Source organism: Clostridium sp., assembly GCF_017888565.1.
Taxonomy (GTDB): Bacteria; Bacillota; Clostridia; order Clostridiales; family Clostridiaceae; genus Clostridium.
The window spans coordinates 1-57,671 of sequence record NZ_JAGHFX010000056.1; the positions used below are offsets into that span (position 1 = coordinate 1).

Here is a 57,671-nt window from a genome sequence, read left to right on the forward strand (position 1 = left end):
CAATACCGTCATTAGCGGCAATACCAGGAGTATTATTAAAGATTTTCCCATATGTTGTAACTTTAATAGCTTTAGTTTTATTCTCTAAATCATCACAAGCACCAAAAGCATCTGGAGAACCATTTGACGCTGGTAAGAGATAATATTATGAAAGGTAAAGAGTTAATAACTCTTTACCTTTTTTTATATATCTAACAAATTAGGATAATTGCAAATTTTACTATAATAAAAAAATAATTCTTTATAGATAAGTAAATTGTTATTTTGATTATTTATTATATATTAAATCTACAAATCATATAATTTAATAAGAATAAAAAGAGAAGATATAGTTTTGAAAACTATTATTAAGGAGGAGAGATAAATAAAAAACTTTTCTATTTAGTTTGGAATTATATTATTATTATTTATAAGAGGGATGTCTTTTATGACAAATCAAGAAATTGCAAAGAAATTAGTCGAATTAGTTGGAGTAAATGCAGCTAAAGAATTTGGTTCACAAATGCCAATGATGGGTGGAGTTTTAGGTGGAATACTATCATCTGCAGCTTTAGCTAATATAACTTTATTAGGAAAAGTTTTAACTCCAGGTAGAGGCGGATTTATTTCAGATGGAATTGGTTTTATAATCTCTCAAACAATTTCTTCTGATAATACTATAGTTTCTGTTCTATCAGGAGCAGTTTCAGGAGCATTATTCTTACCATTAGTTATGATAGGAATGCATCAAGAATTAACACCTATACATGCTGACTTAATAGCAAATGCAGGCTATACATATAGAAGTAGAATGGGTTTTTTATTGAAAATTATAACTAGTAATAGTAAAAAAATAGATTAATTAGTATAATGGATATATTAGCAATAAGCAAATTAAGTGAGGGAGGAATTAAAATGAAAAAAGTCAAAATTGCTTTAATGGGGCTAGGCAATGTTGGACGTGGTGTTTGGATGATATTAAATTCAAACAAAGAAGAAATTATGAAAAGATCAGGTTATGAAGTAGAGGTAGCAAAAATACTAGTTAGAGATTTAGAAAAAGATAGATCTGTAAATGTGCCCAAAGAACTTCTTACAACAGATTTTAGTGAAATTATTAATGATGATTCAATTAAAATTGTAGTAGAAGTAATGGGGGGAATTGAACCTGCTAGGGAATATATGCTAGAATCTATGAAAAGAAAAAAGCATATTGTTACGGCAAATAAAATGCTTTTAGCTACTGGCGGAGATGAACTTTTTGAAAAAGCTGATAATGAAGGTGTTATGTTTAATTATGAAGCTAGTGTCGCAGGTGGAATTCCAATAATAAATGGAATAAATGAGAGTTTAACAGCTAATAAAGTAGAAAAGCTATATGGAGTAGTAAATGGAACAACTAATTATATATTAACAAAGATGGAATTTGATAATTTAAGTTTTGATGAAGCTTTAAGTCAAGCTCAAGAAATGGGATATGCCGAAGCAGATCCAACATCAGATATTGAAGGATTTGATTCTCAATATAAATTAGCTATATTATCTTCTCTTGCTTTTGGAACTAAAATAAAAGTTGAAAATGTATATAGAGAAGGAATAACAAAAATTGAATCAATAGATATACAATATGCTAGGGAATTTAATAAGGTAATAAAGCTACTAGCAATAGTCAAAGATAATGATGGGAGTCTTGAATTAAGGGTGCATCCAACTATGATTCCACAAAATCATCCTCTAGCAAATGTGTATGATTCTTTTAATGCAGTATTTATAAAAGGTAATGCTGTGGGAGATCTGATGTTTTATGGAAGAGGTGCAGGAGACCTACCAACAGGAAGTGCTGTAGTATCAGATATTGTATCTATATTAAGGAGTAATATAGATATAGATAATCTAAATCCAGTAGTTAAAAATAATTTATGGGATAAAGAAATAGGTAATATAAAAGATATAACAAGTAAATATTATATAAGACTAACAGTAGAAGATAGACCAGGTGTTCTTGGTGAAATTACTTCAGTATTTGGTGGGATGAATGTTAGTTTGCTTTCAGTTATACAAAAAGGAATAGATAATGACAATGAAAATAAGGTGACTTTAGTTCTAGTTACCCATTATACTAATGAAGAAAATATAATTGAAGCTATTGATAGCGTATGTAAGTTGAATTCTGTATATAAGATTAATAATTTAATAAGAATAGAGGAATTTAATAAATAATTATAGAATTTAGGAGAGAAAAATATATTAGTTAATATATTTTATAATCTCCTTTATTTTTTATTTATAAATAGTTAATAATTACTTTTATATGATAAGTTGTATAGATATAATTAAAGTATTATAATAGTAGAAAAAATAAAATAAGAGGTAAACGTATGAGTAATATAAAATCAATTAATAATGAGCAAGCTCAAAAATTAATTAAAGATAAAGAAGATTTATTAATATTAGATGTAAGAAGGCCGAATGAGTTTAAAGAGTCAAAAATAACAAACTCTATAAATATACCTGTAGATGAATTAGAGTGGGAACTAGATGAAATAGAAGAATATAAAAATAAGCCTATTTTAGTTTATTGCAAGGTAGGTGTTAGGAGTAGTGTTGCTTGCTCTATATTAGAAGAAGAAGGGTTTAGTAACTTATATAATTTAAGAGGTGGAATTTTAGATTATACAGGTGAAATAGAATAAGATAGATTATAATAGTATTAAAAGAGAATAAGAATATTTCTATAAATACTATCATTAAAAATTTTAAGAAATTTTCGTTTAAATTAAATACTTATTTAAAAACCAATACTTATATGGTATAATATATAAAGTAATTGTAAATAATAAATAATATAAAAGCATTGACACAATAAAAAAAGAATGATAATATGATAACATATTTAAGAAGAAACTGCCGTTTCTCACCTTACGGCCATGCTTAGTAGGGTAATGTAGTTTTGTAATAATTGCTAGTTATTTTAACTGGTTTTTTATAAGTACTAGAGGGCGGCAAAATATGTCCTCTATTTTTGTTGTGTTTATATTTAAAATTTTGGAGGTGACCTGGTATAAGTAAGGATTTTACTTGTAATGAAAATATAAGAGTTAAGGAAGTTAGAGTGATTGATTCAGAAGGAAATCAATTAGGCGTACTTCAAACAAAAGAAGCTCAAAGAATGGCTGATGAGAAAGAATTAGATTTAGTTATGATTTCTCCAGCTGCTAACCCACCAGTATGTAGAATAATGGATTTAGGTAAGTATATTTATGAGCAATCAAAGAAAGAAAAAGAAGCTAAGAAAAAGCAAAAGATAACTACTCTTAAAGAAATAAGATGTAGTCTTACTATTGAAGAAAATGATATTGCAATAAAAGCTAAAAATGCTAAAAAGTTTTTATTAGACGGGGATAAAGTTAAGATCACTGTTAGATTTAAAGGAAGAGAAGCACAATTAGGACATATTGGACAAAAAATATTAGATAACTTTGTTTCTAAATTAGAAGACGTTTGTGTTGTTGAAAAGCCTGCTAAGCATGAAGGTAGAAACATGACAATGGTTTTAGGCCCTAAAAAAGCGTAACTTGAGAGGAGATAAGTATCATGCCAAAAATGAAAACCCACAGAGGTGCAGCAAAGAGATTTAAGAAAACTGGAACTGGGAAATTAAAAAGAGCTAAGGCTTTTAAGAGTCATATATTAACAAAGAAAAGTTCTAAGAGAAAGAGAAACTTAAGAAAAACTGCTTATGTTTCAACTACTCAAGAAAAAGCAATGAAGAAATTATTACCATACCTATAATATAGAGGTTTTTAGGAGGATTAAACATGGCTAGAGTTAAAAGAGCGGTAAATGCTCGTAAGAATCATAAAAAAGTATTAAAGCTTGCAAAAGGTTACTATGGTGGAAAAAGCAGATTATTCAAAACTGCTAATGAATCAGTAATAAGAGCTTTAAGAAATGCTTATGTTGGAAGAAGATTAAAGAAAAGAGATTTCAGAAGACTGTGGATAGCAAGAATTAATGCTGCTACAAGAATGAATGGACTTTCATATTCAAGATTCATGAACGGAATTAAATTAGCTGGAATTGATATGAACAGAAAAATGTTATCAGAAATAGCTATAAACGATCCAAAAGCGTTTGCAGATTTAGTAGAATTAGCAAAAAATTCAATTAAATAGTTTATACTATTAAAAAACGCCTTAAAATGAAATTTTAAGGTGTTTTTTTGTTATAGCTATGATCTTTATTAATTCTAATATATTAAAGTGGAAAAATTAAAAAGTTTAAAAAGTAAATTTGAATTTATAATGAAATAAAAAAGTATAATTAACAAAAATTGAAGATTAGCTATATAATATTTATAGATTTACAAAGTTTTTAAAAAGAGGGGATCAATATGAAAATGGGGTTGGTATTGTCTGGAGGGGGAGGAAAGGGAGCATATGAACTTGGAGTCTGGAAGGCATTAAAGGAACTTAAAATTGATAAATACATAGAAGTATTTTCAGGTACATCAATTGGAGCTTTTAATGCAGTGTTATTTGCACAAGATAATATGAAAGATGCAGAAGCACTATGGGAAGAAGTAACTATAGATAAGCTTATTCCTATTAGTAAATTTGAATTATTTAAAAAAGGAATTGGACTTATACTTGGTGGGAAAAATATAAATATAGCGAAAAAGTATATGAGTCAAAAGATAGAAGAAGGTGCAGTTTCAAAGGATGGAGCAAAAGAAATAGTAAATAAGTATTTAGATATAAATTTAATGAAAAAGAACAGTAAGATTTGCTACGCAGCTTGTACTGAATTACCAGATTTTAAAGTAAAATATTTTAAAGTTAACGATTTTAATAATGAAATAGGAAAAGAAATAGTGATAGCATCAGCATCTCTACCTCTAATATATGAGCCAACTGAGTTGTTTGGATGTAAATATATAGACGGAGGTATAAGTGATAATACACCTATACAGCCGGTGTATGGAGAAGGCTGTGATATTATAATTGTTGTATTATTGTCAAGGGAAGCAAGAGTTGATAGAGCATTATATCCAAATGCAAAAATTATAGAAATATATCCAAGAAATTTAAATGAAAGTGTTATAAATGGAACTTTAAATTTAGATGAAGCAGCAAAAAGAAATAGAATAAAAGAAGGATATGAAAATACGATGGAACTTTTAGATCCTATAATGAAAATGACAGAGTTTAAGAGTAAAATAGAAGAGGAAAGAAGCTTCCCAAGGTTATTTAAAATATATAATTTTATTAAGAGATTATTAAAGAGTAATGAGGAAAAGGATATTGATATAAGCACATAAATAAAAAAACTGAGATTATAGCTCTCAGTTTTTTTAGCACATTAAATTTGCATATTTGCTATGGTATTCATAGGCTAGTCCTTCATATACAAATTCTTTATGATTTATATCTAATAAATCACTTGGCTTTGTAAGGCCAGGAATTTTATCAGAGTCATAAATATTACTTTTAATTAAAAGATGTGATACGAATTCAGAACAAAAATAATGGTTATCTCTTTTAATAGGCCTTTGAATAGCAACACCTATTAATCCTAATAAACTATATTTATATTTTTTTTGTTCTTTTAAGAAACGTTCTAATTCTTCTTTTAATAGAGTATATTGTTCATCATCTATGCTAATTTTATAAATAACGCATCTACTATTTTGAAATCTTTTATAAACACCATCTTGTAAGTTTTCTTCAACTAAGCCTCCTATAAAAGGAATCTGAGGAAAAACCCTTCCAAATGAATACATTTTTTTAAAAGAATTATCAAAGCTTAATGAAACATGTACATATGGATCTTTTGTATAATAGTTAATACATTTTGAAAGTAGTGTTCCTGTATTTGAAAACACTAAATAAATATCTTTATTCTTCATTTTGTAAAATCATCCCCCGAATAAATAAATATTAAATAATAAGTAAAATAAAAACATAAAATAAATATATATAAATTATATAGTATAAAACTTAATTTATCCTTAAGAAAATCTAAAAATATATAAATTTTAATAAAAATATTAATAAATAATAAGCTTAAAGTTAAAAGAGTGCTATAAAATTTGGAAGATAGTAATTATGATACAATAAATATAAATAATATCTAGTAAAATAATATAAACTAGAAATATATTTAAGGATAAGTTATTATAATTTACAAATGAGATTTTTACAATAGGTATTTAATACGAGAGGTGATTATTTGAAAAAGAATGCAATGCAAAGAGAGTTTAAGAAGTTAAAATCGCAGATTAATCAAATAGAGGAAATAGCACATAACTCAAAAGTAGGTGCTTTAATTGAACAAGAATCTTCTTTAAGAAAAAAGATAAGACAGCTTAAAGATATGGAAAATGAAGGCTTTAAGGATTTTTCAAGTATAAACGAAAGATATGAAGAGCTTTTGGAATATATCTCTAAGAGACTATTAGATGATTACAATAAAAAGAATAATACAGATTTTGATTTTTACCAAGTAATAAGAGGAAACTATAATAGTTTTATTAACTCAGGTTTTATGTCTGTATTAACAAGGCAACATATTCCAAAGTTAATTTCTAAGGAATTTGAAGAAAACTTCCCAGATAATCCTAAAGATGAATATAGTTTAGCAAGAAATATTAAGAGAAAGATATATATACATTTAGGTGAAACAAATACTGGTAAAACTTATACAGCAATGGAAAGATTGAAAGTAGCAAAGAATGGAGTTTATTTATCTCCTCTTAGAATTCTAGCATTAGAGAACTATGAAAAATTAAATAATAATGGAGTTATATGCAACTTATTGACTGGAGAGGAAGAAATATTAAAAGAAGGGGCTACACATACATCCTGTACAATAGAAAAGGTAGATTTAAAAAAGGAATATGATATAGCTATTATAGATGAAATTCAAATGATAGATGATTCACAAAGGGGAGCTGCTTGGACAAGAGCTTTACTTGGGCTAAGATGTAATGAAATTCATATTTGTGGTGCACTAAATGCAAAAAGAGTAGTCGAAAAGATAGTTAAAGATTGTAATGATGATTATGAATTTAAAGAATATAAAAGGAGTATTCCATTAGAAGTCCAAGAAAGTAATTTTAATTATAACTATGCAGAAGAAGGAGATGCAATAGTAGTATTTTCTAAGAAAAAAGTATTACAAATAGCAGAGCAGTATTCTAATATGGGAATAAAAGCTAGTATAATCTATGGAGATTTACCTCCAGAGGTAAGAAGAAAACAATATGATATGTTTATTAACAAAGAAAATAAAGTTCTTATAACAACAGATGCTATAGGAATGGGAGTGAATTTACCTATAAAAAGAATCGTATTCTTAGATATACAAAAATTTGATGGTGAAGAAATTAGGTATCTTACTTCACAAGAAGTAAAGCAAGTTGCTGGTAGAGCAGGAAGAAAAGGAATTTATGAAGTTGGTTATGTTGCCACGGTAAGAGATAATCAAAAGTTTATAAAAGAAAAGCTCGAAGAGAAAGATAAAATAATAAATGCAGCTGTTTTAGGACCGTCAGATGCTATTTTAAATATTAAAAACCTTCCATTAAATGAAAAACTGGCTTTATGGGCAACAAGAGAAGAATCAATAGATTATTATAGAAAAATGGACATAAATGAATATTTAATTATATTAGATAGCATAAAAAAATATAAATTAAAAGAAGAAATACAATGGGAGTTATTAAAAATACCATTTGATATATCAAAAGATGAACTTATGAATACATTCTTAGATTATGTTGAGGAATTATTTGTATTGAAGAATAAAGTAATAAGTAGACCTCAATGTTTTAAAGGAAATTTAGATGAACTTGAATGCTATTATCAAAGGATAAATATGTATTATTCATTTTGTAAAGTGTTTAATTTAGAATTTGATTTTAAATGGATTCATGAAGAAAGACTTAAGGTAAGTGAAGAGATTAATGAAATATTGATAAGAATTTAATTTAAAAGAAGATAGATGAGAAAATAAAATTCAACTATCTTCTTTTTATCTTTAAAATTAGGTTGCTATCTTATTTCTCTTTAATAATAAATATAAAGATAATAAAAGACAAATCAATTCTGAAATTAAAGTAGCAATCCATATTCCGGTATCACCAAAATAAAATGATAAGGAAAATAAAGCTAAAGTAACAAAAATAAGTCCTCTACATATAGATATTATGGTCGCCTTAAAAGCTTCTTCTATAGAAGCAAAATATCCAGAAACTAATACATTAAATCCAAGAACTAAAAAAGAACTAGAGAATAAACGAAAAGCCGAAACAGAGTATGTAAATAAAGGTGATGAAGAATCTTTTATAAATATATAGACAATTTCTTTAGCAAAAACTATACAAAGTATAAATATTGCAATTGATGATATAGAAACAGATTTTAGGCTCATTTTTATTAACTTTTTTATTGTTTTAAATTCTTTTTTTCCGTAATAATAACTACATAATGGTTGCATTCCTTGAGTGATTGCTATCATAGTCATTATTACTAAAGTACTTACGTAACAAATTATACTATATGTAACGATGCCACTTTCTCCTATATACCTTAATATAGTTTGATTAAAAAGAAGTATAACAATCCCAGAAGTAAGTTCTGTTATTGCATCTGGAAATCCAATAGATAATATCCTTTTTAAATGTTTTATTTTGAATTCAAATTTAGTTAAAGTGAGTTTAGATCTTTTACTCATAAAATGCGATAAAAAGAATATAAAAGATACTCCTTGAGAAATAATAGTCGCATAAGCTGCCCCCGTAACTCCAAAACCTAAGATAATAACAAATAGAAAATCTAAAATTATATTAGTAATGGCAGAAATAATCATACCTATTATCGCAAGATAAGGATATCCATCAGCTTTTGTTAATACTTCTAAGCAATAAGAAATGATGAAAAATCCATTGAAACTTATTATTATTTTTAAATAATCTTTTACTAGATTAAATGTATTTTCGGTAGCTCCAAGAAATAAAGATATTCTATCTATATTTAACAAGCATAATAATGTTATTAATAGTGATATAGTACACATGCAAAATAAATTAAATGAAAAAATTTCATTAGCCTTTTTAATATTATTTTTTCCAATATAAATAGAAATTATTGTAGAAGCTCCCGTTGAAAATAACATAGATATTGCAAATATAAAGTTTATAAAAGGCATTGCTATATTCACTGCTGCAAGAGCGGTTTCTCCAACACCTCTACTAACAAAAATACCATCTATCATTGTATATAATGAAAATATCCACATTGCAGTAACTGAGGGGACTAAATATTTAAAAAATTGTTTTTTTAAAGATAGATTGCTATCCATTTGACTCTCCTTTGTTGTCTAATTATGATATAATATATAAACTGACATAAAGATTATATCTTTAATTAAATAATATTACAAATTACTAGTATTTAATTAGAATTAGTCTTAGAATAACTTAGATAAGTAAAATAAAAGTTTTAGCTTTGAAAGGAAGATATAGATGACATATAAATTTAAATTTGATGAAAAAGAATATACTTTAGGGGAAGATAATTTAGAATACTTTGTGAATGATGAAAATGAGGAATTAGAAGGTATTGATGTTAACAAAATATTAGGATTACTTTCAAATAGTGATGAAGTAGATTTTCAAAATGCATATTATGAAAGTTGTTGCAGCAACTGTAAAGCTGGAAAGGAAGAAAAAAAGAAGGTTTTTGACTTTTTAGAGTTCTACTTTTATGCGTATGGAAAAAATAATAAATTTATTACAAGTAGTATCGATAATGAATACGAAAAAAAATCTTTCACTAGATTAAATAGAGAAAGAATAGTTGATAAAAGTTACTTAGTTACAGTTATAGTTTGTAAAAATTGTGGAACATATTCTATAGAAATTGAAGAATTTGAACTTTAATATATAAAGTAAAATATTTGATGTATTAAATTTTATTTAGGGTATAAAATACTTTTGAAAGGATGTGTTTTATATGACAAAGAATGAGAAAGATATAAATCCTATGCAAAAAGGTACAAGAAGACAAAAACTACATAAAAATCAAGATAATGTAGGTAATGATGAAAATAGAGCTGAATATACAGATTTCAAAGGTAATCCAATAAAATAGTTCGGTTTTAAGATAGGTAAGATTAAATTTACCTATCTTTTTTTATTTTTCTAGGAATTATAAAAAATTATCATGTAAATAAAATTCTATAATTTTTTTAATCTAGCTATTATTGGACATACGTAAGCTTATAATGACATGCTGTAAGTAGTGTATTAATTAAAACCTATATATGTATTTGTTCAATACTTAAAATTAAATTACAATTGGAAATTTAATGGTAATGAAGCGTGATAAATATGATAATATATAGTTGAATGATACAAAGGTTATTAGTTAGAGGTAAAAATAATAATTAAAAGTGTTCTTATAAGATGAGATTTAATTAAAAATGATTGAAGGGAGAAAATTATGATTAAGAAAATGGATTTAATAATAGGTATATTAATTGTTATGTACTCTATAAGTATAAATTTAATATTTGGGAAGATTAGTTTCAGTGAAATATTTTTAGGAACTGGAATTATTTTAATTATTTATCACTATATAAAAGAAAGAATGAAGCAATTTATTGATAATAGAAAAAGTATTAAAGAAATTTTTAATATTATAAAGTGCTTTATAGCAATAATATTATTGATTTTTATAATAATAGAAAGTGCAATAGTTATATTCCCTAAAAATAATAAAAATTATTCAGAGTACGTTATAGTTCTTGGAGCTGGGGTTAAAGGTGAAAAGCCTAGTCTTACATTGAGGCAAAGATTAGATAAAACTATTGAATATATTAATAATCAAGATAAAGAACCTAAAATAATAGTTTCTGGAGGTCAAGGAAGAGGAGAAGATATATCAGAAGCACAAGCAATGAAAAAGTACTTGGTGGATAATGGTGTGAAAGAAGAGCTAATAATCATGGAAGATAAGTCTACAAGTACAAATGAAAATTTAATATTTTCAAAAGAAATATTGGAAAGTTCTACAAAAAGGGAAATAGGAGATATAAATATAAAGATAATAACATCAGATTTTCATGCATTTAGAAGTAATATGATAGCCAAAAATCTAGGCTATAAGGATATAAGTCTTTATACAAATGGAACATTTCCAGCTTTAATTCCTGTTATGTATTCTAGAGAATTTTTAGCTGTAATAAAGTCATATTTGATAGATATAAAAAAATAAATTTTATAAAAATATCTAAAGGTAAATTTCAGTTTTTGTAGAATAATAGAGGTAGAGTATTAATATGATTCTTTGATTAATTTTTATATCACCTTTAATCAAGTATTAATAAAACATAAAGAGTTAGGCTTAAGGGGGAAACGTAAATGGCTAAAGTTGTAGAGTGCTCAATAATAATTAAAGATGATTTCAATAATGTATTTATTGTTCAAAGAAAGAGTAAAAAAAATGAACCAAAACTTTGGTATAGTGTTGGCAAGAAAATAAGAGGAAAAGAATCAGAAGAAAAATGTATTTCACGAGCTGTAAAAGAAGATTTAAAATCTATAATATTTAACTTAGAAAGAATAGGTGAAATATTAAATAAAGAACGAGATGAAGTATGTGCTGTTTATAAAGGCGAACTTAAAGAAAGAGTAACATATGGAAATGATATAGTTGATGGTAAATGGGTAAGTGCAAAGGAAATTGATGACTGTGATTTCGCAGCAGGAGAAAAAGAAAAAATTTTAATGTATATTAATAGATAGAGTTGTTAGAAAGTTGAGCTATGTTAATTAACATAGCTCTTTATTTTAATACAATGAAAAGTATAACTTTAGTATTATATAAAATTAGAGCTATTGACATCATAAAGTTAAATAATTATCATATAGATAGAAAGGTGAATATTAATTCATTTGTTTAGAGAAAGTCTTTATTCATATGTTTAAATATTTATTTAAAATAATTAGTTATTATCTAACAAAAAAGAGAGATCTGATTTGAAAGAGAATAGTAAATAGTATATTAATAATAAAAATTATAAAATTAAGTTATAAGCTTAGTTAATTTTGTAATGCTTTTAATTACTATAATTTTTCTTATTAATATAAGAAGCCTATTTTCTTTGCATTTAAGAAAATAGGCTCTTTTTAATATTTAAGAAAATATGAAAATGTGATTATGCAATGTTTAAGTATCTCAATCTTAAAGAAAGTACATTAATTTATAATGTAAATATCTATGTTAAAAAGTGAATTAATTTAAATTTTGGATGATAATTTTACAGCATCATAATAAATGGGGGGATAAGATATGAAGATTGGCGTAATAAGTGCAATTTTAGAAGAGCCAAGTAAGTGTAATTCTGAATTTAATGAAGTTGTTGCAAGTTTTAGAGGAAATATTAAAGGAAGGATGGGAATACCATTAGAAGAGGGGATATCAATTATTTCCATTGTTGTTACAGGTGATTTAAATGAAATTAATAGTTTAACAGGAAAATTAGGTAATATTGAAGGGGTAACTGTAAAAACAGCTATTAGTAAAAAAGAAATGTAATAAGATACTAAAATTATTAAGTATATAGCTGAAATGAAAAATATTGTAAATATTTATAAATAGCATTTGGAGGAGTGTATATGCAGGTAAAAAGTATTATAGACAAGCTTTATAAGTTTAATAATGCTAGTGGAGATGAATTGTTATTTTTATTAGATAATTTAAGTGAAGATGATAAAAATTATTTAATACAAAAAGCACATGAGACTAGAATGAAAACTTATGGAGATAAAGTCTATATGAGGGGACTTATAGAATTTACAAATTTCTGTAAAAAAAATTGTGTTTATTGTGGTATAAGAAGAAGTAATAAAGATGCAGATAGATACAGACTTACAATGGAAGATATTATGGAATGTGTAGATATTGGAGATAGACTTGGGTATAAAACTTATGTACTTCAAGGTGGAGAAGATGACTACTTTACTGATGAAAGAATGGTAGAAATAATAAAAATGATAAAAAATAAGTATCCCAATAATGCAATAACATTATCTCTAGGGGAAAGAAGTTATGAGTCATATAAAAAGATGTATGAAGCTGGAGCAGATAGATATTTATTACGACATGAAACAGCAACAAAAGAGCTTTATGAGAGATTACATCCAGGAGCTAGCTTTGAAGAGAGAAGACAATGTTTAAGAAACTTAAAAGAAATAGGATATCAAATAGGGGCAGGATTTATGGTTGGACTTCCAAAACAAACAAATAAGGATTTAGTTAATGATTTATTATTTGTTAAAGAGCTAGAACCTCATATGTGTGGGATTGGGCCATTTATACCTCATAAGGATACCCCTCTAAAGGATGAAAAAGCAGGAACTCTTGAAAATACTATTACTATGTTAGCTTTAGTAAGATTATTGCTACCAAATGTTTTATTACCTTCTACAACAGCTCTTGGAAGTATTGATCCAACAGGTAGGGAAAAAGGAATAAAAGCAGGTGGAAATGTAGTTATGCCAAATCTCTCGCCAACAAGTGTTAGAGAAAAATATTCACTTTACGATGGCAAAATATGTACTGGAGATGAGGCAGCAGAATGCAGAAAATGCATAGAGGGGAGGATAAATAAAGCTGGATTTAAGGTTGAGATAACAAGAGGAGATAATGTAGCATGGAGAAAAGAAAATGCTCATAAATTTACTGAGATTATTGATAAGAGAATCCAATCAGAAAATATACAAGTAATTAAATTGAATAAATAATTTATAGATTATAGGGGTGTTTTATATGTTTATTGATCATGAGTATATTGAAAGAATTTTAGAAGAAACAAAAGGAGCAACAAGTCAAGATATAAAGGCTGTTTTAGAAAAAGCTAAAAAAAGAGATGGATTATCTTATGAAGATATAGCAGTACTTCTTCAAGTAGAAGATAAAGAAGATTTAAAAGAAATATATAAATTAGCAGGGGAAATTAAGGATTCAATTTATGGTAAAAGAGTAGTAATTTTTGCACCATTATATGTTAGTGATTATTGCGTAAATAATTGTGTTTATTGTGGATACAAACGAAGCAATGACTTTGGAAGAAGAAAATTAACTATGAAAGAAGTAGCTGAAGAAGTTAAAATACTAGAAAAAATGGGACATAAGAGACTTGCACTAGAACTTGGTGAAGATCCAGTTAATGCTCCAATAGATTACGTATTAGAATGTTTAGATACTATTTATAAAACTCAAAACGATAATGGAGAAATAAGAAGAGTTAACGTTAATATTGCTGCAACAACTGTAGAAGAATATAAAAGGCTAAAAGAAGCTAAAATAGGTACTTATATATTATTCCAAGAAACATATCATAAACCAACTTATGATAAAATGCATCCAAAATCATTAAAGGGAGATTATAATTATCATTTAACAGCTTTTGATAGAGCTATGGAAGCAGGAATAGATGATGTAGGTGCTGGAGTATTATTTGGACTTGCTGATCCTAAGTTTGAAGTAATAGGACTTATGATGCATAATAGACACTTAGAAGAAAAATATGGCGTTGGATTCCATACAATTTCAATGCCAAGATTAAAACCAGCATCAGGGGTAACACTACAAGAGTTTCCAAATCTTGTAGATGATGAAATGTTTAAAAAATTAGTTGCAATTATAAGAATAGCTGTACCATTTACAGGGATTATAATGTCAACAAGAGAAACAGCAGAAATGAGAAGAGAACTATTAAGATGTGGTGTATCTCAAATTAGTGCAGGTTCAAGCACTGGAGTTGGAGGATATAAGGAAAGAGAAGAGGGGACAGAAACTCTTCAATTTAAGACATCAGACGATAGAACTCCATTAGAAGTAATAAAATCTGTTTTGGATGATGGATATATACCAAGTTATTGTACAGCATGTTATAGAAGAGGAAGAACTGGAGAAAGATTTATGAAGCTTGCAAAGAGTGGTGAAATTCAAAATGTATGTGAGCCTAATGCAATGACTACTCTTTTAGAATTTGCAATAGATTATGGTGATAAAGAAATATTAGAAAAAGCTGAAGCTGTTATAAAAACTGAAAGAGAAAGAATAAAGAGAGATGACATAAAAGAGCTTTTAGATAAAAACTTAGAAAGACTTAGAGCTGGAGAAAGAGATCTATATCTATAGGAGGATAACTGTATGAATTCAACACCAAATGCTAATAGAAAACATATAGCTGTTTTTGGAAAAACTAATGCAGGAAAGTCATCTTTGATAAATAGATTTTTAGGACAAGAGGTTTCGGTTGTATCTGAAAAAGAAGGAACAACTACAGATCCAGTTCAAAAAGCAATGGAGCTTATACCAGTTGGACCAGTTTTAATTATAGATACCGCTGGATTTGGCGATAAAAGTGATCTTGGAGAAGTTAGGGTTAAAAGAACTTTAGATATACTTAAAAGAACTGATGTAGCAATTTATCTTTTTGATATAAATGACATTGATTTGGAAGAATTTAAAGAAGCTAAAAGGAATTTTAAAAAATATAACATACCTTATGTAGTTGTTATAAATAAATCTGATAGTGTTAATGAAAATATTTTAGAAGAATTACAAACTAAATTTAAAGATTCGATATTTTTATCCTCAAATACAGGGGAAGGAATTGAATTATTAAAAGAAAAGCTTATAGAAATTTTAAAAGAAGAAGAGGAAGAACTACCAATAGTAGGAGATTTACTTCCTTATAATAGTAAGGTTATATTGGTTGTACCAATAGATTCAGAAGCACCTAAAGGAAGAATAATTTTACCTCAAGTACAATGTATAAGAGATTGTTTAGACCACGGAATTAAAAGCTACGTTGTGAGAGATACAGAGCTTGAAAGTGCACTTGAAGAATTAGAAGATGTAGATTTAGTAATTACAGATTCTCAAGCATTCAAAGAGGTAGATAGAATTGTTCCTAAAAATATAAAACTTACAAGTTTTTCAATGCTATTTGCACGACAAAAGGGAGATTTTGAAGAGTTTATAAAAGGTGCTTTGAAAATCAAAAATTTAAATAAAAACTCAAGAGTTTTAATTGCAGAAAGTTGCACTCATAATGTTTCACATGAAGATATTGGAAGAGTTAAAATTCCTAAACTATTAAATAAATATGTTAGTGCTGAGTTAACATATGATTATAGCATTTTCCATGACTTTCCTGAAGACATAGATAAATATGATTTGATAATTCATTGTGGAGCATGTATGATAAATAGAAAAACTGTAATTAATAGAGTAAAGCAATGTAAAGAAAAAAATGTTCCAATAACTAATTATGGTATTGTATTAGCATATTTAAATGGTATATTGGAAAGAAGTTTATCTTTATTTAATACCAAAAATGATGATATAATTTAAAAGATTAACTTAACAAAGGAAAAAAGGGGGATATAATCATGAAAGAGTTAGTTATAGAAGCGAATAGATGTTATATGTGTAAAAATCCAAAATGCCAAGTAAATTGTCCAATAGATACTCCTGTACCAGAAATAATAGGACTATTTAAAGAGGGACAAATAGCCAAGGCAGGAGAAATACTATTTAAGAATAACCCCTTATCTTTAGTATGTTCTATAGTTTGTCCTCATGAGGATCAATGTAAGGGAAATTGTATTAGAGGGATTAAAGATGAACCAGTAAGTTTTTGTGATATTGAAAGACATATATCAAAATACTATTTAGAGAATATAAAGCTTGAGAAAGAAAATGATCTAGATGAAAGAGTTGCAATAATTGGTGGCGGACCTGCTGGTATAACAATTGCATTTATATTAGCACAAAAGGGATATAAAGTAACTATATTTGATTCACATGATAAAATAGGTGGAGTATTAAGATATGGTATTCCAGAATTTAGATTACCAAAGAGTATTATAGACCATTATGAAGAAAGGTTAATTGAACTTGGAGTTAAAATAAGACCAAATACATTAGTTGGACCTGTATTAACTTTAGATAAGCTTTTCTATGATGGATATAAAGCTATATTTATAGGTACCGGAGTGTGGAACCCTAAAACTTTAGATATAAAGGGTGAAAGTTTAGGGCATGTACATTATGCAATTGATTATTTAAAATCGCCTGATGTTTATAATTTAGGAAATAAGGTATGTGTAATAGGAGCTGGAGATGTTGCAATGGATGCAGCAAGAACAGCAAAAAGAAATGGAGCTAATGAAGTATATATTTTATATAGAAAAGGTATGGAAAATATACCTGCCACAAAGGCTGAATTAGAAGGAGCAATTTCAGATGGTATTAAATTTGAATTGTTTAAGTCTCCTTTAGAATTAACAGAAGAGGGAGTAAAATATATAGAAACTGAAAATGTTGTAGATGAGAATGAAAGAATAAGTACTGTAACTGTTGAAGGAAAAGAAGGATTATTTGAATGTGATTCAATAATAATTGCTGTAAGTCAATCACCTAAAAATAATATTGTTTCAAATACTACAGGACTTGAAACAAATAAATGGGGGCTTCTATTAACTGACGAAGTTGGACATACAACAAGAGAAGGCGTTTTTGCATCAGGAGATGTAGTTACTGGAGCTAAAACTGTAGTTAGAGCAGCATCACATGCTAAGATAGTTGCAGAAGAGATAGAAGAATATATTAGAAAAAATCATAAGTAGAGTATATTAGAAATTAGAGGTTATAAAGATATAGCCTCTAATTTTTTTATAAATGTTAGTTAAATTGTTGCTATAAAGGAAAAGAAAATATTTAATTATCTGAATTTTCATATATAATATAAGTATGAAAAGGATTTACTAGTGAGGCGGAGGATTTTATGGGAGCAATGGTAGAATTATTAAATGAAGTATGTAAAGAGGCTAATATAAAAATAAGATTGTTAGATTCTAATAATAATGAGGTATATGACAATTTACCCACAACAGAATCTAAGGTAATGAGAAAAATATTTGTAAATAGTAAAGCATATAAAATTATATTAGAACAAGATGATATTAAAATAATACCTATAGTTGAATATGTATTAAATAAATGTATAAAAAAGGAAAATATAATACAAGAATTATTAGAGGGAAGAAAACAATGGGATGTTTTAAATGAATCATTAATAACTAAATCAAATAAAATGTTATTAATAGAAACGAATAAGGAAGATGAAGCTTTAGAGATAGTCAAAGATACATATATAGATAATGATATATATGTTGGAGAGATATATGACAGAATAATAGTTATAGGGAATTTAGAGTATGAAAAAGATCATGCCTTTTCTTTAAAAGAAACAGTAATACAAACTTTAGGAGTAAATGCAAAAATAAGTATAAGTGATTTAGATTATACTTTTGATGGATTTAAAAGGGCATATAATAGAGCTGTACAAGCTCTAGAGATAGGTAGAAAATTTAAAATGAAACCAGAAATATATTGTCTAAAAGATATGTATTTAGAGAAAGCTATATTTAATTTAGAAAATGAATATTCAAAGGAACTTAAAGAAGAGTATAAGGATATATTTAAAGGATTTAATCACGAATTAATACAAACTTTAGAGGAAATATTAAAATGTGATTTATCATTGACTAAAGCAGCTAAAAATTTATACGTTCATAGAAATACACTAATGTACAGAATTGAAAAAATTAAAAAAGAAACAGGATTCGATATACGTAATTTTAAGGAAGCTACTTTCCTTTATATTTTATATATGAATAGTAAAAGAAATTAAGTAAATAAAAAGTTTTATAAATAATTAAAAATTAAAAAATGGCACAGTCTCAGAAATCTATTTAATATAAAATTTATTCAATTTCAAGTAAGCTTTATTGTCTTAAAAAAGTTAATATCTTATTTATTATAATAACTACAGGTATAAATGGGATCAAAAAAAGATGACCCCTGTTCAATACAGAAATCATCTTCTTTGTGCATAACCCTTTTTTTATAATGTCCTTGACATAGGTATCAGTTTAAAATGCGAGACCATTTTAAACCATTGATTTTACTTGCTTAAAGACGTTTTAAAACTTAAATAGAAATTTTTATATATTATTTATATATACGTAAAATGGAAGCTCAAATTAGAACTTCCATTTTTATCGCCTAATATAAAAATTTATTTTTATATAGCCATATTTTTATGGGTATTAAAATTGATATTCATATAATATTTACATGTAAATAAATAAACCTAAAAATCCTGTTAATGCTATAATTGTTAAAGGATTTAACTTATATTTTCTAAGCAAGAATAATGAAATAGAAAAAATTATAACAGCAATTATGTTAATGTTATTTAAATTCCCACTCAGAGTAGTTCTTCCTAAAAATGCAATTAAAATTATAGAAGAAGCAGATGAAGCAATAAGACCAATTGAAGTTGAACGAAGACCTTTTAAAATATTTGCAATTTCTTCAATATCATTATGTTTTTTAAAAAAGTTAAATAAGAAAATAGAAATAATTACACCAGTAATTACGCAAGCAAAGGTAGCTATTATTGCACCAAGTATTCCTGCTATTCTTAGGCCAACAAAAGTTGAAGCATTAATTGATAATGGGCCTGGGGTCATTTGAGATATAGTAATAATATCAGTAAATTCTTGAATAGTAAGCCAACCATATTTATTTACCATTTGGTCTTGAATTAGAGGCATTATAGCATATCCCCCACCAATGCTAAAAGAACCTATTTGCCAAAAGCTTAAAAATAAAGTAATAAGGATATTAATCATTTCTAATTCCTCCTAACTTTTTCTTCTTAACATATATTTGAGTAAGGCTAACTATTACTCCAAAAATAATAATAGCTAGTACATTTATGTTAAAGAAGAAGCTAGCTATAAATGATAAAGGAACTAAAAGTGATAATAATAAATTTTTTTCCTTAAATACATCTTGGGTCATATCAATAACTAGATCTACAATTGTGGCAGCAACACCAGCTTCCATTCCTTTAAGAATTGCAGAAATAACTACGTTACTTCTAAAAGCTTCGTAGAAGAAAGATATAGCAGATAATATTAATAAGGGAGGTAAAACTGTACCTATACATGTGATAACAGCTCCTTTTATACCCAAAAGATTATAACCTATTAATGAAGATAAATTAACAGCAATGGCTCCCGGATTTGATTGAGCTATTGCTGCCATATCTAGTAGTTCTTCATTATTTATCAGTTTCATATCTTCAACTAAATACTTTCTTAATAATGGAATAATTACGTAGCCTCCACCAAAGCTGAAACAACTCACTAAAAATGTAACCTTAAAAAGTGAAAAATATAGTTTAAAACTTTTAGATTTCATGTTATGCACTCCTTATGATTTACTCTTATGAATATAAGTATATAGCATGGACATAGCATAAGTATAATAGTATAATTTTATATAATATATAAACATTTAGTAATGAATTAGGAGGGGAAAATGAAGATTAGGCATTTGCGTATTTTTAAAACAGTATGTGAAGAGGAAAGTATAACAAAAGCATCTGAGAAATTATTTATGACACAGCCAGCAGTTTCCCATGCTATAAGTGAGCTAGAGGACTATTTAGGAGTATCATTATTTGATAGAATTTCAAGAAAAGTTTATCTAAATGAGATAGGTAAATTATTTCTTACAAAGGTTACAAAACTATTAGATTTATATGATGATTTAGATAAAAATATTAAAGAATTAGAAGACAATGCTGTTATTAAGATAGGATCATGTATAACTATTGCTAATTTTATTTTGCCTACTATAATAGAAAGGTTTCAAGGTATTTGTAAATCTACTCCAACAAAAATTATAGTTGATAATGCTAGAAGCATTGAAAATATGTTATGTAAAAATGAAATTGATCTGGGGTTAATAGAGGGCGTTGTTTATAACGAAGAACTTGAAAAGATACCCTTTTCTTCTTATGAATTAGTAGTAGCTTCTTCTAATAAACATAAATTTGCAAAAGAAAAATCTATATCGTTAAGTGAGTTAGTAAAAGAAAAGTTACTATTAAGAGAAAAGGGTAGCTCTATTAGAGATATTTTTGATAGTGCCATGCTATTACATGATATGAGAGTAAATCCTAGCTGGACAAGTGTTAATTCTCAAGTTTTAATAGAGGCTGCAAAGAAAAACTTAGGGATAACAGTATTACCTAGGGTATTAGTTGAAAATGAAATTAATTTAGGAAATCTTGTTGAAATCAAAGTTAATGAGCTTAATTTATATAATGTAAACCATATTGTTTTTTATAAGGGGAAAGTACAAACTAATAGCTTTAAGGAATTAGTTAATATAATAAAAAACATAGTTTAATTAAAGATAGGTGAATAATATGCTCTTTTTCATATCATAACTATATATTAAATAAAAATTTTATTTTGAGGGAGAGGTTTATATATTTTATATGTTATGGAAGGAAGAAAAATATAGTGTTTATGAAATAATAAATTCTATAGAAAAATGATTGCTTATAATTTATATAAAGATGAAGGATTTATAAGAAGAATGTTTTCTTATAAAAATTAAATAGTCTATAGGCTGGTTTAAAAATAAGTCTATAGACTATTTTTACAATTTATTTCTTAATCGATATTCTAATAAAAGTATTAATAAGCATTGTCTATAAATTCAAATTTACTTACATCAAATAATCCTTTATCAGTTATTTTTAGTTCTGGAATAACTGGTAGTGATAAGAATGATAGGGTTAAAAATGGGTTGAAATTGATATCTGGAGCAACTTCTTTAATAGCTAAGTGAAGTTTTTCAAGATCATCAACAACTTCTTTCGATTTTCTTGAAGTTATTAATCCTGCAATTTCTAGTTGAATTGATGCTAATACCTTTTTATCTTTAACAACTATAATTCCGCCATTTATTTTTTTAAGTTCTTCTACTGCAAATAATATCTCTTCATCAGATGTTCCACATGTTATTAAATTATGAGAATCATGAGCAACAGTTGTAGCAATTGCTCCAAATTTCAAATTGAGTCCTTTTATTACTCCAAGGCCAATATTACCAGTATTTTTATGTCTTTCAATTACAGCTATTTTTAATAAATCTAAACTTATATCTGATTTAAATGATTTTGCATTATTTAAAGTACTTATATCAACTTTTATATGATTACTTTCAAGTTTATTTGGATTGATTTCAATTACATTAAGTATTGATTTCCCATATATATCTATTTCTAAATCTTTAGAAGTAATCTTTTTTGTATTGATGTTGTTTAATTTAGGAAATTCATATTGGGTATCAGAGGTATTACATACTAATTTATTTTCTTTTACTACTAATGCACCATTTTTATAAACTGAGTTAATCTTGAAATTAGATAAATCATCTAATATTAAAAAGTCAGCTACATATCCTGGCGCAATAGCTCCTTTGTATTTTAGGTTATAACATTCGGAAGGATTTAACGTACACATTTGAATAGCTATTTCAGGGGTAAGGCCATAAGAAATAGCCATCCTTATAGAGCTATCAATACTTCCGTTTTTTATTAAATCATCTATATGTTTATCATCTGTGCAAAAACAAATTCTTCTACTATTAGAAATAGAAGCTGCTTTTATTAATTCTTTCAAATTTTTTGCGACAGATCCTTCTCTAATGTGGACATACATGCCTCTTCTTAGTCTTTGAATAACCTCTTCAGCTAAATGCGATTCATGATCAGTAACTATATTTGCTGTTGAATAAACATTTAGCATATCATTTGTAAAGCCAGCACAATGACCATCAATTATGAAATTATTTGATTTTGCATCCCAAAGTTTATTAATCATATCATTAGAACAGTTTATAACTTCAGGAAAATTCATAACTTCAGCAAGTCCTAATACGTTAGATTCTTTATATAGTGGATGTAAATCAGTACTTCTTAATATAGATCCAGAAGTTTCAAAAGAAGTAGCTGGAACGCATGAAGGAAGCATAAAGTAAAAATCAAATGGTGTATCTTTAGCAAGATCCATGATAAGTCTGATACCTTTATCTCCTAGTACATTAGCAATTTCATGAGGGTCAATAACTATAGATGTGATTCCATGTAATAATGCAGCTTTATAGTATTCTTTTGGAGTGACTAGTGATGACTCAATATGGGCATGGGCATCTATAAGACCGGGACAAATAAATTTACCAGTACCATCAATTTCGACTGTCCCGTTATAATCACCAAAACCAACAATAACTCCATTTTTTATAGCTACATTATCTGTAAAAGAACTGTTTTGAAATACGTCAACAATAGTTATATTATTAATAACCAAGTCACATATTTCGGCTTTACTTGAAGCCTTAATTTGAGATATAAAATCTTTTTTATTCATAAATCCACCTCTGAGTATATTTAAATATAATAATAAACAACCTCACCTGGATTAAAACTTCTTAGTTATACTATTTAAGGTAGTATAGTAGAGACGCCCGAACCATATTATCAGGCTTATATGAAGGTTATTTTTATATATTATATGCAATACAGGACAAGCTGTCAAAGGGAAATCAATATTATTTATCTATAAAAAAGAACTAATGAACTTTTAAACTATTGTATTTTATGATTTAATATTTTTATAAGGAGGGGGTATATTTGCCAATAAAAATTCCAGTAGAGCTTCCAGCATACAATGTTCTATCTAATGAAAACATATTTGTAATGAATATTGAAAGAGCAGAAACACAAGATATAAGACCTTTAAAAATAGCAATTTTAAATTTAATGCCAATGAAGATTCAGTCTGAAAATCAATTGCTTAGATATCTATCTAATACTCCAATTCAAGTAGAAATAACATTGATACAAACAAAAACCTATACTTCTCAAAATACTCCAATAGAGCATTTAGAAAAGTTTTATAATTATTTTGAGGAAGTAAAGGACAAAAAGTTTGATGGGTTAATAATAACTGGGGCACCTGTTGAAACTATGGAATTTGAGGATGTATCGTATTGGAACGAATTAAAAGAAATTATGGAGTGGAGCACGGTAAATGTTTTTTCTACAGTACACATATGTTGGGGAGCTCAAGCAGCATTATATTATCACTACAATATAAATAAAAAGCCTTTAGAAAAGAAAGTATTTGGAGTATTTCCTCACAAGGTGAATAAGATTAATGAGGATTTAACAAGAGGGTTAGACGACATCTTTTTTGCACCTCATTCAAGGCATACTACTACATTAAAGAAAGATATAAATAAGGTTAAAGAGTTAGAAATATTAGCAGAATCAGAAGAGGCTGGAGTATTTATAGTTGCAACAAGAGATAAAAGAGGAATATTTATTACTGGTCATTTAGAGTATGATAGAGATACACTAAAGAATGAGTATTTAAGAGATTATAATAAAGGAATAAAAATAGATATTCCTAAAAATTATTTTCCTAAAGATGATGTAAAAGAAATTCCTACAGTAAGATGGAGAGGAAGTGCAAATATAGTTTTTAGTAATTGGTTAAATTATTGTGTATATCAAAATACTCCATTTAAACTGGAAAATATAAAGTAATTATTGTTACTAATAAAAGTAAGTTTTGCCTTTATGAGTTAAGTTTATGTTAATTAATAAAGGCACTTTTTTTTATACAAAATAATATAATGATTTTAGAAAGGCTTATATACGGAGGATTTTATGAAAGATAGGGCAATTATATTTGGATCTTCAGATAACTTTCTAGTATATTTTGTAAAATATCTTATTTTAAATAATGTAGAAGTTTATTTAATACTTAGGAAGAATGAAGAAATTCCTATTATAAAAGATATAGAAAAAGATGTAATAGTAATAAGATTTGATGGAAATATAGAGTATTTAAAATTAATATTAAAATCTATAGAACCTAAGGTAATATATAATTTATATGAGTTAAATAGAGATGATAAATATGAAGTAATTGATCTTGTAAATATCAATTACTTAAATGTTATTTTAATTTTAGAGGCTCTTACAACAGCAGGGGATGTAAAGCTTATTAATTTAGTAAACAAAAGTAAAATTGATGAAGAAGGGAATTCATTAGATTTATATTCTGCTGTTCAGAAATCCTTAGAAAGTATTATTTTATTTTATAAAAATAGGTACTCAATAGATTCGTCTATTGTATTTAAAACTGGAGATATAAATTTAGATTTAGGAAAACTCTATAGTTTGTAAAATGATAAAGCTATAATGCTTAAAAAGCATTATGGCTTTATTATTTTTATATATTTAATAATGGTTGAAATTTATAACTTTAGGCTTTATTATATAATTATTATTAATTAATAATTTATATTGAATTAGGAGGCATAATATGAAAAAGTATTTTAATTTTGCAACATTTTATTTAGTTTTAGGGTTGGCAATGGGAGTGTTTTATAGGGAATTTACAAAGCTTAATGAGTTTGAAGGGAAAACTGTATTATCAGTTGTACATACTCATGCAATAACATTAGGATTTATTTTCTTTATTTTAGTTTTACTTTTAGAAAAAAATTTCGGCTTATCAAAAATAAAACATTTTAGTAAATGGGTAGTATTTTATAATGTATCATTAATATATGTTTTAGGAACTTTCACAGCTAGAGGGATAATGCAAGTATTAGGAACTGACTTTGCTGGGTTAAGCCATATAGCTGGACTTGGACATGCTATGATTGGAATTGCAATGATATGGTTCGTAGTTATAGTTAATAAATCAATAAAAGAATAATTTTTTTATAATAATTATAAAGAGATATGAGAAAAATAAAGGGGGATGATTTCTCCTTTATTTTTTGCACTTATACAAGATTTGTTATATAGTTTAATTATAAAGTACTATAATTATAGGAATGGTGCGTATAAATGAAAGATTTAGTAAAATGTCAATTAGGAAAAATGGAAATATTTAATAATTTAAATAAGCCTACAATAAATGCACTATCTGAATTAGGAGAAAGTAAGTGCTATTTAAAAGGTAGCCATATATTTAGAGATAAGGATGAAATTAATAAAGTTTATATAGTATATAGCGGAAAAGTTGCGCTTTATAAATTAAATGAATCGGCTCAAAAAAAGATAATATTCATATTAGGTAAAGAATCTATACTTAATGCAGTAGTTTTAGATGATTTACCAGCTTCTATAAACTGTGAAGTGTTTGAAAAAGCAGAAATTCTATCCTTCGATAGAATGAAGTTTCAAGAGATTATGATGAATGATTTTGAATTGACTAAAATAGTAATCTCTTCCTTAAGTATAAAAGTAAGAAGATTATACAGGCAATTAAAGAATTCTACTCCTATAAAGGTTGAAAAAAGAGTAGCAGCAAAGTTATGGAAGTTGTCTAAGGATTACGGAATAGAAGTTGAAGATGGAATATTGATAGATATGAACATAAGTATAACTTATTTAGCAGATATGTTTGGAGCGCCACGAGAAACTATATCTAGAGCTTTGAAGATACTTCAAGAGAATGATTTGATAATATATGAAAAGAAAAGAATAAAAGTAAAGAATAAAGATAAACTAGCTAAATTTTTTAAAGGAATATCATAATAAAAATAAAAACTGTGATGAACGTCACAGTTTTTATTTTTATTAGCATTTATAATTTAAGTATAGAGATTGTGATAATAATAACAATCACGAGGGGAGAAATATGATGTTCAATGAGGAATTTAATAAGGTTGCATCTGCTTCTAAAGCTAAGGTTGAACTGTTAAAAGATAATAAACTTGGATATTTTATTAGTTCAATGTTAGCAGGTATCTATGTTGGATTTGGCATTATTCTAATTTTTACCATTGGGGGATTGCTTAGTTCGACTAATTCGCCAGCAACAAAAATTGTTATGGGATTATCATTTGGAGTTGCCTTAAGTCTAGTAATTTTTGCAGGATCTGAATTATTTACTGGAAATAATTTTATAATGGCAGTAGGATCATTAAATAAATCAGTTTCTTGGCTAGATACTATTAAAGTTTGGATTGTAAGTTTTATTGGAAATTTAACAGGTTCAATACTTGCAGGAACATTATTTTTTATGGCTGGGTTAGCAAATGGTCCAGTTGGAGAGTTCATAGCAAAAACTAGTGCTATTAAAATGTCTCTACCAGCAAGTGATTTGTTTTTTAGAGGAATATTATGTAATATGCTAGTTTGCTTAGCTGTTTGGTGTAGCTTTAAATGTAAAGAAGAAACATCCAAGCTTATAATGATATTCTGGTGTTTATTTGTTTTTATAACAGCAGGTTTTGAACATAGTGTTGCAAATATGACTTTATTAACAATAGGATTACTTTCACCAGCTGGTGCTGCTGTAAGTATAGGTGGATATGCCTATAATATTATAATGGTAACATTAGGTAATATGGTTGGAGGAATTGTATTTATGGCAATACCTTATTACATAATATCTAGAAAGAAAAAAGTAAACTAAGAGGTGTTTAAGATGGGATATAAGCTTAAAGTAGAAGAATTTAATAATGGATTAAAAGAACTATCAAAAAAATATAAGATATATGCACCAAAGGTTTTGGAAGGAAAGGGAACTTTTTCAGATACTGATATTGTTAGATATGGTGAAATATCAAAAATTGAAGAAATAGAATTCGATAAAAAATCACAATTTTCATATAAGGAAGTTTTACTTCCAATAACACAAACAGTATTTTTCTTTACAGAAGATGAAATAAAAGAACCGAATGTTGATGAAAAATCTATATTAATTTTTCTAAGAAGTTGCGATATGCATTCATTAAGAAGAATAGATGATATTTATTTAAGAAATAAATTTGAGGATCCATATTATAAAAAGTTAAGAGAAAAAGCTAAGTTTGTTTTAATGGGCTGTGAAAAAAGCTTTGAAAACTGCTTCTGTGTAAGTATGGAAACAAATAAAACTGATGAATATAATGCATATGTTAAACAATCTGGTGAAGAAGTATATTTAGATATAAAAGATGATGAATTAGAAGGTGTATTTACCAATCTTACTAATGAATCATTAGATGTAACTCCAGATTTTGTTGAAAGTAATGATATTAAAGTTAATATACCAAACAATTTAGAATTAAAAGTTATGAATTCTAAGGTATGGGATGAATATTCACAAAGATGTATAGCTTGTGGTAGATGTAACTTTGTCTGTCCAACATGTACATGCTTTACTATGCAAGATATATTCTACAAGGATAATGGAAAAGTAGGAGAAAGAAGGAGAGTTTGGGCTTCATGTCAAGTTGATGGCTATACAGATATGGCTGGAGGACATAGTTTTAGAAAAGAAAAAGGACAAAGAATGAGATTTAAAGTTCTTCATAAAGTTTATGATTACAAAAAGAGATGGGGATATCATATGTGTGTAGGTTGCGGAAGATGTGATGATATATGTCCAGAATATATTTCATTCTCAAATTGTGTTAATAAATTAGAAAAAGCTATGGAAGAGGTGAAGTAATATGAATACAAACGAATATATACCATTTATATCAGAAATATTAGAAGTTATTAAGCATACAGAAATAGAATATACTTTCAGAATGTCTTTTAAGGGAGATGTAAAACCAGGACAATTCTTTGAAGTATCCCTTCCAAAGTATGGGGAAGCTCCTATATCAGTAAGTGGAATAGGTAAAAATTATGTTGATTTAACTATAAGAAGAGTAGGTAAAGTAACAGATGAAATATTCAATAATTATGTTGGAGACAAGTTGTTTTTAAGAGGTCCATACGGAAATGGATTTGATATTAGCAACTATAAAGGCAAAGAAGTAGTTGTTGTTGCTGGAGGAACAGGATTATCACCAGTTAAGGGAATTGTAGATTACTTCTCAGAAAATAAAAATGATGCAAAAGGATTTACTCTTATTTCAGGCTTTAAATCTCCAGAAGATATTCTTTTCAAAGAAGATATAAAGGCTTGGGAAAAGAATATGAATCTTATAATAACAGTAGATGGAGCAAAAGAAGGTTACGAGGGAAAAGTTGGACTTGTAACAAAATATATTCCAGAGCTTGATATAAAAGATAAGGAAAATGTACAAGTAGTAGTTGTTGGACCACCTATGATGATGAAGTTTACTGTATTAGAATTTTTAAAGCTTGGCATCAAGGAAGAAAATATATGGATTTCTCAAGAAAGAAAGATGTGTTGTGGAATTGGAAAATGTGGACACTGTAGAATAGATGATACATATATTTGTTTAGATGGGCCTGTATTTAATTATTCAAAAGGAAAAGAATTAATAGATTAGGAGGAGACACTATGGATATCAATACTAAAAAGCTGAAAAAAAATGCCTTTAGAGTTACAAAAAGAAGAGGAATAACAGCTTCAAGAATAAGAGTTCCAGGTGGATTCTTGAAAGCTGAGTATTTAGGATTAATTCAAGAAATTGCAGATAAATATGGTGATGGAACAGTTCATTTAACAACAAGACAAGGATTTGAAATTCCAGGGATAGATATGAATGATATAGAAGAGGTTAATATTCTTCTTCAACCTATAATAGAAGGATTAGAAATAAATCAAGAAGTCCCAGGAAAGGGATATACAGCAGCAGGAACAAGAAATGTATCAGCATGTATAGGAAATAAAGTATGTCCATATGCTAATTACAATACTACAAACTTTGCAAAGAAGATAGAAAAAGCTATATTTCCTAATGATTTACATTTTAAAATAGCATTAACAGGATGTCCAAATGATTGTATCAAGGCTAGAATGCACGACTTTGGAATAATAGGAATGACAGAGCCACAGTTTGATAGAGATAAATGTATATCATGTGGTGCATGTGTTAGAGCCTGTAAGAAAAAATCAACAGCTGCATTACATCCAGAAAACTATAGACCAGTAAGAGATCATAGTAAGTGTATAGGTTGTGGAGAATGTGTTATAAACTGTCCAACAGGAGCATGGACAAGAAGTAAAGAAAAATATTATAGATTAGCTATAATGGGTAGAACAGGAAAGAAAAATCCAAGATTAGCTGAAGATTTTATAATATGGGTGGATGAAGAAAGTATTATAAAAATAATATTAAATACTTATAAGTATGTTGAACAATACATTGCTAAAGATGCTCCAGGTGGAAAAGAGCATATTGGATATATTGTTGATAGAACAGGCTTTATGGAATTTAAGAAATGGGCACTCGAAGGAGTAGAACTTTCAGATAAAGCTATACTAAAAGACAATATTTATTGGAGTGGAATAAAATATTAATATAGGTAAATACTTATAAATGAAATTAATATAATCTATTAGACAAAGCATTAGATAAATATGTAAAATTAATATAATAAAAGATTTAAGGCCGCTATTTTTTAGCGGTCTTAAATTTAATTTAAATATTAAGTATATGGAATGTGCAAAAAAATTGTAATAAGAGTATAATAGGGTTATTATAAAAATAAACGAAGTAATAAGATGATTTAGGAGCAAAATTATGATTCAGCTTTTAGGGATTAAAAAGAATACTGAAGTAGAAATAAGAGAAAAATTAGCTTTATCTCAAAAAAAAAGAGAAGCATATTCAAAAGAGTTGTTACAATATTTTGATGAAGTTGTTATTCTTAGTACTTGTAATAGAACAGAAGTTTATTTTAATGCTTCTTTAAAAGGCGAAGAAGGATTAAAAAAGATTTTTGAAGTGCTAAATTGGGATATTAATTTAAGAGAATACTGTTTTTATTTAAATGAAAAAGAAACTGTAAGACACTTGATGGAAGTTGTTTGTGGATTTCATTCAAAGATATTAGGGGAAGATCAAATACTTGGACAAATCAAAGATGCATATCATTTAGCAGATGAATTAGGAGCAGTTAAACATGAATTACAAAGATTATTTCAAGAAGCAATAACTTGTGGGAAGAAGTTTAGAACAGAAGGAAAATTATATGAAATTCCAGTTTCTTCAGCATCAATTGCAATTAGTGAAGCAATAAAAAATGATTCAAAGAGAATTATGGTTATAGGATATGGAGAAGTAGGAAAACTAGTCGTTAAATATGCTCTTTCTAATGATATAAAGGAATTAAATATTGTGGTTAGAAAAGTTGAAAATGTAAAAGATATTGATGATAAAAGAATTAGAGTAATGAATTATGAAGAGGGACGAAACATAATAAACGATATGGACTGTGTAGTTTCTTGTACGTCTGCTCCACACTTAATCATAGAAAAAAAGCATATAAAAGAAAATGGAAATAAAATTATAATATTTGATTTAGCATTGCCAAGAGATGTTGATGAAAAAGTTAAGGAATACACAAGGGTAAATCTTTATGATATTGATGATATAAGTTCAATTGATGATGATAACAAAAAGCTCAGAAAAGAAAGAATGCTAAAGTTTAAGGATATTATAAATGCATATATAGAAGAATACTTTAATTGGAAGGATATAAGAAATATAGCGCCTGTTATACAAGATATGAAAAAAAATAGTTCTAAAGTTATAAAAGAGAGGCAAACTACATTAAAGAATAAATGCAATGATAAAAAAGATATAGAAATTGCGAAAAAACTTATAAAGAGCACATCAGATTATTATGTTAATAGGGCGATAGAAGTTTTAAAGGAAGAACAATTAAAGGGGCAAGGAGAAGAATGTATAAAGATACTAGAAAAGATATTCCTGAAGAATGTTTAGAGTACACTTATCTTTCTGTAATGTCTAGAAAATTTAGAGTTGGTATAGTTGGCGGAGGAAAGGTTGGTTATATAAAAGGAAAAAACTTTTTATATAAAGGCTGCATAGTTGATGTTTTATCTTTAAATTTTATTGATGAATTTTCAAATTTAAAAGATATTAATTTAATTAAAGGTGAATATAATAAAGATTTTATTAAAGATAAGCACTTAATAATAATAGCAACAGATGACTATAATAAAAATTTAGAAATAAAAAAAGATTGTGATGCTGAATATAAAATATACATATTTGCTTCTGAATATTCAAATGGAATTGCAGTAGCACCAGTACAAAGAGAGCTAAAAAATATAAATTTTTCAGTAAATACCAAGAATGGAAATCCAAAAGGTTCATTAATGATAGCAGAGAAAGTATTGGATTTATTAAAAGATTATGATGATTTTATTGGTTATTCATCTTTTATTAGGAAGCAGGCAAAATCTTTAAAAGAAAATAAAGAGGATATAATTAAATTTGTATGTAGTGAAGATTTTAAATACATATATGAAAAGGGAAAAGATAAATTAGTAATAGATATGTTTTTTGGAAAAGAAGTATCAAATAAAATATATAAAAATTTATAGGAGATATTTTATGGAATTAATTATTGCGACTAGAAAAAGTAAGTTAGCACAAGTGCAAGCTGATAAAGTAATTAAGCTTATTAAAGAAAAAAATAATATAAATTCTAAAAAATTATTAGTGGTTACAGAAGGTGATAGAAGACTTGATGTAACATTAGATAAAATAGGTGGAAAGGGCTTGTTTGTTAAAGAAATAGAATATGCACTTTGGAATAAAGAAGCACATGCAGCAGTACATAGTATGAAAGATGTGCCTTTTGAATTACCAGAAGATTTCGAGTTAGTGGCTATACCTGAAAGAGATGATATTAGAGATGTATTTGTATCAAGTAATGGCATTCATTTTCAGGATTTAAAAGAAGGTGCTATTATTGGAACAAGTAGCATAAGAAGGGCTGCAATGTTAAAAGATTTAAGAAGTGATTTAAATATTGTCCCAATAAGAGGAAATATCCAAACAAGATTAGAAAAGATGAAAAAAGAAAATATGGATGGGATAATTTTAGCAGCAGCAGGAATAAAAAGATTGGGAATGGAAGATATAATAACAGATTATTTTGATCCTAAAGAATTTTTACCAGCAATAGGGCAAGGTGCTTTAGGTATAGAAGCATTAAAAAATGGTGAATACAACAATTATTTAAGGAAGTTAGATAATAAGGAAGTTAGAATAGCAGTAGAAGCTGAAAGAAGTTTTATGAAAAAGTTAAATGGAGGATGCCATAGTGTAATAGGTGTTTACTCTGAGATAAAAAATGATGATTTATATATGATAGGTACTTTTGATGTAGGTGGAAAAATAGTTAAAAAAGATATTCTAGGCAGTAAGAGTGAAAACATAGAGCTAGGATTTAAATTAGCACAAAAGATTTTGGAAGGATAGTAAAAATGAGTAAGGTTTATATAATTGGTACTGGACCAGGAGATGAAGAATTATTGACATTAAAGGCAGTAGAAGTTTTGAAAGAGTGTACTGCTGTTTTATATGATAGATTAGTTTCAAACAATATACTTAATTATTTAAAAGAAGATTGTGAAATTTATTATTGTGGCAAAGAGCCTGGATGTCATTATAAAACGCAAGATGAAATAAATGAAACATTAGTAAAACTTGCTAAAGAAGGTCATACTGTAGGAAGAATAAAAGGGGGAGACCCTTATGTTTTTGGAAGAGGTGGGGAAGAGGTGCTTTCTTTAGTTGAAGAAGATATAGGATTTGAAGTGGTTCCAGGAGTGACATCACCAATATCAGTATTGAATTATGCAGGTATTCCTATAACACAAAGAGAAATGGCACAAAGCTTTCATATAATTACAGGGATGACTGCAGGTACACTAAATATAAATTGGGAAGCAATATCTAAAGAAAAAGGTACTTTAGTTTTTATGATGGGATTAAATAATTTAGGTGGAATAGTACAAAAACTAATAACAAATGGCAAAGATGTTAATACTAAAGTAGCTGTAATTATGAGGGGAACTTCTTCAAAGCAAAAAAAGGTAGTTGGAACATTAGAAGATATTGAGAAAAAGGTTATCGAAGCTAAACTGAAGTCACCTTGTATAATTGTTATGGGAGATGTTGTTGAACTTAATAATAAGCTAAATTGGTATGAGAAGAAACCACTTTTTGGGCTTAATATATGTGTAACAAGGTCAAGAGAACAGTCTTCTAACTTAAAAAAGAAGCTTAGAAATTTAGGAGCAGAAGTGACAGAGATAAATTCTATAAAAATACAAGAAACTAAAGAAAACTTAAATTCTGTTAAAGATAAATTAGATAATTATGATCATATAATATTAACTTCAGTAAATGGTGTTAATATGTTTTTTGACTATGTTATAGAAAATAAAATAGATATAAGAAATCTTAAAGCTAAGTTTTCAGTAGTTGGTAAAGCAACTAAAAAGGCTTTAGAAACAAGAGGAATTCAGGCTTTTATAATGGGAAGAGAATTTGTTGGAGAAGGCTTATTTAAGGCTTTAGAGCTACATTTAGTTAAGGGGGAGCATGTATTAATACCGTGTTCTTCTAGCAGTAGAGAATATTTAAAGGAAGAAGTTGAAAAACTAGGTTTATATGTTGATAGAGTACATACATATGATACAGTTTGTGGTGATATAAGAAATAAAAGAGTATTTGATGAAGTTGATTTTATATTATACACTAGTCCTAGTACAGTAAATAATATGATAAGTATGTTTAGTGTAGAAGAAATTAAGAGTAAGTTTAATATTGCTATAGGACCTCAAACTTATAAAACTTTAAAATCTAATTCCATAGAAGGACACATGTGCAAAAAGCATTCTGAAGATGGTTTTTTAGATGAAATAATAGAAATCTATAGTGAATATAAAGAGAGAAAAGGTGAATAGGATGATTAAAAGGGGAAGAAGATTAAGAGCCAATACAGCAATAAGGGATTTAGTAAGAGAAAATGCATTAAGTACAAATGATTTAATTTTCCCTATTTTTGTTGTTGAAGGAGAAAACAAAAAAGAAGAAATTTCATCAATGAAAGGTAACTATCATTGGTCAATAGATAGATTGCATGAAATAATATATGAAGTTGAAAGTCTTAACATAAGAGGTGTAATTATATTTGGACTTCCAAATGAAAAAGATGAATGTGGATCAGAAAGCTTTAATGACAATGGAATAGTACAACAAGCTGTAAGAAAAGTAAGAGAACTTTCAAAAAACTTATATGTGATTACAGATGTATGTATGTGTCAATATACTAGTCATGGACATTGTGGGATATTAAATGGAAGTGAAGTAGATAATGATAAAACATTAGAAGTTCTAGGTAAGATAGCTTTATCTCATGCAAAGGCTGGAGCACATATGGTGGCACCATCAGATATGATGGATGGAAGAATTGCTTTTATGAGAAATGCATTAGATGAGAATGGATATGAAAATGTAGCAATAATGAGTTATGCTGCTAAATATTCATCATTTTTCTATGGACCATTTAGAGAAGCAGCTCATTCTGCACCACAGTTTGGAGATAGAAAAACTTACCAAATGGACCCTGCAAATTCAGATGAAGCAATAAGAGAAATAGAGTGGGATATAAACGAAGGTGCAGATATAGTTATAGTTAAGCCAGCTATGTCATACTTAGATATAATAAGAAGAGCAAAGGATAAAATAAATGTACCAATTTGTGCTTATAATGTTAGTGGAGAATTTGCAATGGTAAAATCTGCAGCTGAAGCAGGACTAATCAATGAAAAAGGAGTAGTTTTAGAAATGCTTCTTTCAATGAAAAGAGCAGGCTCAGATATGATAATAACTTATTATGCACTAGAAGCAGCAAAATGGTTAAAGGAGGATTAATTTTATGAGAAATCAAGTTATTTTTCATGAGTCAAAAAAATATATGCCAGGTGGAGTTAATTCTCCAGTTCGATCATATAGAAATACTGGAATGGAGCCTCCAATTATAAAAAGTGGAAAAGGTGCCATAATAGTAGATGAAGAAGGTAAGGAATATATAGATTTTGTTCTTGCATGGGGACCTATGATATTAGGACATTCTGATAAAGATGTGGTAAAAGCTATAAAAGAAACTTCAGAAAGTGCAATAGCATTTGGAGCTCCAACTGAATTAGAACTAATAATGTCTAAATTCTTATGCAAAAACTTAAAAAACATTGATATGATAAGAATGGTTAATTCAGGTACTGAAGCTACTATGAGTGCAGTAAAATTAGCAAGAGGATATACTAAAAAGAATAAGATAATAAAGTTTGCTGGATGTTATCATGGACATTTTGATGGATTTTTAATTGAGGCGGGCTCAGGAGTATTAACAAATGGAATTCCAGGGTCACTAGGAGTACCTAATGATAGTATAAGAAATACGCTTATAGCCGTATATAATGATAAAGAAAGTATAAAATCTTTATTTGATAAATATGGAGATGATATTGCAGGGGTTATTATAGAACCAGTAGCAGGAAATATGGGAGTAATAAAAGCAGAAGAAGATTTTATGAATCTTCTAAGAGAACTTTGTGATAAATATGGAGCACTATTGATATTTGATGAAGTTATGAGTGGGTTTAGAGTATCTTTTGAGGGAGCTCAAAAACTATTTACTGCAAAACCTGATTTAGTAACATATGCAAAAATAATGGGAGGGGGACTTCCTTGTGGAGCATATGGAGGAAAAAAAGAAATAATGGAATGCTTATCTCCAATTGGTGAAGTGTATCAAGCTGGAACTATGTCTGGGAATCCTATAGTAATGGCAGCAGGAATTGCAACTTTAAATAAATTAAAAAGACATAAGGAAGAATATTATGAAAAGATAAATCATCTAGGATCAATGCTAGAAGAAGGTTTATTAGAAATAGCAAAAGAAAAAGGCATACCAATGACAATTAATAGACATGGTGGAATGCTTACTATATTCTTTACAGATTTAAAAGAAGTTAAAAAATATGATGATGTAAAAACATGTAATGAAGATATGTTTAAAAAGTATTTCAAACATATGATATTAAATGGAATTAATATACCACCATCACAATACGAAGCTTTATTTTTAAGTGTTTCTCATACAGAAGAGCATATAAATAAATTCTTAGATGTTTTTAGAGAGTTTAATATAGAATAGAGAGGTGCATATGTCAAAAGCAATTATTGTTGTTTCTTTTGGAACAGCTAACTTAGAAGGATTACAAGAGTTTGAAGACTTTGAAGCAGAGATAAGAGAAAGCGTAAATGGAAAATATCATGTTTGTAAGGCTTTTACTTCAAGTGTATTATCCAATATATTACTTAATAAATATGGTAAGATAGTTCCAAGATTAGAAGAAGTACTATTTAACCTAAGTAATGACAGATATAAAGAGGTATATATTCAACCTCTACACGTGATTGAAGGCAGTGAATACTCAAATATAGAAAAAACAATTAAAGAATATGATTATTCTTTTTCTAAAATTACTTTAGGAAATGTTCTTATGAGCAATAAAGATGGAAAATTAAAAGAATCATGTAATTTAATATTTAATACAATGGAAGATAATTTATTGAAGACGGATAATATAGTGTTAGTTGGACATGGTTCTAAAACAATAAATACGGATGCATATAACACATTAAAAGATGTTTTCATAGAACATGGATATAGAAATGTATATATAGGAACCTTAGAAGGTGAAATAAAAAAAGAAGATATTATTTGCCAATTATTAAAAGATAATATAAAAAACATAACATTAGCTCCAATACTTATGTTACCTGGAAACCATATAAAAAAGGACATTTTTGGAGAAAGTAATTCATGGAAAGCCTCAATAAAAGAGCACAATATAAATGTTACTAGTAGTAAGAAAGCATTATTAGAATACAAAGAAATAAGGAAATATTATATAGATAACATGAAATAAAAAGGAAATTAAATAAAACTAAATATAAATAATGAAGAACAAAGTTTTCGTTGCAAAACTTTGTTCTTCATTGTAAAATATGCTAGTGAAAAAAGGCAATGTATTATCTTAATACTTGTTAAAAAAATAACTATATTATGGGGTGTATCATGTACAGTAAAGAAATTCATAATTTAGCCCATTCAGCAGAGGTTAAAAGCACGTTACTAAGAAGAAGTAAGGGGAGATACCTAGTTAGTTCAATGCTTGGAAGTTTATTTGTAAGCTTAGGAATTATGCTTATTTATACTATTGGTGGAATTATGCACCATAATGGTATAGAAACATATAAAATTCTAATGGGAGCATCTTTTGGTGTAGCACTTAGTTTAGTATTAATGGCAGGTGGAGATTTATTCACAAGTAATGCTATGATAATGACTATGGGTGCATTAGAAAAAACCGTAACTTGGGTTGATGCAATAAAAATTTGGTTTGCAAGTTGGATTGGAAATATCTTAGGTGGTATTATTGGGGCAGCATTATTTGTACAAGCAGGGTTAACTAGTGGGAAAAGTGAATACATTGGAGAGTTTATTGTAAATAATGCTTATGCTAAAATAAATACTCCAGCAGGACAACTTATATTAAAAGGTATTTTATGTAACATATTAGTATGTTTAGCTGTATGGATGTGTTATAAGTTAAAAGAAGAAACAGCTAAAATATTGATGATATTCTGGTGCTTATTTACATTTATAACAGCTGGATTTGAACATAGTGTAGCTAATATGGGATTTTTAGCTATGGGATACTTAATTGATCCATCAACAGTAACTTTAGGTGGGTATACATATAACATTATTTTAGTTTCATTAGGAAATTTTATAGGCGGAGTAATATTTTTAGCATTGCCATATTATTATATTACTAGTGGAGGTAAGGAAGAAAAATAATAGTTTAAACTATATTTATAAACTAACTTTTCAGTTTAGTAATATTATAAAAAGAAATCATAAATATTTAATATAAATGAATTGAATAATAAGAAGCAAAGGGTGGATAAATGTCCACCCTTATTTAAGTATGTCAAGCATGTATAGCAACTTGCTTAAGATATTAGCTAAAAGTTTAGTGAGGATATTAGCAATTTACAATTTAAAGAAGTTACTTGAATTAGATAATAAAAATGACAAGAATAATATAAAAGATAAATAAGCTTTATAGCACAGTCATAATAATGCTTTATATAATTAAAATACTAAATAAGATTTAATATAATTATTATATTTATAATCAAAAAATATCACTAACAAATTAACTAACAGTTAATTTACTTACTAATAAATTAACAATGACTCAATTGTGGTAATATGTCTTACTTGATAAAATAATAGTAACAAAAGCTTTTGATTTACTATTTATAAAGGAGCATAGGCTAATATGAAAATAAATGAAATTATAAAAGAAAGAAGAATAGATCAAGGATTAACTCAGGAGCAAGTTGCTGAAGCTCTTGGGGTATCAACGCCTGCAGTTAATAAGTGGGAAAAGGGGATTAGCTATCCTGATATTACTATATTGCCAGCTTTAGCAAGGCTTTTAAGAGTAGACTTAAATACTTTACTTTCCTTTAAAGAAGACGTAACTGATATTGAAATAGCACGTTTTATAAATGAATTAGTTGAGATAATCAGAAGTAGTGGATTTGATATAGGTTTTGAGAAAGCGATGGATAAGATTCATGAGTATCCAAATAATGATAAATTAATTTTAAATATAGCAACTGTCCTTGAAGGGAGTTTGCTTATGTTTGCAATTGAAAGTATAGAGGCCTATGAGAATGAGATTGAAAATTTATATGTAAAAGCTTCAAATAGTAATGATATAGAGGTAGCTAATCAAGCAACTTCTATGTTAATTAATAAATACTTAGGCAGGGAAGAGTATGATAAGGCTCAAGCTTGCATTGATAAACTTCCTAATATCACTTATGATAAAAATCAGCTTCAAGGTAATCTTTATATTAAATCAGGAGAGTATGGAAAAGCAGCTGAACTTTTTGAACAAAAATTAATTTCTAAGACAACTGACATCTTTATGACATTAATATCTATGATGGAAATTGCCTTGAAAGAAAATCATAATGAGGATGCTAAATATTTTGCTGAGATTATAGAAAAGACAACAAGCTTATACGATCTTTGGGATTATAACTCTTATTCTGCATATTTTCAGTTATATTCAGTTCAAAAAGATGAAGCTAACTTAATTTCTACTTTAAAGAAAATGATAACTGAAATGAAAAATCCGTGGGATATATCAAAATCTAGATTATATAAACATATTAAACCTAAGGAATCTAATGATGAAAGTAATGAAGTTTTCATTTCAACATTTTTAAATGCACTTAAAAATGATAGGGATAATGATCTGGAGTTTTTAAAAGGTAATAAGGAATTCTTGGAGATTATAGATAAGTATAGCAAGTAATGTAATTAGCAATGGTTTTATGAGATATATCTATATCAGGAACTTCCTTTAGAGCCTATGTAGTTTATTTTGTAGAAAGGGGTTTAAGGATTCTTTGATAGTATGAGTATTTAGTATTACTACATTTATGTTTGTAATAAGCTAAAGTAATTTATAGTACTATACTTTTTTATAGAAAAAATTTACGAACCCCTGATATATAAAGATTTAAATAGAAAAGTAGTTTAAGTAAATTTTACACTAAAACTAATGATATGTTTCCTTCTGGCTAAGAGAGAAGAAAATTATGAAATTATATAATAATAAAATGAAGGAAAGATTATAAATAGATTTTGGGATGAATCTAGTCTGTAATTTTGAATTAATAATATGTTTTTAATTATATAGTAAGTTAAAAAATTTAAGAATTAAATTAAATGAAAAGTGCACTAGTTATTATTAGTTGCGCTTTTCTTTTTGTATGATAAGTATGACAACAATTTGGATCTAAAAATTTGTTAGGATATGTGCAAATAGAAATATTTGAGTGTGCTTAGGTAATGAATAGAAAAATGGCTCTTAGAAGTAAAATTTAGAGAACCGAAATTGTTTGATTATTGGAGATTTAGATAGTCCTAATCTTTAAATTTGAATTGTTAGAAATTTTTTAGAAATAAGATAGGTTAATTTTATATTTATCTATTATTATAAAAAGTAATATCAAGTGTTATAATTTACCTATGAATAAAATTTGATAAACTTTATTTTGTGTAAATTTAACATTAATAATATAAGATAGCACTTCATATAAGAAAGGAAAAACTTTATGGGAAAATATAATGTTTTAGTTGTAGATGATGAAAAAGAAATAACAGATGCAATAGAAATATATTTAAAGAATGAAGATATAAATGTTATTAAAGCTTATGATGGTTTAGAAGCACTAAATATAATTAATAATATAGAGGTTCATCTTGTAATTATGGATTTAATGATGCCTAAAATGGATGGAATGAGAGCAACTATGAATATAAGAGAAGATAAAAATATACCTATAATAATTTTGTCTGCTAAATCACAAGATACTGATAAAATATTAGGATTAAATATTGGAGCAGATGATTATATAACAAAGCCTTTTAATCCATTAGAGCTTATTGCAAGAGTTAAATCTCAACTTAGAAGGTATGTTGATTTGGGGAATTATGTAAAAGAAAAAAGTAACGACATATTAAATTATGGAATTGTGAAGCTAGATAGGAATAGAAAATCTCTTGAGGTAGATGGAAAAGAAATAAAGATAACTAAAACTGAATATAAAATATTAGATCTTCTTTTAAGCAATCCAGGAAGAGTTTTTTCTTCAGCAGAAATATATGAAAGAGTTTGGGAAGAACCATGCTTTAGTACAGATACAGTAATGGTACATATTAGAAGAATAAGAGAAAAGATAGAAATAGATCCTAAAAAACCAAGATATTTAAAGGTGATATGGGGAGTTGGATATAAGTTTGAAAAGTAGAGAATTTATATTGAGAAACAAAAGAATACTTAAGTATTTAGCTATTTCAATAATAAGTATTAGTATGATATTTATTGTTTATATAGTTCCTAATTATAAAACTTTAGTATTAATAATTTTATTATTAATACTATTAAATATATTAATGATTATAAAGTTAATTTGTAATAATTTAAGAATAGTCATGATTTGGAGAAGAATAGAAGATTGGTTAAATGAGTTTGATAAAGAGAACAAATCTAATGCTATTAATAATAAGGAAGTTTTTGATACAAAAAGCTTAGGAATGGTTTTTAGTAATAGATATTTTGATTTAATAATAAAGATAAATAAAATAGCTAGAGGGTTGAAAAAATCAGTAAATAATATTAAAAAGAATGAAAGGGTAAATATAGAACTTATAAATAATTTAACAAACAAATTAAATAATCCATTAGAAGATATATTAGATAATATTAATAAATTGAAAATTGATGTGGATAATAAGGAAATAGTAGACTTATTAAAGAATAAGTCAAACAATCTAAATAAGTTAATTGAAGAATTATTTGAAGCTTCAAAAACAGCAACTGGAGATATGATTTTAGAAATTAATGAAATAGAAATAATTGAATTTCTAAGACAAGCTACAATTGAATATGAGGATAAAATATTTAATAGTAAATTAACCTTTAGAAAGAATTTTCCAAGGAAAAACATATATATTTGTTGTAGTGGGGAGAAGTTATGGAGAGTTTTTGATATATTATTTGAAAATGCTATAAAACATTCTCTAGAAAATAGTAGGGTATATATAGATGTAAATTGTAACAATAATAAGGTTTATATATGCATCAAAAATACCTCTAAAAAAGAGTTAAATATAATGCCAAAAGATTTAATATATATAATAAATAATAATGATGAAGAAGATGTATCAGGGTTAGGATTAGAAATTGCTAAAAACCTAATCTTATTACAAAAGGGTGATTTTAATATAAGTATAGATGGGGATTTGTTTAAAGTGGAAATAGTTTTTGATATTAATTCAATTCAGGAAGCACCTTTAGAAAAGGGAGTGAATTAATGTTGTTAGATAAAGTTTTATGGAATAAGGATTATAAAATTAGATGGATTAAGGAAGATGAGATAATAAGATTAAAAGACATAACTGAGAAGGTATTTATAGAAACATTTATTGGTAAGATATTAGTCCTTATAAATTATTTTGTTGTAAGAAAGCTAGTTAATACTACCGGAGAAGAGTTTTTACCCAATTATGCTACAGAAGGACAGAAATATACTGTTTTATTAACATGGATAGTTTTTTCTGTAATAGTTGCAATATCATTGTTACAAATAGTATTAAAAAGTAAAATATATAAAAATCAAGATATTGAAGTTTATGAAAGAAGTTTTTATAGAAGAAAGCTTTTTGATAAATTTATAAAACTAACAATATCAATAATATTTTATATAACTCTATATCAGATAATATTTCAGTTAACTATGAAAGAAATAGATATAAAATCAACAATACTGTGGTGGATAATAATACTAAATATTTTAGTTTTGACTTATCTTGGAATAAGCACTTTAAAAAATTACTTAGTAGTAGAAAATTTAAATTTAACTTTAGATGAAACTATTAAAGGTTTAGAGAATGGAAATTTTGATAAGGTGTATGATACTTTTAAAGTAAGTCGAGATAATTATGGTTTGCTTAATGGTATAGAATTTAACATAATGAATAGAGCTATAAATGAGCTTATTTCTATTTCAAAATGTGTTGAAAATAATAAAGCAGCGTCAAATACTGAAAAAGTTGAATTAATAACTAATGTATCTCATGATTTGAGAACACCATTAACCTCAATAATAAATTACGTTGATTTTTTAAGTAAGAGAAAGTTAACAGAAGATAATAAGAAAGATTATATAGATATATTAGAACGAAAGGCAAAAAGGATTAAAGTTTTAATTAATGATCTTAAAGAGTCTGTAATGGCTAATTCTAATAATATAGTTTTAAATATTAGAGAAGTTGATCTTAGAGAAGTATTAAATCATGCACTACTTGAATTAGAAGATAAAATAAAAGAATCTAAGCTTAAATTTAACATAAAGATATTTTTAAATGATAGAGAAGCAGACTCTAATGAATATGTAAAAGTTCTTGTTAATGCAGATTACAATAAGACTCTTAGGATATATCAAAATATTATATCTAATATAATCAAATATTCAGTAGAAGAATCTGAAGTTTTTATAGTACTTGAATATAATGTTAATAGAATTGAAAAAACTAGTAGCACAATATTTATCAATGAATTTGCTGAGAAAATAGAGCTTAATGAAAAAGAGCTGATTGAAAGATTTAAAAGAGGAGATGCTTCGAGAAGTACTGAGGGGTCAGGGCTAGGATTAGATATAGCAAGAAGTTTAACGGAAGCTCAAAATGGAAAATTTAAAATAGAAATAAGAGATAATAAATTTATTGTAAATGTATTGATCTAGAGAGTTTTTTAGAAACTGATAAGTGAAGTCATCCATAAATAGTTAATTTTAGGGAAAATAGCTTGTTTATTCAAAATTCTAATAATTTATAATGAGAAACAAGAGCACTAAATAAGACTTAATTATTCTTATTTGGTGCTCTTTGTTTAGAAAATCTAAAGATAAAATATTAAATTTTAGTTTTCACACATCTATATTTTGATAAATTAAACTTCAAATATCCAACCATCAGGTCCTTCAATATCGCCAAACTGAATTCCACAAAGAATCCTATAAAGTTCCTTTGTAACAGGTCCAACTTCAGTTTCACTATGGAATACATGAAGTTTATCTTTATATTCTATTCCACCTATTGGAGTTATAACAGCAGCAGTACCACAAGCGCCAGCTTCTTTAAATTCATCAATGTTATCAATATAAACATCTCTTTCAAATACAGGCATTTTTAAATACTCTTTAGCTATGTCCATAAGAGAATATTTAGTTATACTCGGAAGAATTGATGGGGATTTTGGAGTAATAAATTCATTGTTTTTTGTTATTCCAAAGAAATTAGCAGCACCAACTTCTTCAATTTTGCTATGAGTTGCAGGGTCTAAATAAATACAATCTGCAAATCCTCTATCAGCAGCTATTTTATGTGGATGTAATGAAGCAGCATAGTTTCCACCAACCTTTTGTCCACCAGTTCCATAAGGAGCAGCTCTATCATAATCTGCTATCATAAAGTTACATGGTGTTAATCCTTCTTTAAAGTAAGGTCCTACAGGTACTGCAAATACGCAGAAAATATATTCAGGAGCAGGCTTAACACCTATATTATCTCCAACCCCTATCATAAATGGTCTTAAATATAATGTAGCACCAGTACCATATGGTGGAACATAATGCTCATTAGCTTTAACTACTTGCTTACAAGCATCTATAAACTTTTCAACAGGTATTTCAGGCATAAGTAATTTAGCATTGCTTTCATTCATTCTACGTGCATTTCTATCTACTCTAAATAATTGAATCTTTCCATCTTTTCTTCTGTAAGCTTTTAAGCCTTCAAAGCACTGTTGACCGTAATGAAGAGCCGTAGAAGCTTCACTTATGTTTAACATATTATCTTTTGTTAACTTACCTTCGTCCCATTTTCCATCTTTCCAAACTGATATATATCTATAATCAGTTTTAATATAGTTAAAGCCTAGATTACTCCAATCTATATTAACATCTTTACTCATATCTACTACCTCCTTCATGGTTTCTATATTATTCTAATTGTACCATTGCTTAATAAATTAATAAATGTTTAATATATAATAAAAGGTTATTAAAATGATTACATATTGAAATTTTATGGTAAAAAAGGTATATTTAGAATGTAGGATATCTAAAATTTTATGGAGATGCTGATATTTGTTTTAGATATCCTATATGAGTTTGATAAACTCATATTTATTATTAGTTTAAAAAAAATTTATATGCAAAGTAGTAAGAAAGGACGTGTAGTAAAATGCAAAAAGAAATTATTTCAACTAGTAAGGCACCTTCAGCTATTGGGCCATACTCACAAGGTATTAAAATAGGGGAGATGATATTTACATCAGGACAAATTCCAGTTGATCCGGCAACAGGTGAAGTTGTAACAGAAATAAAAGCTGCAACTAGACAATCTTTAGAAAATGTAAAGGCTGTTTTAGAGGAAGCTGGAAGTAGCCTAGAAAAAGTAGTTAAGGTAGTAGTTTTCATAAAAGATATGAATGACTTTGGACAAGTAAATGAAGTTTATGGAGAGTATTTCAATGAAAATCCTCCTGCAAGAAGTTGTGTTGAAGTAGCAAGACTACCAAAAGACTGTGTAATAGAAATAGAAGCAGTAGCAACTATATAATAAATTGTAAACATAAGGGCTACGATAATTAGATATGTTCCATAAGCTAGATAGCTGTGCAAAGAAGTACTAGGCTAGGAAAACTACTATGCCAAGAATTTTTGGTTAACTCGCTGTGCTCAAACAATTAAGCAACACTAAGGCCTAGTAGTTTTTCCCACACAAAGTACTTCTAATTGCTCGCTATATGCTTAGTTCACCGTCTATTTATCTTCGCTAAATTATATTTATAATTTATAATAATGGTGAAAGTGAAAAAGTAAAAGAGTTTAGGAAGAAATACTTAAGTTAGTTTGAATATAAGGTGATTTAAACTAATTTAAATTTAAATTGGCAGAGAAAACATCCTTTGCTTTTCACCCTTTCAATATTAACTCTTCACTCTACTTCGGTGAGGTTCTTCCAATAGCGTTTTGGCATCATTCTTTTTTGCAGTTTTGGATTAATTCGCTCATTTATTGTAGTAGATTTAAAATAGCCTTTCCAAAGATCTTGAAAATCATCATTGTAGTTTTTAAGATTATTATAAATTTCTATATCCATTTCTTTTATTTCCCAGGAAATTTTATCGTAAACTGAAGCAATATTCCTTTTTATGTCGTGTATTATCCAATATTCATTACTAAAACGTTCTTGAAAATGTGGAGAGATAATTTCTAAAATATTATTATCGGGCTCAATAGAAGAATATAAAAAATTATTTTTTACAGAAATAAAACGTACAAATCCAGTAAATCTATGACCTTCTAAAGAAACTCGTTTATCAATCATATCTAGCTCCCTTACTTCATCTAAATGTAAATATTTGTGAATATCACTTCCGAGTTTGAATGCAATTTTCAAATATTTAAAACATAGGGCACCTTTATTTTTGTAATTAGATAAGTATAATTTATAAATTTTATTTAATGCTAAAGGATCAATCTTTGAAACAATAGCATTTTTGACTTTGTAATATTTATTTAAATCTGTATTTATGTATTCTATTTCTGAAAGGAGATCGAATTCCAATTCATTTTCTGTAGAAATTGATGCTATTTGCTTTTTACAATAAAAACTATAATAAATTGCAGTTAAGAATCCTTCAAAAGAATCATCATATACAATTTTTAACAAAAAATCACCACCTTTAAAACTCTCCAGTTATAGAAGTTACTTTATCTGTAGGTATAATTATCTTCTTTGGTTCAGGTAATAAAATTCCACTTGATGTTTTAGGGTAAATATCATCAAAGAAATTAAGTTGTTCTGAATTTTGATTTTCTAATTTAGGTTTATCCATATAAAGCAACCTAGTTCTTATTTTTTCTTCATCAAAAGCAACATCTCCATAGTACTTACCTTTGCAAGTTATAAAATATTTTGCTCTTTTTAGGACTATGCCAAGCTTTTTTAAATCTTCAAATGTCAAGGTGTGAACTTTTCTTGTAATTAATATCCTTCTTGCAGAACGCACTCCTATTCCGGGTATTCTAAGAAGTGTATCATAGGAAGCTTTATTTATTTCTATAGGAAAATTCTCTATATTAGATAAAGCCCAAGAGGTCTTAGGATCAAAATTTAAATCAAAGCTATCGTTTTCATCTTTTAAAAGTTCTTTAGCTTTAAAGCCATAAAATCGTAATAGCCAATCTGCTTGATATAATCTATGTTCTCTAACTAATGGAGGATGGATAATATTAGGAAGTGCTTTATCATTTTTTATTACAGGAACATAAGCGGAATAATAAACTCTTTTTAAGTTAAAGCGATTATATAAATTTTCAGATAAATTTAATATTTTATAATCACTTTCAGGAGTTGCACCAACTATAAGTTGTGTACTTTGCCCACCTGGAACAAAAAGTGGTGTTGATTTTATACTTCTCTTTAAATCCTTATTTTCTAAGATAGAATTTTTTATAGTACTCATAGGAGCTAATATATTTTCTTTGCTTTTTTGAGGTGCAAGTAACTTTAAACTTGATGATGAAGGAAGTTCTATATTAACACTCATTCTATCCACATATTTTCCAGCTTCTTTTATTAATGATTCATCAGCACCTGGTATAGCCTTTAAATGAATATATCCATTAAAATTTTCTTCAATTCTTAATTTTTTTACAACACTTAATAATAATTCCATTGTGTAATTTGGAGTTTTGAATATTGCTGAACTTAAAAATAATCCTTCAATATAATTTCTTTTATAAAAGTTAATTGTAAGAGATACAATTTCATCAGGAGTAAACATAGCTCTAGGAACATCCTTTGTAGATGCATTTACACAATATTTACAATTATATATGCAATAGTTAGTTAAAAGTATTTTTAATAGAGAAATACATCTACCATCAGGAGCAAAGCTATGGCAAATACCACTGCTTGCTGCATTTCCTATACCATTATTTGAATTTTTTCTTTTTGATCCTGATGAAGAGCAAGATACATCGTATTTTGCAGCTGCAGAAAGAATATTAAGTTTCTCATCTATATTCATAAATATCACCCTTATTTGAAAGTATTTAAAACTATTATATCGAACAAATGTTCTTATTTCAATATGTAATAAAAATTTATTTAAATATCAAAAAATAATTATAGTTTTAAGTTAAATGTTAAAACCCTATAACAACTTATATAATTTAGTAGTTTATGAATAAGTGAAGGCTAAATGGGATAATATAGAAAGTGATAAAGTCAACGGAGGGATAAATATGTTTACTATTATGGCAATAAAAATAGAACCTAGGGTATCTATTGCACCTACAGTTCAAGAAATATTAACAAAGTATGGATGTATAATTCAAACTAGATTAGGATTACATGAGGCAAGCAAAACTTCTTGTGCAAATTCAGGTCTTATAATCTTAAATTTAATTCATGATGAAAAAGAAGAAATAAATAATTTAAAAGAAGAATTAAATGAATTACATGGAGTAACAGCAAAATTGATTGAAATATAGTTCTTCCTAAAGTATTAGCTACCTTTTAAGTAGTTAATACTTTTTTAGCTAAAATAAAAAGATAAGAGTATTAATATGATGGTGATATAATATACATTACTACTTGGATATTTTTAACTTGCAAATACTTAAATTACCTTTATAATTATTATTGCAAAATAATAACTATTTGAAAATGAAAGGAAGAAATCTAAATGAGAAAATCTATAAAAATTTCTGCATTAATATGCAGTATGATTTTTGTTTTTGCTTTATTTGCAGGATGTCAAAAAAGTGATAGAAAAACTATAAATGTATTAAATTATGGAGAAAATATAGCAGAAGGTATATTAGAAGAATTTGAAGAAAAGTATAATGTAAAAGTTAATTATAAGACTTTTGATGATATGGAAACAATGTATATTGAAGTAGCTTCAGGAAAAACGAAGTGGGATGCTGTTTTAGTAGCAGATTATATGGCTGATAGAATGATTCAAGAAGGATTACTTCAAAAAATTGATAAAGAAAAGATTCCAAACCTAAAGGAAATGAATGAAAGTGATATGGGACAACCTTATGATCCTAATAATGATTATACAGTTCCATATATGAATGGAACAATTGGTATAATATATAATAAAGATTTAGTTACTGAACCAGTCGATAGTTGGGACATAATGTGGAATGAAAAATATAAGAAGCAAATATTTGTTTTAGATGCTCAAAGAGATGCTATAGGAATGGCTCTTAAAAAGCTTGGTTATTCATTAAATACAACAAATGAAAAAGAGCTTGAAGAAGCTAAGAATTTATTAATAGAACAAAAGCCATTGGTATTAAAATATGGTGCTGATGAAGTTAAAGATTTAATGACTTCAGGGGAAGCTTCAATTGCAATGATATGGTCAGGAGAAGGTTTAACTTTAGCTGATGAAAATGAAAACTTAGAATATGTAATTCCAAAAGAAGGAGCAAACTACTGGTTAGATTCATGGGCAATTCCAGCTAATGCAAATGATAAGGAAACTGCAGAAGAGTTTATAAATTTTGTAAGTGGCAAGGATAATGCATATAAAATAGCTGAAGAAATAGGATATACTACTCCAAATAAATTAGCTATGGAAGAGCAGCCAGAAGAAGTTAAAAATAATGAGGGTGCATATATGCCTAAAGAAATTATGGAAAGATGCGAGGTTTATAAATATTTACCACAAGAAAAATTAAGATTATATGAAGATGTTTGGAATGCAGTTAAAGCTGCAAAGTAAGTAGATTTTATGGATTATATAAATTGAATTTAATTATAGAAATAAAATGTAATATTAAAAAGTGTTCTTAAAAAAATATTAATATTGTATTAAGTCAATAGAATAAAGTTTATAGTAATAGTATAATATTAGTAACATCCATTAAAGTTATAGGAGTTGAGTATATTATGGATAAGATTATAGATTTTAATGAGCTAAAAAATAAAGTAAATGATAAAGATATAGATAAATTTGAATCATATATATATTCCTTATATTATGATATGTCTTCTGGGAAATTAAATATGGCAGACTTCACAAAAAAGATGATGGAGTATATGGAAGAAAATAATATATCACAAGATAAGTTTCTAAAAATGCAGACTAAGTTAATGGAGAGATATGGATTTGATGCTTCAGCTATAGAAGATCAATTAAAGTCACTAGGACTTAACAATGTTATTCCAGGTTCAGGAGATATTGAAAAAGTAAGAAAAACAATGAGTTTCCAAGAAAAATATAAGGACAGGATTAAAGTAACAACTGTTAATAATTATATTATAAAAAATGATAAAAATAATGTAGGAATATTAACAGAAGGAGAAAATGTTATTTTAAAAAGTTCAGGTAAAATTGATCTAAATGATTTAGAATTAAATGATTTTTTATGCTCATATAAAAAGGTTATTGATGATAATACATTGAAAATATCTATTTGTGAAGACGTAAAAGAATACGAATACTAAAATTGTTAAAAAAAATCTATTTATTTTGTAGAATTATAGTTTATAATAAATAAGGTGTGATTATAGTCATACCTTATTTTTGTGTAATATATTAATTGAAAATGAAGAAGTGAAAATTATTAATTTTAAAATAGACTTAATAACCAGGAGGATAATTAATGAGCGTTTTAACAGTTAAAGATATGAGTCATGGCTTTGGAGATAGAGCTATTTTTGAAGATGTATCCTTTAGATTATTAAAGGGGGAGCACGTTGGTTTAATTGGAGCTAATGGTGAAGGAAAATCAACATTTATGAATATAGTTACAGATAAACTTATGCCTGATGAAGGAAAGGTTATTTGGTCAAATAACGTTAGAGTTGGATATATGGATCAACATGCAGTTTTAGTGAAAGGACAAAGCATAAGAGATGCTCTAAGAGATGCATTTAAATACTTATTTGATTTAGAAACAGAAATGAATTCTCTTTATGAAAAAATGGGAGACTGTACTCCAGAAGAACTAGAAAAGATGCTTGAAAGAACAGCAGTAATTCAAGATTTACTAGATCATAATGGATTTTACATAATAGATGCAAAGGTAGAGGAAGTAGCAAAAGGTCTTGGACTTTTAGATTTAGGCTTAGATAAAGATGTTGATGATTTATCAGGTGGACAAAGAACTAAAATCTTACTTGGAAAGCTATTACTTCAAAATCCAGATATATTACTTCTAGACGAACCTACTAACTATTTAGATGAAGAGCATATAGAATGGTTAAAGAGATATTTAAACAACTATGAAAATGCATTTATATTAATATCTCACGATATACCATTTTTAAATTCAGTAGTTAACTTAATTTATCATGTTGAAGAAAGAAAACTAACAAGATATGTTGGTGACTATTATGAGTTTAAGAGACTATATGATGAAAATAAAAAGAGATTAGAAGCAGCATATGAGAAGCAACAAAAAGAAATAGCTAGACTAGAAGATTTCGTTGCAAGAAATAAAGCAAATGTTGCGACTGCTAATATGGCTAAATCAAGACAAAAGAAACTTGATAAAATGGAAGTAATAGAACTTTCAAAAGAAAAACCAAAACCAGAATTCAACTTTAAAGTAGCAAGAACATCAGGAAAAATTATATTTGAAACTAAAGATTTAGTAATAGGGTATGATTCACCTCTTACAAAGCCATTAAATCTTTATATGGAAAGAGGACAAAAAATAGCTTTAGTAGGAGCAAATGGACTGGGTAAATCTACATTATTAAAAAGCTTGCTTGGAAAAGTGCAACCTTTAAGTGGAGAAGTTCATTTAGGAGATTACCAACATATAGGTTACTTTGAGCAAGAAGATAGAAGTGGAAATACAAACACATGTATAGAAGAAGTGTGGCAAGAGTTCCCAAGCAAAACACAATACGAAATAAGAGATGCCCTTGCTAAATGTGGATTAACAACAAAACAATTAGAATCAAAAATAATGGTATTATCAGGTGGAGAAGCTGCAAAGGTTAGATTATGTAAGATATTAAATACAGAAACTAACATACTAATCCTAGATGAGCCTACAAACCATTTAGATGTAGATGCAAAAGATGAATTGAAAAGAGCATTAAAAGAATATAAAGGTTCAATTTTACTTGTATCACACGAACCTGAGTTTTATAGAGATGTTGTGACTGAGATATGGAACTGTGAGGATTGGACAACAAAAATAATATAACGACAACCTAATTGATAGTTAATAGAAATAGCTTAAACAGTAATGTTTAAGCTGTTTTTTTACATAAATATAAAAAAGAAATTTTGATATAACTTTGAGAAGGATATTTATGATATACTAATAATGGACAATCTACCATACATAAAAATTTATGAGTTTAGAGAAGATATCACAAGAACGTTTTAATAAGGTTTGTGACTTATATTTTAGTTGGAAGTCCTTAAATAGTGGAATAAAAGAAAATTATTCAAGAGGAGTTAATCTTCCAGAAGCAATAACAGAACCAGTATGTTGCTATGTAAATGGATTTTTATTAAGTTTAGGTGAAGGGTCAGAAGATGCAGTTGATCCTAATAATAATAATCAAATACAAGTTAAAGCAACAAGCAATTGGGATAGAGATTTAACAAGTTTTGGGCCAAGAAGTCATTTTTCAGAACTACATTTTGTTAGATTAAATCAATCAGAGGATAAAATGTATTTGTATAATATACCTATTGACGACTTAAAGGATGTTAAAGTGAATGTAAATGAAACTTTTGAAGAGCAACAAGCTGATAATAGAAGACCAAGATTTTGTATTATAGATAAATATATAAAACCTTTTGATATAAGGCCATATGCAATAGTGGATTTAAAGCAAAAGGTTGTAGAAGTAATAGAGTTAATAACAAATTAATAAGTAAAGGGGGATATGTGTGGTGATTGTTCTCACATATTTCCCTTTACTTATTTGCGGCGTGCTGCTAATATATAAATATAAAGTTTTTAGGAGGACAATAAATGAATAATAAAAATTATACAGCAATATCTTTATTTGCAGGAGTTGGTGGAATTTGTTTAGGATTCATGAAAAATGGAGTGGACATAGTATTTGCAAATGATATAGATAAAAACGCTTGTAAAACTTATGGAGCAAATTTTAAACATGGAATAACAGAGGCACCGATAGAAGAAGTTAAAACAGATGATATTCCTGATGCGGATATGGTTATATTTGGATTCCCTTGTACAAGTTTTTCAATTGCTGGATATCAAAAAGGCTTTGAGGATGAAAGGTCAGGACATTTATTTTTTGAAGCATTAAGAATAATAAAAGCTAAGCAACCAAAAGCATTTTTATTAGAGAATGTAAAAAATCTTGTTGGTCATGATAAGGGAAATACTTTTAAGGTTATAACAGAAGCATTAGAAGATGCAGGGTATTATTTTAGATACCAAGTTTTGAATAGTATGGAATATGGAAATGTACCTCAAAATAGAGAACGTATATATGTTGTTGGTTTTAAAGATAAAGAACAGTGTGATAAATTTTACTTTCCTGAACCAATAGCATTAACTACAAAGATTGAAGATATAACAAAGCCTAATGAAAAAAAGGAACAAAAGTATTATTATGAAAATAGTAAGTATTATCCGATGTTAAAAGAAGCAATGAATAGTAAAGAGACAGTATATCAACTTCGTAGAGTTTATGTTAGGGAGAATAAAAAAAATGTATGCCCTACATTAACAGCAAATATGGGGACTGGTGGACATAATGTTCCGTTGATAATAGATGATTTTGGGATAAGAAAGTTAACCCCAAAGGAATGTTTTATGTTACAAGGTTTTCCTAGGGATTATAAATTGCCAGAAGGTGTTGCGAATGGACAATTATATAAACAAGCAGGAAATAGTGTAACAGTAACAGTGATAGAAAGAATTGCAAAAAATATGATAAATGCAATGAATGAAACTAAGTAAAATATTATAGCAAATAATGTAAAATTATATTGCTAAATACATAATGGATATAAAGTTATATGTTAGTGGAGTTAAGGCTTGTGAAAACGCAAGCTTTTTTCTATTAAGATAAACTTTCATGATTTAAAAAGCTATATAATGTAAATATAATTAAAGTTTTTAAGGTTGGAAAGGGGAAATAAAATTGAACTTAGATAAAACACTTACATCTTCAGTTTATGTAGTATATAAAAATAAGGTATTGTTGCATAGACATAAAAAGTATAATACTCTATTTCCATTAGGTGGTCATATGGAAGTAGATGAAGTACCTCATGAAACAGCTATAAGAGAGGTTAAGGAAGAGTCAGGATTAGATGTGATACTATATAATGAGGACAAATATTTAGAGTTAGGTAGAGTGAAACAATTACATAGACCAATGCATGTATTGTTAGAAAATATAGGGCATGAAGTAGAAAATATAGATTTTATATATTTTGCAACTTCTAATTGTGATATATTAAAACCAATTATCGGAGAGAGTAAGGAATTTCATTGGTTATCAAAAAATGATATAGAAACTAGTAATGAGATAAAACCTCATGTAAAGCAAATGGCACTAGACGCGTTGAATAAATTATGTAAATAAAAAGTAGGGGGGATTGGCAATGTATTCAAAGGGAGAGGTTATAGATTATTTGTGGCAGTACTCAAAATATTATGGTGATTTATTGGGGTTTTGCGATATAATTTCAGATGAAGTAAATCCACATAGTGCTTTAATAAATTTATTTAACATAACAGAAATGGTATTTAAAAGTAAAGTAGATAACTATGACATAAATTTTTATAGCTCAATTGAAAAACTTGAAAAAGAAGGATATTTGACAAAAATAGAAAGCAATTTTTTAAATGATAAGGAAAATGGAATAAGGGGGTATAGAAATAAGTTCGCACATGCAAATTTAATTAGATATAGTTTAATATTTGAAGATGATCCAGGTGTAGTATATCCAATAACTGAGTATTCAACTTGTGAGAAATTATATAATATCATATCTCCAATTTTATATAATTTGATTTTAAAAGTAGCATTTAATCATTTATATTCAAATCACGATATTACATTAGATAATGAAATAGATAAAATAAAGATAGATATTAAAGAGATATCTCCAGAAGAAATATTAAGGGGAAAAGGGATGGAGGATCTTATAAATACATCAGAATGGTCACAAATGCCTGAATCTACAAGATATAGATTAGCAGAAGATAGTGGAGATGTATATGTTTATTGCAGTATCTTTAAAGAATTATTTAAGGATAAAATAGTGAAATAAATTTTGAAGTTCATTTTTAAAACTTTTACTTTATGCGTGTACCTTTGAAAGTAGCTTTATATAATATAAATATAAATCATAAAACAAAAGGAAAAACGGAGGTAATTAAAATGAGTAAAATTCAAAGTTTACAAAGAATAGGACAGTTATCAAAACAGGATATAAAGGTATTATTATCATTTATTTTTCCAGAGGAATGGTTATTTAGTATAGGCGATATAGTTAGTGGATCTGGTGGTATTGATGGAATATTAGAAGAATCTAGATTAAGACATGAAATAGGTCCAAAGGTTAGTGAAATTATAAATGAAATGTATGCTAGAAAAGAGATTTTAAAAGAGTAGTTAAACGCTACTTTTTTTATTTAGTAATATATTATTTGTAATTTGTAAATTTGATGAGGTAAATAATTAAAAACGTTCTATCTAAATTAAACAATGTAGTATTTACAAAATATGTTATAATTAATTAATAATTTAAATGATATGTAGCAGTTAACTATGTGAATAAAAAAGAATATATAGTATACATGCAGATTGCAATTAGGGGGGGATGAAAATATGGGAATAACTAATTTTGACTTTTTTAATGATAATCATAAGGTATGGTTGAGAAGCTTTTGTGAATATTTCAATTTAAATATAAAAGAGGTAGATAATTATTTTAAATGTATTGATATAGATAGATTAACAGCTGATATTATTATAGCTGATTTAGGAATTAATTTGAATTTATATGATAGTTCAAAGGTTAAAATTGTGTGTAGGCATATGACTACTACAACAGAAACAGGAGTGAAAAATTTTAAAGAAAAGGGATTACTAGATTTAAAGAGAATGCTACAGTTAGATACTCCACTTTCTGAATTTTTGACTAAACATAGAATTTGGGTAGACGTTGATCGAAAATATATAAGGGTTGATAATAAGATATATCCTATATTAGCATATGGAGATTCTTGTGACGAGTGTTTTATGAATAGAAGTGTTAAATGTACTGGATATTCAAAATGTGATTTGAGAAAAAAAATAGAACATCTAGCATTAAAACTATATAAATATGGAGCAACCGTTGAATGTTTTATAAATGCTACCCTTGAAGGTATGGAGAGATATTCTACGATTAACAGATGCCCAGAAATATTAGATACATTGGATAATATTTATTCAAAGATATATGATTATTCTTCAACTGGATATATGTTATGTAATGATTGGTTAAAGGAGAATAGAAGGTGTTATATTATAGAATATACATCAAAACTTTCTGATATGGAAACATTTGCGCCAATAGATTACATTGGTTCATTTAGATCATATAGCAAATGTATATTAAATAGTGGATATGATTATGATGATTATATAGAAAAAAAGATACCACAACGAGTTTTTGATAATATGATATTTATACAATGGTTTATTTCGATATATTTCTATGATTCAGAAAAATTAGGTTCACTTTTACCTAATAAATATGTACGAGCTGATAAAATAAAAGTAATGGAAGTGAAAAATGGAGAACTTGAATATATAGATTGATATAGTATAAGTAATAAGTTCTATTAGACAATGAAGATGTTAATGGAATCAATATTTTCTAAATTTTAATACAAGTGAATAAAGCAAATAGGTAGGAAAGGTTACATGTTTCTATGTAACCATTTCTAAATCTACTATTATGCTTACGCGTATTTGGGTTCCATTTATTAAGCGCTTTGTATCTATTATTTTGAAGTTAAGTTCTTCGAGATATGACTTTAAAGTGGTCTATTTACAAGGTTCATCATTATAACTAGGAATATTTAATTCTTTACTTAATAAAAGTTTATCGCCTTTAGTCAATGGTTTATTAATCCACGAATAATAATTAAATTCAGATAGTATTTTTTCGATTTTAGGTGTAATATACATATTATTCTCCTTTCATATTAATA

59 protein-coding genes, 2 pseudogenes and 1 riboswitch are annotated in these 57,671 nt (G+C 27.2%); of the genes and pseudogenes, 52 read left to right on the forward strand and 9 right to left on the reverse strand.

The genetic code is table 11. The features are described from left to right. The 8 genes and pseudogenes from J7M87_RS09865 to J7M87_RS09900 form a co-directional block, all read left to right on the forward strand. Positions 1-143, forward strand: a pseudogene (locus J7M87_RS09865) (ABC transporter permease); the annotation flags it as partial. A 284-nt stretch (positions 144-427) separates the two neighbouring features. Next, positions 428-841 carry a hypothetical protein gene (locus J7M87_RS09870; protein ID WP_291650890.1) on the forward strand — a complete coding sequence of 138 codons (414 nt, stop codon included), beginning with the start codon at positions 428-430 and terminating at the stop codon, positions 839-841. Between the two features lie 53 nt (positions 842-894). Next, positions 895-2,199: a homoserine dehydrogenase gene (locus J7M87_RS09875; protein ID WP_291650891.1), complete on the forward strand. Its 1,305-nt coding sequence runs from the start codon at positions 895-897 to the stop codon at positions 2,197-2,199. A gap of 158 nt (positions 2,200-2,357) precedes the next feature. Continuing rightward, the gene (locus tag J7M87_RS09880) at positions 2,358-2,672 is read left to right on the forward strand and encodes a rhodanese-like domain-containing protein (protein ID WP_291650892.1); all 315 of its coding nucleotides are present in this window, start codon (positions 2,358-2,360) and stop codon (positions 2,670-2,672) included. A gap of 368 nt (positions 2,673-3,040) precedes the next feature. Then, positions 3,041-3,553, forward strand: a complete 513-nt coding sequence (gene infC / locus J7M87_RS09885; RefSeq protein WP_291650975.1) for a translation initiation factor IF-3 — start codon at positions 3,041-3,043, stop codon at positions 3,551-3,553. A 20-nt stretch (positions 3,554-3,573) separates the two neighbouring features. Continuing rightward, positions 3,574-3,771 carry a 50S ribosomal protein L35 gene (gene rpmI / locus J7M87_RS09890; protein WP_008679235.1) on the forward strand — a complete coding sequence of 66 codons (198 nt, stop codon included), beginning with the start codon at positions 3,574-3,576 and terminating at the stop codon, positions 3,769-3,771. A 26-nt stretch (positions 3,772-3,797) separates the two neighbouring features. Continuing rightward, complete coding sequence (gene rplT, locus J7M87_RS09895; protein WP_291650893.1) at positions 3,798-4,154, forward strand: 50S ribosomal protein L20; 357 nt, start codon at positions 3,798-3,800, stop codon at positions 4,152-4,154. Positions 4,155-4,372: 218 nt separating this feature from the next. Then, positions 4,373-5,299: a patatin-like phospholipase family protein gene (locus J7M87_RS09900; RefSeq protein WP_291650894.1), complete on the forward strand. Its 927-nt coding sequence runs from the start codon at positions 4,373-4,375 to the stop codon at positions 5,297-5,299. Between the two features lie 33 nt (positions 5,300-5,332). Here the strand turns inward: J7M87_RS09900 and J7M87_RS09905 are convergent, their stop codons facing one another. Continuing rightward, positions 5,333-5,887 (reverse strand): hypothetical protein, encoded by a 555-nt coding sequence (locus J7M87_RS09905; RefSeq protein ID WP_291650895.1) that lies wholly within the window; start codon positions 5,885-5,887, stop codon positions 5,333-5,335. 323 nt (positions 5,888-6,210) lie between these two features. Here J7M87_RS09905 and J7M87_RS09910 point away from each other — a divergent pair, with 323 nt between their 5' ends. Further along, the gene (locus J7M87_RS09910; RefSeq protein ID WP_291650896.1) at positions 6,211-7,968 is read left to right on the forward strand and encodes a helicase-related protein; all 1,758 of its coding nucleotides are present in this window, start codon (positions 6,211-6,213) and stop codon (positions 7,966-7,968) included. A 57-nt stretch (positions 7,969-8,025) separates the two neighbouring features. Here J7M87_RS09910 and J7M87_RS09915 read toward each other — a convergent pair whose 3' ends face one another. Then, positions 8,026-9,342: an MATE family efflux transporter gene (locus J7M87_RS09915; protein ID WP_291650897.1), complete on the reverse strand. Its 1,317-nt coding sequence runs from the start codon at positions 9,340-9,342 to the stop codon at positions 8,026-8,028. A 163-nt stretch (positions 9,343-9,505) separates the two neighbouring features. Here J7M87_RS09915 and J7M87_RS09920 point away from each other — a divergent pair, with 163 nt between their 5' ends. The 11 genes and pseudogenes from J7M87_RS09920 to J7M87_RS09970 all read left to right on the forward strand — a co-directional run. Beyond that, complete coding sequence (locus J7M87_RS09920; protein WP_291650898.1) at positions 9,506-9,922, forward strand: DUF3785 family protein; 417 nt, start codon at positions 9,506-9,508, stop codon at positions 9,920-9,922. 73 nt (positions 9,923-9,995) lie between these two features. Further along, positions 9,996-10,133 (forward strand): clostri-philic family protein, encoded by a 138-nt coding sequence (locus tag J7M87_RS09925; RefSeq protein WP_291650899.1) that lies wholly within the window; start codon positions 9,996-9,998, stop codon positions 10,131-10,133. Between the two features lie 351 nt (positions 10,134-10,484). Next, the gene (locus tag J7M87_RS09930) at positions 10,485-11,258 is read left to right on the forward strand and encodes a YdcF family protein (RefSeq protein WP_291650900.1); all 774 of its coding nucleotides are present in this window, start codon (positions 10,485-10,487) and stop codon (positions 11,256-11,258) included. 146 nt (positions 11,259-11,404) lie between these two features. Further along, on the forward strand, positions 11,405-11,788 hold the full coding sequence (locus J7M87_RS09935; protein WP_291650901.1) for an NUDIX domain-containing protein: 384 nt from the start codon (positions 11,405-11,407) through the stop codon (positions 11,786-11,788). Between the two features lie 547 nt (positions 11,789-12,335). After that, entirely contained in the window at positions 12,336-12,581 is a 246-nt protein-coding gene (locus tag J7M87_RS09940; RefSeq protein ID WP_291650902.1) for a TM1266 family iron-only hydrogenase system putative regulator, read from the forward strand. Positions 12,582-12,661: 80 nt separating this feature from the next. Continuing rightward, a complete protein-coding gene (hydE, locus tag J7M87_RS09945; protein WP_291650903.1) occupies positions 12,662-13,789 on the forward strand; it encodes a [FeFe] hydrogenase H-cluster radical SAM maturase HydE in 1,128 nt (375 codons plus the stop codon). A gap of 25 nt (positions 13,790-13,814) precedes the next feature. Then, on the forward strand, positions 13,815-15,191 hold the full coding sequence (gene hydG / locus J7M87_RS09950; protein ID WP_291650904.1) for a [FeFe] hydrogenase H-cluster radical SAM maturase HydG: 1,377 nt from the start codon (positions 13,815-13,817) through the stop codon (positions 15,189-15,191). Positions 15,192-15,203: 12 nt separating this feature from the next. After that, complete coding sequence (hydF, locus tag J7M87_RS09955) at positions 15,204-16,412, forward strand: [FeFe] hydrogenase H-cluster maturation GTPase HydF (protein WP_291650905.1); 1,209 nt, start codon at positions 15,204-15,206, stop codon at positions 16,410-16,412. A gap of 38 nt (positions 16,413-16,450) precedes the next feature. Beyond that, a complete protein-coding gene (locus J7M87_RS09960) occupies positions 16,451-17,689 on the forward strand; it encodes an NAD(P)-dependent oxidoreductase (RefSeq protein WP_291650906.1) in 1,239 nt (412 codons plus the stop codon). 158 nt (positions 17,690-17,847) lie between these two features. Continuing rightward, complete coding sequence (locus J7M87_RS09965; protein ID WP_291650907.1) at positions 17,848-18,756, forward strand: helix-turn-helix domain-containing protein; 909 nt, start codon at positions 17,848-17,850, stop codon at positions 18,754-18,756. A 115-nt stretch (positions 18,757-18,871) separates the two neighbouring features. After that, positions 18,872-18,961 (forward strand): annotated as a pseudogene (locus J7M87_RS09970) (IS3 family transposase); the annotation flags it as partial. A 237-nt stretch (positions 18,962-19,198) separates the two neighbouring features. Here J7M87_RS09970 and J7M87_RS09975 read toward each other — a convergent pair. Both J7M87_RS09975 and J7M87_RS09980 read right to left on the reverse strand, forming a co-directional pair. Then, a complete protein-coding gene (locus J7M87_RS09975; RefSeq protein ID WP_291650908.1) occupies positions 19,199-19,762 on the reverse strand; it encodes a chromate transporter in 564 nt (187 codons plus the stop codon). After that, complete coding sequence (locus tag J7M87_RS09980; RefSeq protein WP_291650909.1) at positions 19,755-20,336, reverse strand: chromate transporter; 582 nt, start codon at positions 20,334-20,336, stop codon at positions 19,755-19,757. Before J7M87_RS09980 ends, J7M87_RS09975 begins: the two co-directional genes overlap by 8 nt. Before the next feature lie 120 nt (positions 20,337-20,456). Here J7M87_RS09980 and J7M87_RS09985 point away from each other — a divergent pair, with 120 nt between their 5' ends. Next, positions 20,457-21,332 carry a LysR family transcriptional regulator gene (locus J7M87_RS09985; protein WP_291650910.1) on the forward strand — a complete coding sequence of 292 codons (876 nt, stop codon included), beginning with the start codon at positions 20,457-20,459 and terminating at the stop codon, positions 21,330-21,332. A gap of 293 nt (positions 21,333-21,625) precedes the next feature. Here the strand turns inward: J7M87_RS09985 and ade are convergent, their stop codons facing one another. Continuing rightward, complete coding sequence (gene ade / locus J7M87_RS09990; protein ID WP_291650911.1) at positions 21,626-23,362, reverse strand: adenine deaminase; 1,737 nt, start codon at positions 23,360-23,362, stop codon at positions 21,626-21,628. 42 nt (positions 23,363-23,404) lie between these two features. Continuing rightward, positions 23,405-23,506: riboswitch (purine riboswitch) on the reverse strand. Positions 23,507-23,625: 119 nt separating this feature from the next. On the opposite strand from ade, the gene metA reads away from it, so the two are divergent. The 20 genes from metA to J7M87_RS10090 all read left to right on the forward strand — a co-directional run bounded on the left by metA (position 23,626) and on the right by J7M87_RS10090 (position 44,159). After that, entirely contained in the window at positions 23,626-24,543 is a 918-nt protein-coding gene (gene metA / locus J7M87_RS09995) for a homoserine O-succinyltransferase (RefSeq protein WP_291650912.1), read from the forward strand. A gap of 123 nt (positions 24,544-24,666) precedes the next feature. Then, complete coding sequence (locus J7M87_RS10000; protein WP_291650913.1) at positions 24,667-25,188, forward strand: NAD-dependent dehydratase; 522 nt, start codon at positions 24,667-24,669, stop codon at positions 25,186-25,188. A 139-nt stretch (positions 25,189-25,327) separates the two neighbouring features. Continuing rightward, entirely contained in the window at positions 25,328-25,726 is a 399-nt protein-coding gene (locus J7M87_RS10005) for a DUF2871 domain-containing protein (protein ID WP_291650914.1), read from the forward strand. A gap of 134 nt (positions 25,727-25,860) precedes the next feature. Next, positions 25,861-26,553, forward strand: coding sequence for a Crp/Fnr family transcriptional regulator (locus tag J7M87_RS10010; protein ID WP_291650915.1), 693 nt, complete (start codon positions 25,861-25,863; stop codon positions 26,551-26,553). A gap of 106 nt (positions 26,554-26,659) precedes the next feature. Then, the gene (locus J7M87_RS10015; RefSeq protein WP_291650976.1) at positions 26,660-27,436 is read left to right on the forward strand and encodes a formate/nitrite transporter family protein; all 777 of its coding nucleotides are present in this window, start codon (positions 26,660-26,662) and stop codon (positions 27,434-27,436) included. A gap of 12 nt (positions 27,437-27,448) precedes the next feature. Then, positions 27,449-28,456, forward strand: coding sequence for an anaerobic sulfite reductase subunit AsrA (asrA, locus tag J7M87_RS10020; RefSeq protein ID WP_291650916.1), 1,008 nt, complete (start codon positions 27,449-27,451; stop codon positions 28,454-28,456). Position 28,457: 1 nt separating this feature from the next. Then, the gene (gene asrB / locus J7M87_RS10025; RefSeq protein ID WP_291650917.1) at positions 28,458-29,252 is read left to right on the forward strand and encodes an anaerobic sulfite reductase subunit AsrB; all 795 of its coding nucleotides are present in this window, start codon (positions 28,458-28,460) and stop codon (positions 29,250-29,252) included. Positions 29,253-29,263: 11 nt separating this feature from the next. Continuing rightward, the gene (gene asrC, locus J7M87_RS10030; RefSeq protein ID WP_291650918.1) at positions 29,264-30,226 is read left to right on the forward strand and encodes a sulfite reductase subunit C; all 963 of its coding nucleotides are present in this window, start codon (positions 29,264-29,266) and stop codon (positions 30,224-30,226) included. 223 nt (positions 30,227-30,449) lie between these two features. Beyond that, positions 30,450-31,655, forward strand: coding sequence for a glutamyl-tRNA reductase (gene hemA, locus J7M87_RS10035; RefSeq protein ID WP_291650919.1), 1,206 nt, complete (start codon positions 30,450-30,452; stop codon positions 31,653-31,655). Beyond that, complete coding sequence (locus J7M87_RS10040; RefSeq protein WP_291650920.1) at positions 31,613-32,281, forward strand: NAD(P)-dependent oxidoreductase; 669 nt, start codon at positions 31,613-31,615, stop codon at positions 32,279-32,281. Before hemA ends, J7M87_RS10040 begins: the two co-directional genes overlap by 43 nt. 10 nt (positions 32,282-32,291) lie before the next feature. Continuing rightward, positions 32,292-33,164, forward strand: coding sequence for a hydroxymethylbilane synthase (hemC, locus tag J7M87_RS10045; RefSeq protein ID WP_291650921.1), 873 nt, complete (start codon positions 32,292-32,294; stop codon positions 33,162-33,164). 5 nt (positions 33,165-33,169) lie between these two features. Continuing rightward, on the forward strand, positions 33,170-34,657 hold the full coding sequence (gene cobA, locus J7M87_RS10050) for a uroporphyrinogen-III C-methyltransferase (protein WP_291650922.1): 1,488 nt from the start codon (positions 33,170-33,172) through the stop codon (positions 34,655-34,657). Between the two features lies 1 nt (position 34,658). Further along, the gene (gene hemB / locus J7M87_RS10055) at positions 34,659-35,627 is read left to right on the forward strand and encodes a porphobilinogen synthase (protein WP_291650923.1); all 969 of its coding nucleotides are present in this window, start codon (positions 34,659-34,661) and stop codon (positions 35,625-35,627) included. 4 nt (positions 35,628-35,631) lie between these two features. Further along, complete coding sequence (gene hemL, locus J7M87_RS10060) at positions 35,632-36,912, forward strand: glutamate-1-semialdehyde 2,1-aminomutase (RefSeq protein WP_291650924.1); 1,281 nt, start codon at positions 35,632-35,634, stop codon at positions 36,910-36,912. 10 nt (positions 36,913-36,922) lie between these two features. Continuing rightward, the gene (locus J7M87_RS10065; RefSeq protein WP_291650925.1) at positions 36,923-37,690 is read left to right on the forward strand and encodes a sirohydrochlorin cobaltochelatase; all 768 of its coding nucleotides are present in this window, start codon (positions 36,923-36,925) and stop codon (positions 37,688-37,690) included. A gap of 149 nt (positions 37,691-37,839) precedes the next feature. Then, on the forward strand, positions 37,840-38,625 hold the full coding sequence (locus J7M87_RS10070; protein ID WP_291650926.1) for a formate/nitrite transporter family protein: 786 nt from the start codon (positions 37,840-37,842) through the stop codon (positions 38,623-38,625). A gap of 487 nt (positions 38,626-39,112) precedes the next feature. Next, a complete protein-coding gene (locus J7M87_RS10075; RefSeq protein ID WP_291650927.1) occupies positions 39,113-40,162 on the forward strand; it encodes a helix-turn-helix domain-containing protein in 1,050 nt (349 codons plus the stop codon). Positions 40,163-40,967: 805 nt separating this feature from the next. Next, positions 40,968-41,663 (forward strand): response regulator transcription factor, encoded by a 696-nt coding sequence (locus J7M87_RS10080; protein ID WP_291650928.1) that lies wholly within the window; start codon positions 40,968-40,970, stop codon positions 41,661-41,663. Further along, positions 41,653-42,729, forward strand: a complete 1,077-nt coding sequence (locus J7M87_RS10085) for a GHKL domain-containing protein (protein ID WP_291650929.1) — start codon at positions 41,653-41,655, stop codon at positions 42,727-42,729. The genes J7M87_RS10080 and J7M87_RS10085 overlap by 11 nt, the downstream gene beginning before the upstream one ends. Further along, positions 42,729-44,159 (forward strand): HAMP domain-containing sensor histidine kinase, encoded by a 1,431-nt coding sequence (locus tag J7M87_RS10090; RefSeq protein WP_291650930.1) that lies wholly within the window; start codon positions 42,729-42,731, stop codon positions 44,157-44,159. Before J7M87_RS10085 ends, J7M87_RS10090 begins: the two co-directional genes overlap by 1 nt. Positions 44,160-44,365: 206 nt before the next feature. Here J7M87_RS10090 and J7M87_RS10095 read toward each other — a convergent pair whose 3' ends face one another. Continuing rightward, positions 44,366-45,388 (reverse strand): branched-chain amino acid aminotransferase, encoded by a 1,023-nt coding sequence (locus tag J7M87_RS10095; protein ID WP_291650931.1) that lies wholly within the window; start codon positions 45,386-45,388, stop codon positions 44,366-44,368. A 272-nt stretch (positions 45,389-45,660) separates the two neighbouring features. On the opposite strand from J7M87_RS10095, the gene J7M87_RS10100 reads away from it, so the two are divergent. Further along, positions 45,661-46,038 (forward strand): RidA family protein, encoded by a 378-nt coding sequence (locus J7M87_RS10100; RefSeq protein WP_291650932.1) that lies wholly within the window; start codon positions 45,661-45,663, stop codon positions 46,036-46,038. Between the two features lie 378 nt (positions 46,039-46,416). On the opposite strand, the gene J7M87_RS10105 is transcribed toward J7M87_RS10100, so the two are convergent. Together J7M87_RS10105 and J7M87_RS10110 are read right to left on the reverse strand one after the other, a co-directional pair. Continuing rightward, the gene (locus J7M87_RS10105) at positions 46,417-47,154 is read right to left on the reverse strand and encodes a TIGR03915 family putative DNA repair protein (RefSeq protein ID WP_291650933.1); all 738 of its coding nucleotides are present in this window, start codon (positions 47,152-47,154) and stop codon (positions 46,417-46,419) included. 13 nt (positions 47,155-47,167) lie between these two features. After that, on the reverse strand, positions 47,168-48,517 hold the full coding sequence (locus J7M87_RS10110; protein ID WP_291650934.1) for a putative DNA modification/repair radical SAM protein: 1,350 nt from the start codon (positions 48,515-48,517) through the stop codon (positions 47,168-47,170). Positions 48,518-48,734: 217 nt separating this feature from the next. Between J7M87_RS10110 and J7M87_RS10115 the strand changes: the two genes are divergently transcribed. The 10 genes from J7M87_RS10115 to J7M87_RS10160 all read left to right on the forward strand — a co-directional run bounded on the left by J7M87_RS10115 (position 48,735) and on the right by J7M87_RS10160 (position 57,276). Continuing rightward, the gene (locus J7M87_RS10115) at positions 48,735-48,983 is read left to right on the forward strand and encodes a hypothetical protein (protein ID WP_291650935.1); all 249 of its coding nucleotides are present in this window, start codon (positions 48,735-48,737) and stop codon (positions 48,981-48,983) included. Positions 48,984-49,177: 194 nt separating this feature from the next. Next, positions 49,178-50,230, forward strand: coding sequence for a spermidine/putrescine ABC transporter substrate-binding protein (locus J7M87_RS10120; protein WP_291650936.1), 1,053 nt, complete (start codon positions 49,178-49,180; stop codon positions 50,228-50,230). Positions 50,231-50,397: 167 nt separating this feature from the next. After that, positions 50,398-50,955 carry a DUF3867 domain-containing protein gene (locus J7M87_RS10125; RefSeq protein WP_291650937.1) on the forward strand — a complete coding sequence of 186 codons (558 nt, stop codon included), beginning with the start codon at positions 50,398-50,400 and terminating at the stop codon, positions 50,953-50,955. 158 nt (positions 50,956-51,113) lie between these two features. Then, entirely contained in the window at positions 51,114-52,670 is a 1,557-nt protein-coding gene (abc-f, locus tag J7M87_RS10130; protein ID WP_291650938.1) for a ribosomal protection-like ABC-F family protein, read from the forward strand. 151 nt (positions 52,671-52,821) lie between these two features. After that, the gene (locus tag J7M87_RS10135) at positions 52,822-53,349 is read left to right on the forward strand and encodes a Bsp6I family type II restriction endonuclease (protein WP_291650939.1); all 528 of its coding nucleotides are present in this window, start codon (positions 52,822-52,824) and stop codon (positions 53,347-53,349) included. A gap of 104 nt (positions 53,350-53,453) precedes the next feature. Beyond that, positions 53,454-54,416, forward strand: a complete 963-nt coding sequence (locus tag J7M87_RS10140; protein ID WP_291650940.1) for a DNA cytosine methyltransferase — start codon at positions 53,454-53,456, stop codon at positions 54,414-54,416. A 184-nt stretch (positions 54,417-54,600) separates the two neighbouring features. Then, positions 54,601-55,047 (forward strand): NUDIX domain-containing protein, encoded by a 447-nt coding sequence (locus J7M87_RS10145; RefSeq protein ID WP_291650941.1) that lies wholly within the window; start codon positions 54,601-54,603, stop codon positions 55,045-55,047. A gap of 19 nt (positions 55,048-55,066) precedes the next feature. After that, a complete protein-coding gene (locus J7M87_RS10150; RefSeq protein ID WP_291650942.1) occupies positions 55,067-55,738 on the forward strand; it encodes a hypothetical protein in 672 nt (223 codons plus the stop codon). Between the two features lie 110 nt (positions 55,739-55,848). Continuing rightward, the gene (locus tag J7M87_RS10155) at positions 55,849-56,082 is read left to right on the forward strand and encodes a hypothetical protein (protein WP_291650943.1); all 234 of its coding nucleotides are present in this window, start codon (positions 55,849-55,851) and stop codon (positions 56,080-56,082) included. Between the two features lie 216 nt (positions 56,083-56,298). Continuing rightward, the gene (locus J7M87_RS10160; protein ID WP_291650944.1) at positions 56,299-57,276 is read left to right on the forward strand and encodes a hypothetical protein; all 978 of its coding nucleotides are present in this window, start codon (positions 56,299-56,301) and stop codon (positions 57,274-57,276) included. A gap of 228 nt (positions 57,277-57,504) precedes the next feature. On the opposite strand, the gene J7M87_RS10165 is transcribed toward J7M87_RS10160, so the two are convergent. After that, entirely contained in the window at positions 57,505-57,648 is a 144-nt protein-coding gene (locus J7M87_RS10165; RefSeq protein ID WP_291650945.1) for a hypothetical protein, read from the reverse strand. Positions 57,649-57,671: the final 23 nt, after the last annotated feature.

What these genes read in the sequence shown, in the direction of transcription:
- asrC (WP_291650918.1), top strand. Translation starts at nt 29,264, where the DNA reads ATGGATATCAATACTAAAAAGCTGAAAAAAAATGCCTTTAGAGTTACA.
- J7M87_RS10140 (WP_291650940.1), top strand. Translation starts at nt 53,454, where the DNA reads ATGAATAATAAAAATTATACAGCAATATCTTTATTTGCAGGAGTTGGT.
- J7M87_RS09940 (WP_291650902.1), top strand. Translation starts at nt 12,336, where the DNA reads ATGAAGATTGGCGTAATAAGTGCAATTTTAGAAGAGCCAAGTAAGTGT.
- J7M87_RS10150 (WP_291650942.1), top strand. Translation starts at nt 55,067, where the DNA reads ATGTATTCAAAGGGAGAGGTTATAGATTATTTGTGGCAGTACTCAAAA.
- hemL (WP_291650924.1), top strand. Translation starts at nt 35,632, where the DNA reads ATGAGAAATCAAGTTATTTTTCATGAGTCAAAAAAATATATGCCAGGT.
- hemC (WP_291650921.1), top strand. Translation starts at nt 32,292, where the DNA reads ATGGAATTAATTATTGCGACTAGAAAAAGTAAGTTAGCACAAGTGCAA.
- hemB (WP_291650923.1), top strand. Translation starts at nt 34,659, where the DNA reads ATGATTAAAAGGGGAAGAAGATTAAGAGCCAATACAGCAATAAGGGAT.
- J7M87_RS09900 (WP_291650894.1), top strand. Translation starts at nt 4,373, where the DNA reads ATGAAAATGGGGTTGGTATTGTCTGGAGGGGGAGGAAAGGGAGCATAT.
- J7M87_RS10090 (WP_291650930.1), top strand. Translation starts at nt 42,729, where the DNA reads ATGTTGTTAGATAAAGTTTTATGGAATAAGGATTATAAAATTAGATGG.
- cobA (WP_291650922.1), top strand. Translation starts at nt 33,170, where the DNA reads ATGAGTAAGGTTTATATAATTGGTACTGGACCAGGAGATGAAGAATTA.
- J7M87_RS10160 (WP_291650944.1), top strand. Translation starts at nt 56,299, where the DNA reads ATGGGAATAACTAATTTTGACTTTTTTAATGATAATCATAAGGTATGG.
- J7M87_RS09980 (WP_291650909.1), bottom strand. Translation starts at nt 20,336, where the DNA reads ATGAAATCTAAAAGTTTTAAACTATATTTTTCACTTTTTAAGGTTACA.
- J7M87_RS10080 (WP_291650928.1), top strand. Translation starts at nt 40,968, where the DNA reads ATGGGAAAATATAATGTTTTAGTTGTAGATGATGAAAAAGAAATAACA.
- hydF (WP_291650905.1), top strand. Translation starts at nt 15,204, where the DNA reads ATGAATTCAACACCAAATGCTAATAGAAAACATATAGCTGTTTTTGGA.
- J7M87_RS10115 (WP_291650935.1), top strand. Translation starts at nt 48,735, where the DNA reads ATGTTTACTATTATGGCAATAAAAATAGAACCTAGGGTATCTATTGCA.
- hemA (WP_291650919.1), top strand. Translation starts at nt 30,450, where the DNA reads ATGATTCAGCTTTTAGGGATTAAAAAGAATACTGAAGTAGAAATAAGA.
- ade (WP_291650911.1), bottom strand. Translation starts at nt 23,362, where the DNA reads ATGAATAAAAAAGATTTTATATCTCAAATTAAGGCTTCAAGTAAAGCC.
- J7M87_RS10010 (WP_291650915.1), top strand. Translation starts at nt 25,861, where the DNA reads ATGAAAGATTTAGTAAAATGTCAATTAGGAAAAATGGAAATATTTAAT.
- J7M87_RS10135 (WP_291650939.1), top strand. Translation starts at nt 52,822, where the DNA reads ATGAGTTTAGAGAAGATATCACAAGAACGTTTTAATAAGGTTTGTGAC.
- J7M87_RS09870 (WP_291650890.1), top strand. Translation starts at nt 428, where the DNA reads ATGACAAATCAAGAAATTGCAAAGAAATTAGTCGAATTAGTTGGAGTA.
- J7M87_RS09930 (WP_291650900.1), top strand. Translation starts at nt 10,485, where the DNA reads ATGATTAAGAAAATGGATTTAATAATAGGTATATTAATTGTTATGTAC.
- hydE (WP_291650903.1), top strand. Translation starts at nt 12,662, where the DNA reads ATGCAGGTAAAAAGTATTATAGACAAGCTTTATAAGTTTAATAATGCT.
- J7M87_RS09965 (WP_291650907.1), top strand. Translation starts at nt 17,848, where the DNA reads ATGGGAGCAATGGTAGAATTATTAAATGAAGTATGTAAAGAGGCTAAT.
- abc-f (WP_291650938.1), top strand. Translation starts at nt 51,114, where the DNA reads ATGAGCGTTTTAACAGTTAAAGATATGAGTCATGGCTTTGGAGATAGA.
- J7M87_RS10110 (WP_291650934.1), bottom strand. Translation starts at nt 48,517, where the DNA reads ATGAATATAGATGAGAAACTTAATATTCTTTCTGCAGCTGCAAAATAC.
- rpmI (WP_008679235.1), top strand. Translation starts at nt 3,574, where the DNA reads ATGCCAAAAATGAAAACCCACAGAGGTGCAGCAAAGAGATTTAAGAAA.
- J7M87_RS09880 (WP_291650892.1), top strand. Translation starts at nt 2,358, where the DNA reads ATGAGTAATATAAAATCAATTAATAATGAGCAAGCTCAAAAATTAATT.
- J7M87_RS10070 (WP_291650926.1), top strand. Translation starts at nt 37,840, where the DNA reads ATGTACAGTAAAGAAATTCATAATTTAGCCCATTCAGCAGAGGTTAAA.
- J7M87_RS09875 (WP_291650891.1), top strand. Translation starts at nt 895, where the DNA reads ATGAAAAAAGTCAAAATTGCTTTAATGGGGCTAGGCAATGTTGGACGT.
- rplT (WP_291650893.1), top strand. Translation starts at nt 3,798, where the DNA reads ATGGCTAGAGTTAAAAGAGCGGTAAATGCTCGTAAGAATCATAAAAAA.
- J7M87_RS09985 (WP_291650910.1), top strand. Translation starts at nt 20,457, where the DNA reads ATGAAGATTAGGCATTTGCGTATTTTTAAAACAGTATGTGAAGAGGAA.
- J7M87_RS09925 (WP_291650899.1), top strand. Translation starts at nt 9,996, where the DNA reads ATGACAAAGAATGAGAAAGATATAAATCCTATGCAAAAAGGTACAAGA.
- J7M87_RS10005 (WP_291650914.1), top strand. Translation starts at nt 25,328, where the DNA reads ATGAAAAAGTATTTTAATTTTGCAACATTTTATTTAGTTTTAGGGTTG.
- J7M87_RS10040 (WP_291650920.1), top strand. Translation starts at nt 31,613, where the DNA reads ATGTATAAAGATACTAGAAAAGATATTCCTGAAGAATGTTTAGAGTAC.
- asrB (WP_291650917.1), top strand. Translation starts at nt 28,458, where the DNA reads ATGAATACAAACGAATATATACCATTTATATCAGAAATATTAGAAGTT.
- J7M87_RS09905 (WP_291650895.1), bottom strand. Translation starts at nt 5,887, where the DNA reads ATGAAGAATAAAGATATTTATTTAGTGTTTTCAAATACAGGAACACTA.
- J7M87_RS09960 (WP_291650906.1), top strand. Translation starts at nt 16,451, where the DNA reads ATGAAAGAGTTAGTTATAGAAGCGAATAGATGTTATATGTGTAAAAAT.
- J7M87_RS10095 (WP_291650931.1), bottom strand. Translation starts at nt 45,388, where the DNA reads ATGAGTAAAGATGTTAATATAGATTGGAGTAATCTAGGCTTTAACTAT.
- J7M87_RS10125 (WP_291650937.1), top strand. Translation starts at nt 50,398, where the DNA reads ATGGATAAGATTATAGATTTTAATGAGCTAAAAAATAAAGTAAATGAT.
- J7M87_RS10155 (WP_291650943.1), top strand. Translation starts at nt 55,849, where the DNA reads ATGAGTAAAATTCAAAGTTTACAAAGAATAGGACAGTTATCAAAACAG.
- J7M87_RS09935 (WP_291650901.1), top strand. Translation starts at nt 11,405, where the DNA reads ATGGCTAAAGTTGTAGAGTGCTCAATAATAATTAAAGATGATTTCAAT.
- J7M87_RS09920 (WP_291650898.1), top strand. Translation starts at nt 9,506, where the DNA reads ATGACATATAAATTTAAATTTGATGAAAAAGAATATACTTTAGGGGAA.
- hydG (WP_291650904.1), top strand. Translation starts at nt 13,815, where the DNA reads ATGTTTATTGATCATGAGTATATTGAAAGAATTTTAGAAGAAACAAAA.
- J7M87_RS10075 (WP_291650927.1), top strand. Translation starts at nt 39,113, where the DNA reads ATGAAAATAAATGAAATTATAAAAGAAAGAAGAATAGATCAAGGATTA.
- J7M87_RS09975 (WP_291650908.1), bottom strand. Translation starts at nt 19,762, where the DNA reads ATGATTAATATCCTTATTACTTTATTTTTAAGCTTTTGGCAAATAGGT.
- J7M87_RS10100 (WP_291650932.1), top strand. Translation starts at nt 45,661, where the DNA reads ATGCAAAAAGAAATTATTTCAACTAGTAAGGCACCTTCAGCTATTGGG.
- J7M87_RS10165 (WP_291650945.1), bottom strand. Translation starts at nt 57,648, where the DNA reads ATGTATATTACACCTAAAATCGAAAAAATACTATCTGAATTTAATTAT.
- J7M87_RS09915 (WP_291650897.1), bottom strand. Translation starts at nt 9,342, where the DNA reads ATGGATAGCAATCTATCTTTAAAAAAACAATTTTTTAAATATTTAGTC.
- J7M87_RS10015 (WP_291650976.1), top strand. Translation starts at nt 26,660, where the DNA reads ATGTTCAATGAGGAATTTAATAAGGTTGCATCTGCTTCTAAAGCTAAG.
- asrA (WP_291650916.1), top strand. Translation starts at nt 27,449, where the DNA reads ATGGGATATAAGCTTAAAGTAGAAGAATTTAATAATGGATTAAAAGAA.
- J7M87_RS10120 (WP_291650936.1), top strand. Translation starts at nt 49,178, where the DNA reads ATGAGAAAATCTATAAAAATTTCTGCATTAATATGCAGTATGATTTTT.
- J7M87_RS10065 (WP_291650925.1), top strand. Translation starts at nt 36,923, where the DNA reads ATGTCAAAAGCAATTATTGTTGTTTCTTTTGGAACAGCTAACTTAGAA.
- J7M87_RS10000 (WP_291650913.1), top strand. Translation starts at nt 24,667, where the DNA reads ATGAAAGATAGGGCAATTATATTTGGATCTTCAGATAACTTTCTAGTA.